Annotated in this window: 55 protein-coding genes, 1 tRNA gene and 1 other RNA gene (2 of these 57 cut by a window edge); 34 read left to right on the top strand and 23 right to left on the bottom strand. The window is 48.3% G+C overall.

The genetic code is table 11. The annotated features are described in order from the left end of the window. Nucleotides 1–318, top strand: the end of a protein-coding gene (locus tag HQN60_RS05270) for an isomerizing glutamine--fructose-6-phosphate transaminase (protein ID WP_173532675.1). The gene continues 1437 nt to the left of window position 1, outside the view; the window shows 318 of its 1755 coding nt (coding positions 1438–1755); its start codon lies beyond the left edge, outside the window; the stop codon is at nucleotides 316–318. A 40-nt stretch (nucleotides 319–358) separates the two neighbouring features. Here HQN60_RS05270 and HQN60_RS05265 read toward each other — a convergent pair whose 3' ends face one another. Further along, nucleotides 359–1258, bottom strand: a complete 900-nt coding sequence (locus HQN60_RS05265; RefSeq protein ID WP_173532674.1) for a DMT family transporter — start codon at nucleotides 1256–1258, stop codon at nucleotides 359–361. Nucleotides 1259–1562: 304 nt separating this feature from the next. Here HQN60_RS05265 and HQN60_RS05260 point away from each other — a divergent pair, with 304 nt between their 5' ends. Then, entirely contained in the window at nucleotides 1563–2723 is a 1161-nt protein-coding gene (locus HQN60_RS05260) for a benzoate/H(+) symporter BenE family transporter (RefSeq protein ID WP_173532673.1), read from the top strand. 87 nt (nucleotides 2724–2810) lie between these two features. Here HQN60_RS05260 and nudC read toward each other — a convergent pair whose 3' ends face one another. Continuing rightward, nucleotides 2811–3620: an NAD(+) diphosphatase gene (gene nudC, locus HQN60_RS05255; protein WP_173532672.1), complete on the bottom strand. Its 810-nt coding sequence runs from the start codon at nucleotides 3618–3620 to the stop codon at nucleotides 2811–2813. Nucleotides 3621–3870: 250 nt separating this feature from the next. On the opposite strand from nudC, the gene HQN60_RS05250 reads away from it, so the two are divergent. Then, entirely contained in the window at nucleotides 3871–4239 is a 369-nt protein-coding gene (locus HQN60_RS05250) for a BON domain-containing protein (protein WP_173532671.1), read from the top strand. 118 nt (nucleotides 4240–4357) lie between these two features. Here HQN60_RS05250 and HQN60_RS05245 read toward each other — a convergent pair whose 3' ends face one another. Then, entirely contained in the window at nucleotides 4358–4852 is a 495-nt protein-coding gene (locus HQN60_RS05245) for an arsenate-mycothiol transferase ArsC (protein WP_173532670.1), read from the bottom strand. A 215-nt stretch (nucleotides 4853–5067) separates the two neighbouring features. Here HQN60_RS05245 and HQN60_RS05240 point away from each other — a divergent pair. The 3 genes from HQN60_RS05240 to HQN60_RS05230 all read left to right on the top strand — a co-directional run bounded on the left by HQN60_RS05240 (nucleotide 5068) and on the right by HQN60_RS05230 (nucleotide 7797). Continuing rightward, nucleotides 5068–5153, top strand: a tRNA-Tyr gene (locus HQN60_RS05240). A 108-nt stretch (nucleotides 5154–5261) separates the two neighbouring features. After that, entirely contained in the window at nucleotides 5262–5975 is a 714-nt protein-coding gene (locus HQN60_RS05235) for a pseudouridine synthase (protein WP_173532669.1), read from the top strand. A 148-nt stretch (nucleotides 5976–6123) separates the two neighbouring features. Beyond that, entirely contained in the window at nucleotides 6124–7797 is a 1674-nt protein-coding gene (locus HQN60_RS05230; RefSeq protein WP_173532668.1) for a GGDEF domain-containing protein, read from the top strand. 110 nt (nucleotides 7798–7907) lie between these two features. On the opposite strand, the gene HQN60_RS05225 is transcribed toward HQN60_RS05230, so the two are convergent. After that, nucleotides 7908–9053: a GGDEF domain-containing protein gene (locus tag HQN60_RS05225; protein ID WP_173532667.1), complete on the bottom strand. Its 1146-nt coding sequence runs from the start codon at nucleotides 9051–9053 to the stop codon at nucleotides 7908–7910. 158 nt (nucleotides 9054–9211) lie between these two features. Between HQN60_RS05225 and HQN60_RS05220 the strand changes: the two genes are divergently transcribed. Continuing rightward, nucleotides 9212–10168 carry a carbohydrate kinase family protein gene (locus HQN60_RS05220; RefSeq protein WP_173532666.1) on the top strand — a complete coding sequence of 319 codons (957 nt, stop codon included), beginning with the start codon at nucleotides 9212–9214 and terminating at the stop codon, nucleotides 10166–10168. A 74-nt stretch (nucleotides 10169–10242) separates the two neighbouring features. On the opposite strand, the gene HQN60_RS05215 is transcribed toward HQN60_RS05220, so the two are convergent. The 6 genes from HQN60_RS05215 to HQN60_RS05190 form a co-directional block, all read right to left on the bottom strand. Continuing rightward, complete coding sequence (locus HQN60_RS05215; RefSeq protein ID WP_173532665.1) at nucleotides 10243–10821, bottom strand: CNP1-like family protein; 579 nt, start codon at nucleotides 10819–10821, stop codon at nucleotides 10243–10245. A gap of 66 nt (nucleotides 10822–10887) precedes the next feature. Next, nucleotides 10888–12204, bottom strand: a complete 1317-nt coding sequence (locus HQN60_RS05210; protein ID WP_173532664.1) for an ATP-binding protein — start codon at nucleotides 12202–12204, stop codon at nucleotides 10888–10890. Next, nucleotides 12201–12863 (bottom strand): response regulator, encoded by a 663-nt coding sequence (locus tag HQN60_RS05205; RefSeq protein ID WP_173532663.1) that lies wholly within the window; start codon nucleotides 12861–12863, stop codon nucleotides 12201–12203. Before HQN60_RS05205 ends, HQN60_RS05210 begins: the two co-directional genes overlap by 4 nt. A gap of 56 nt (nucleotides 12864–12919) precedes the next feature. Next, entirely contained in the window at nucleotides 12920–13465 is a 546-nt protein-coding gene (locus HQN60_RS05200) for a cytochrome b/b6 domain-containing protein (protein WP_173532662.1), read from the bottom strand. Between the two features lie 135 nt (nucleotides 13466–13600). Next, complete coding sequence (locus HQN60_RS05195) at nucleotides 13601–13870, bottom strand: PepSY domain-containing protein (RefSeq protein ID WP_173532661.1); 270 nt, start codon at nucleotides 13868–13870, stop codon at nucleotides 13601–13603. Nucleotides 13871–14043: 173 nt separating this feature from the next. Further along, a complete protein-coding gene (locus HQN60_RS05190; protein WP_217390253.1) occupies nucleotides 14044–14325 on the bottom strand; it encodes a PepSY domain-containing protein in 282 nt (93 codons plus the stop codon). 177 nt (nucleotides 14326–14502) lie between these two features. Between HQN60_RS05190 and HQN60_RS05185 the strand changes: the two genes are divergently transcribed. The 5 genes from HQN60_RS05185 to rnpB all read left to right on the top strand — a co-directional run bounded on the left by HQN60_RS05185 (nucleotide 14503) and on the right by rnpB (nucleotide 18446). Then, on the top strand, nucleotides 14503–14736 hold the full coding sequence (locus HQN60_RS05185; protein ID WP_173534606.1) for a sulfurtransferase TusA family protein: 234 nt from the start codon (nucleotides 14503–14505) through the stop codon (nucleotides 14734–14736). Between the two features lie 496 nt (nucleotides 14737–15232). Beyond that, nucleotides 15233–16270, top strand: a complete 1038-nt coding sequence (gene pyrC / locus HQN60_RS05180) for a dihydroorotase (protein WP_173532660.1) — start codon at nucleotides 15233–15235, stop codon at nucleotides 16268–16270. Further along, nucleotides 16255–16767 (top strand): hypothetical protein, encoded by a 513-nt coding sequence (locus tag HQN60_RS05175; RefSeq protein ID WP_173532659.1) that lies wholly within the window; start codon nucleotides 16255–16257, stop codon nucleotides 16765–16767. Before pyrC ends, HQN60_RS05175 begins: the two co-directional genes overlap by 16 nt. A gap of 124 nt (nucleotides 16768–16891) precedes the next feature. Beyond that, complete coding sequence (locus HQN60_RS05170) at nucleotides 16892–17938, top strand: phospholipase A (RefSeq protein ID WP_173532658.1); 1047 nt, start codon at nucleotides 16892–16894, stop codon at nucleotides 17936–17938. Between the two features lie 77 nt (nucleotides 17939–18015). Continuing rightward, nucleotides 18016–18446, top strand: an RNA gene (gene rnpB / locus HQN60_RS05165) — RNase P RNA component class A. Between the two features lie 20 nt (nucleotides 18447–18466). Here rnpB and HQN60_RS05160 read toward each other — a convergent pair. The 3 genes from HQN60_RS05160 to HQN60_RS05150 all read right to left on the bottom strand — a co-directional run bounded on the left by HQN60_RS05160 (nucleotide 18467) and on the right by HQN60_RS05150 (nucleotide 19645). Next, on the bottom strand, nucleotides 18467–18616 hold the full coding sequence (locus HQN60_RS05160) for a hypothetical protein (RefSeq protein WP_173532657.1): 150 nt from the start codon (nucleotides 18614–18616) through the stop codon (nucleotides 18467–18469). 170 nt (nucleotides 18617–18786) lie between these two features. Further along, nucleotides 18787–19284, bottom strand: a complete 498-nt coding sequence (locus tag HQN60_RS05155; protein WP_173532656.1) for a GNAT family N-acetyltransferase — start codon at nucleotides 19282–19284, stop codon at nucleotides 18787–18789. A gap of 100 nt (nucleotides 19285–19384) precedes the next feature. Then, on the bottom strand, nucleotides 19385–19645 hold the full coding sequence (locus tag HQN60_RS05150) for an accessory factor UbiK family protein (protein WP_173532655.1): 261 nt from the start codon (nucleotides 19643–19645) through the stop codon (nucleotides 19385–19387). Nucleotides 19646–19888: 243 nt separating this feature from the next. On the opposite strand from HQN60_RS05150, the gene glnK reads away from it, so the two are divergent. The 3 genes from glnK to HQN60_RS05135 all read left to right on the top strand — a co-directional run bounded on the left by glnK (nucleotide 19889) and on the right by HQN60_RS05135 (nucleotide 23649). Then, nucleotides 19889–20227, top strand: coding sequence for a P-II family nitrogen regulator (glnK, locus tag HQN60_RS05145; protein WP_173532654.1), 339 nt, complete (start codon nucleotides 19889–19891; stop codon nucleotides 20225–20227). An 85-nt stretch (nucleotides 20228–20312) separates the two neighbouring features. Continuing rightward, complete coding sequence (amt, locus tag HQN60_RS05140; RefSeq protein ID WP_173532653.1) at nucleotides 20313–21794, top strand: ammonium transporter; 1482 nt, start codon at nucleotides 20313–20315, stop codon at nucleotides 21792–21794. Nucleotides 21795–22023: 229 nt separating this feature from the next. Continuing rightward, complete coding sequence (locus HQN60_RS05135; RefSeq protein WP_173532652.1) at nucleotides 22024–23649, top strand: methyl-accepting chemotaxis protein; 1626 nt, start codon at nucleotides 22024–22026, stop codon at nucleotides 23647–23649. A 78-nt stretch (nucleotides 23650–23727) separates the two neighbouring features. Here the strand turns inward: HQN60_RS05135 and ubiT are convergent, their stop codons facing one another. From ubiT to ubiU, 3 genes are all read right to left on the bottom strand, one after another. Beyond that, nucleotides 23728–24159: a ubiquinone anaerobic biosynthesis accessory factor UbiT gene (gene ubiT / locus HQN60_RS05130; protein ID WP_173532651.1), complete on the bottom strand. Its 432-nt coding sequence runs from the start codon at nucleotides 24157–24159 to the stop codon at nucleotides 23728–23730. Then, nucleotides 24156–25043 carry a U32 family peptidase gene (locus HQN60_RS05125; protein WP_173532650.1) on the bottom strand — a complete coding sequence of 296 codons (888 nt, stop codon included), beginning with the start codon at nucleotides 25041–25043 and terminating at the stop codon, nucleotides 24156–24158. The genes ubiT and HQN60_RS05125 overlap by 4 nt, the downstream gene beginning before the upstream one ends. 68 nt (nucleotides 25044–25111) lie before the next feature. Then, a complete protein-coding gene (gene ubiU, locus HQN60_RS05120) occupies nucleotides 25112–26125 on the bottom strand; it encodes a ubiquinone anaerobic biosynthesis protein UbiU (RefSeq protein ID WP_173532649.1) in 1014 nt (337 codons plus the stop codon). Nucleotides 26126–26307: 182 nt separating this feature from the next. Here ubiU and gnd point away from each other — a divergent pair, with 182 nt between their 5' ends. Then, complete coding sequence (gene gnd / locus HQN60_RS05115) at nucleotides 26308–27219, top strand: phosphogluconate dehydrogenase (NAD(+)-dependent, decarboxylating) (RefSeq protein WP_173532648.1); 912 nt, start codon at nucleotides 26308–26310, stop codon at nucleotides 27217–27219. 122 nt (nucleotides 27220–27341) lie between these two features. Here gnd and HQN60_RS05110 read toward each other — a convergent pair whose 3' ends face one another. Next, entirely contained in the window at nucleotides 27342–27671 is a 330-nt protein-coding gene (locus tag HQN60_RS05110) for a zinc ribbon domain-containing protein YjdM (protein ID WP_173532647.1), read from the bottom strand. Nucleotides 27672–28004: 333 nt separating this feature from the next. On the opposite strand from HQN60_RS05110, the gene HQN60_RS05105 reads away from it, so the two are divergent. Together HQN60_RS05105 and HQN60_RS05100 are read left to right on the top strand one after the other, a co-directional pair. Then, complete coding sequence (locus HQN60_RS05105) at nucleotides 28005–28544, top strand: DUF1523 family protein (RefSeq protein ID WP_173532646.1); 540 nt, start codon at nucleotides 28005–28007, stop codon at nucleotides 28542–28544. A gap of 170 nt (nucleotides 28545–28714) precedes the next feature. Then, nucleotides 28715–29212: a GNAT family N-acetyltransferase gene (locus HQN60_RS05100; protein ID WP_173532645.1), complete on the top strand. Its 498-nt coding sequence runs from the start codon at nucleotides 28715–28717 to the stop codon at nucleotides 29210–29212. Here HQN60_RS05100 and HQN60_RS05095 read toward each other — a convergent pair. The 3 genes from HQN60_RS05095 to HQN60_RS05085 form a co-directional block, all read right to left on the bottom strand. After that, the gene (locus tag HQN60_RS05095) at nucleotides 29209–30393 is read right to left on the bottom strand and encodes a PilT/PilU family type 4a pilus ATPase (protein WP_173532644.1); all 1185 of its coding nucleotides are present in this window, start codon (nucleotides 30391–30393) and stop codon (nucleotides 29209–29211) included. The two genes, HQN60_RS05100 and HQN60_RS05095, sit on opposite strands and share 4 nt — an antisense overlap. A 238-nt stretch (nucleotides 30394–30631) precedes the next feature. After that, complete coding sequence (locus tag HQN60_RS05090; protein WP_173532643.1) at nucleotides 30632–32500, bottom strand: DEAD/DEAH box helicase; 1869 nt, start codon at nucleotides 32498–32500, stop codon at nucleotides 30632–30634. A 255-nt stretch (nucleotides 32501–32755) separates the two neighbouring features. Beyond that, entirely contained in the window at nucleotides 32756–34009 is a 1254-nt protein-coding gene (locus tag HQN60_RS05085) for an Hsp70 family protein (RefSeq protein ID WP_173532642.1), read from the bottom strand. A gap of 232 nt (nucleotides 34010–34241) precedes the next feature. Here HQN60_RS05085 and HQN60_RS05080 point away from each other — a divergent pair, with 232 nt between their 5' ends. Continuing rightward, nucleotides 34242–34931 (top strand): metallophosphoesterase family protein, encoded by a 690-nt coding sequence (locus tag HQN60_RS05080; protein ID WP_173532641.1) that lies wholly within the window; start codon nucleotides 34242–34244, stop codon nucleotides 34929–34931. 204 nt (nucleotides 34932–35135) lie between these two features. Here the strand turns inward: HQN60_RS05080 and HQN60_RS05075 are convergent, their stop codons facing one another. From HQN60_RS05075 to HQN60_RS05065, 3 genes are read right to left on the bottom strand one after another with little or no spacing between them, the layout of a single operon-like run. Next, nucleotides 35136–36671: a DHA2 family efflux MFS transporter permease subunit gene (locus HQN60_RS05075; RefSeq protein WP_173532640.1), complete on the bottom strand. Its 1536-nt coding sequence runs from the start codon at nucleotides 36669–36671 to the stop codon at nucleotides 35136–35138. Continuing rightward, nucleotides 36668–37867, bottom strand: coding sequence for an HlyD family secretion protein (locus HQN60_RS05070; protein WP_173532639.1), 1200 nt, complete (start codon nucleotides 37865–37867; stop codon nucleotides 36668–36670). Before HQN60_RS05070 ends, HQN60_RS05075 begins: the two co-directional genes overlap by 4 nt. Continuing rightward, nucleotides 37864–39291, bottom strand: a complete 1428-nt coding sequence (locus HQN60_RS05065) for an efflux transporter outer membrane subunit (RefSeq protein ID WP_173532638.1) — start codon at nucleotides 39289–39291, stop codon at nucleotides 37864–37866. Before HQN60_RS05065 ends, HQN60_RS05070 begins: the two co-directional genes overlap by 4 nt. Nucleotides 39292–40034: 743 nt before the next feature. On the opposite strand from HQN60_RS05065, the gene HQN60_RS05060 reads away from it, so the two are divergent. From HQN60_RS05060 to HQN60_RS04990, 15 genes are all read left to right on the top strand, one after another. Then, nucleotides 40035–40811: an ABC transporter permease gene (locus tag HQN60_RS05060; protein ID WP_173532637.1), complete on the top strand. Its 777-nt coding sequence runs from the start codon at nucleotides 40035–40037 to the stop codon at nucleotides 40809–40811. After that, on the top strand, nucleotides 40808–41473 hold the full coding sequence (locus HQN60_RS05055; protein WP_173532636.1) for an ABC transporter ATP-binding protein: 666 nt from the start codon (nucleotides 40808–40810) through the stop codon (nucleotides 41471–41473). The genes HQN60_RS05060 and HQN60_RS05055 overlap by 4 nt, the downstream gene beginning before the upstream one ends. Continuing rightward, on the top strand, nucleotides 41470–42627 hold the full coding sequence (locus tag HQN60_RS05050; RefSeq protein ID WP_173532635.1) for a KpsE/RkpR family capsule polysaccharide export protein: 1158 nt from the start codon (nucleotides 41470–41472) through the stop codon (nucleotides 42625–42627). The genes HQN60_RS05055 and HQN60_RS05050 overlap by 4 nt, the downstream gene beginning before the upstream one ends. A gap of 5 nt (nucleotides 42628–42632) precedes the next feature. Further along, nucleotides 42633–44327: a polysaccharide biosynthesis/export family protein gene (locus HQN60_RS05045; RefSeq protein WP_173532634.1), complete on the top strand. Its 1695-nt coding sequence runs from the start codon at nucleotides 42633–42635 to the stop codon at nucleotides 44325–44327. 6 nt (nucleotides 44328–44333) lie between these two features. Beyond that, nucleotides 44334–46469 carry a glycosyltransferase gene (locus HQN60_RS05040; protein WP_173532633.1) on the top strand — a complete coding sequence of 712 codons (2136 nt, stop codon included), beginning with the start codon at nucleotides 44334–44336 and terminating at the stop codon, nucleotides 46467–46469. Then, on the top strand, nucleotides 46456–47439 hold the full coding sequence (locus HQN60_RS05035) for a hypothetical protein (protein ID WP_173532632.1): 984 nt from the start codon (nucleotides 46456–46458) through the stop codon (nucleotides 47437–47439). Before HQN60_RS05040 ends, HQN60_RS05035 begins: the two co-directional genes overlap by 14 nt. Continuing rightward, nucleotides 47423–48088, top strand: coding sequence for a 6-hydroxymethylpterin diphosphokinase MptE-like protein (locus tag HQN60_RS05030; RefSeq protein WP_217390250.1), 666 nt, complete (start codon nucleotides 47423–47425; stop codon nucleotides 48086–48088). Before HQN60_RS05035 ends, HQN60_RS05030 begins: the two co-directional genes overlap by 17 nt. A gap of 132 nt (nucleotides 48089–48220) precedes the next feature. Then, nucleotides 48221–49330: a glycosyltransferase family 61 protein gene (locus tag HQN60_RS05025; RefSeq protein ID WP_173532630.1), complete on the top strand. Its 1110-nt coding sequence runs from the start codon at nucleotides 48221–48223 to the stop codon at nucleotides 49328–49330. Further along, nucleotides 49330–50178, top strand: coding sequence for a 3-deoxy-8-phosphooctulonate synthase (gene kdsA / locus HQN60_RS05020; protein ID WP_173532629.1), 849 nt, complete (start codon nucleotides 49330–49332; stop codon nucleotides 50176–50178). The genes HQN60_RS05025 and kdsA overlap by 1 nt, the downstream gene beginning before the upstream one ends. A 12-nt stretch (nucleotides 50179–50190) precedes the next feature. After that, the gene (kdsB, locus tag HQN60_RS05015; protein ID WP_173532628.1) at nucleotides 50191–51465 is read left to right on the top strand and encodes a 3-deoxy-manno-octulosonate cytidylyltransferase; all 1275 of its coding nucleotides are present in this window, start codon (nucleotides 50191–50193) and stop codon (nucleotides 51463–51465) included. A 25-nt stretch (nucleotides 51466–51490) separates the two neighbouring features. Continuing rightward, complete coding sequence (locus HQN60_RS05010; protein WP_173532627.1) at nucleotides 51491–52444, top strand: KpsF/GutQ family sugar-phosphate isomerase; 954 nt, start codon at nucleotides 51491–51493, stop codon at nucleotides 52442–52444. A gap of 23 nt (nucleotides 52445–52467) precedes the next feature. After that, nucleotides 52468–54465: a capsule polysaccharide biogenesis protein gene (locus tag HQN60_RS05005; protein WP_173532626.1), complete on the top strand. Its 1998-nt coding sequence runs from the start codon at nucleotides 52468–52470 to the stop codon at nucleotides 54463–54465. A gap of 71 nt (nucleotides 54466–54536) precedes the next feature. Then, nucleotides 54537–55469 (top strand): hypothetical protein, encoded by a 933-nt coding sequence (locus HQN60_RS05000; RefSeq protein ID WP_173532625.1) that lies wholly within the window; start codon nucleotides 54537–54539, stop codon nucleotides 55467–55469. A gap of 274 nt (nucleotides 55470–55743) precedes the next feature. After that, on the top strand, nucleotides 55744–57054 hold the full coding sequence (locus HQN60_RS04995) for a capsule polysaccharide biogenesis protein (protein ID WP_173532624.1): 1311 nt from the start codon (nucleotides 55744–55746) through the stop codon (nucleotides 57052–57054). A gap of 172 nt (nucleotides 57055–57226) precedes the next feature. Next, nucleotides 57227–57234: the start of an SDR family NAD(P)-dependent oxidoreductase gene (locus tag HQN60_RS04990; protein ID WP_173532623.1), read on the top strand. The gene runs 757 nt beyond the window's last position; only the first 8 of its 765 coding nucleotides appear in the window; the start codon lies at nucleotides 57227–57229; the stop codon falls past the right edge of the window.

Here is a 57234-nt window from a genome sequence, read left to right as displayed (position 1 = left end):
TTAAAGCACGGACCGATTACTTTGGTGAATGATGATTTGCCGGTGATTGTTTGTTTGCCGTGGAATCAGCAAGCGCAAAAAATGCTCGATGATTTAAAAGCCATCCGCGCCAACCATGGCGAGATTTTTATTTTGTCCAACGGCAATATTGCGTCAGTTGAAGGCACCAGCGTGATTCGGATGCCGAGTGGTTTAACGCACTTAAGCCCCATCATTTATATCGTTGCGCTACAAATGCTGGCGTATTACTGCGCTGTGCTGAGTGGTAATGCCATCGATACCCCCCGCAATTTGGCGAAAGTGACGATGGACTTTTAATGACACCATCCCCAAACGGCGTGACCGTCTGGGGATGGATTTATTTTTTGCTGACCATCCAAACGCCGCTGAGCACAATGGCCGCACCGAGCCATTGCACTGCGCTGAGGCGCTCATTCAAAATCCCCATACTCATTACAATCGACAGCACCGGACCAAAGCTACCAATTACGGCAGTGCGCCCGGCGCCGATGCGTTTCATGGCATTGGTCATGGCATACACCGGCAAGACGGTAGAGAAAATTGCAATGGTCAGCGCATAAGCCCAAACCGGCCACGGCTGAACTACGCTGCTCAGTGGATGACTGATTAACCAGTGCACTAAAATCCCCAAGCCCGACACCGTGAGTGCCAATTCAGTAAAGCGCATTGAACCAACCCGCTCGATCACCGCTGGGCTCCACGCCATATACAGCGAAAAAGCCAAAGTACTGGCCACCACAAAACCAATGCCAACCCAATCGGCGTGGGCATTCATGAGTTCCGGTGCTAATACCAACACCATGCCCAGATAAGTTAACGGTAGTGCGCGTTTGATTTTGGGGGGAATCGGCTTGCCGCTAAACCAAGACACCAGCAACACAGTAAAGGTGGGATATAGGCATAAAATCAGGCGCTCCAAACTGGCGCTGACGGTTTCAAGGCCAATGAAATCGAGCACGCTGGATAAATAATACCCCAGCAAACCTAGGCCAAACAGTTTGAGCTTATCTAATGGCGCGATGGGTGTTTCTGGCGCGTCGCTACTGGCATGCAGTCGCCATAATCTCACCATCCACAGTAAAGCAATCGCAAACATCAGGCGCAGCATCACCAGCGTGACGGCATCGACGCCATAAGGATAAACCAGTTTAATAAACACGCCTTTCATGGCAAAGCCAGTGGCGGCAAAAACGGCTAAGAAAACCCCGATGCGAATTGATTGGGCAGAATTGGGCATGGCTTCATCCTTGAAGAGCGGAAATCTCGGCTTAGGATCGCTAACGCCGGTGATATCGCTTGCGTTTGTTACATCGTGCCGACGTTGATGGCCGTGGTGCGAGTGAGCGCGCAGTGACTAGCAAATGCTTGCGTTGGCGCGATACGAGATGGTTTTGCTGCTGTGCATCAAGTCTTATGATGCAATCTTCATGATTGCCGCGTCAACCCAGACCAGTGTAACCAAATGTTTGTATTGACTGGCTTGCGTCTTGCCGCATGAAGACTCAGCCAGCACAATAAGCGCTTCAATTAAGGGGTTGCTCATGTCGGTGTGGCGAGATAGTTCAGTTTCTGCAGTCGTGGCGGGCTTGGTTACGGTCTTGGTCGGCTTTACTAGCTCGGCAGTGATTGTGTTTCAAGCGGCGCAGGCTTTGGGCGCTAGTCCCGCAGAAATCGCCTCATGGATGTGGGCTTTGGGCTTGGCAATGGGGCTGAGCTGCATCGGTTTATCGCTGCGTTATCGTGTGCCGGTGGTGACGGCATGGTCAACGCCGGGGGCGGCGTTACTGGTGACCAGCGCGGCGGGCGTTACCATGCCCGAAGCGATTGGGGCGTTTATGGTTTCCGGCGTGCTCATCTTGCTGATGGGCATCACCGGTTGGTTTGAGCGCGCGATGCAGCGGATTCCATTGGGCATTGCTTCGGCGATGTTGGCGGGGGTGCTATTACGCTTTGGCTTGGGGGCATTTAGTGCTTTGCAAACCGAGTTGGTTTTGGCCAGCAGTATGTTGCTGACGTATTTGCTGTTGCGTCGATTTTGGCCTCGTTATGCCATTGTTGGGGTATTGCTCTGTGGGATATTAGTGGCTGCGTGGCGCGGGCTATTACATCTAGAGGGTATTGAGCTAACCTTGGCGACGCCGATTTGGACCACGCCAGAGTTGAGTTGGAGCAGTATTGCCAGTGTGGCATTGCCCTTATTTATGGTGACGATGGCCTCGCAAAATGTGCCCGGGGTGACGGTATTGCGCGCCAATGGCTATACACCACCGATTTCTCCGCTGATTAGCAGTACGGGTTTGCTGACCGTGTTACTCGCGCCATTTGGTGCGTTTGCGATTAATTTGGCGGCGATTACTGCGGCCATTTGCATGGGGAAAGACGCGCATGAAGACGCGAGCAAACGCTATATTGCGGCGATGGCCGCTGGGGTGTTTTATCTGCTGATTGGCGTATTTGGCGCAACAGTGGTCGCGGTATTTGCTGCTTTTCCCAAAGAGCTGGTGCTGGTGGTGGCTGGCTTGGCATTGATGAATATCATCGGCAGCGGTTTGGCACTGGCGATGCGCGATGAAAAACAGCGCGAAGCGGCGATGATCACTTTTTTGGTCACCGCTTCGGGCCTGAGCTTATTTGGTATTGGCTCGGCCTTTTGGGGCTTGGTCGCCGGCGTACTTGCGGCGCTGGTGCTGCATAAAAAATAAGCCGCAATAGCCATGGTCTGTTGAGAGCCTGACCCAGTTTTGCTGCCGCCCAGTCGTTAAACCATAGCGGCTAAACCGGCACTGGATTTATGGATTGGCAGCGAGCCCCGCTTGCAATAGGCGATAAGCAATACTGCTGGCGCTGGGCAGAAGTGGTAAATCATCAGGGCTAAACCAGCGCGCGTCTTCGATTTCATCGGCTTGGCAAACAATCTCACCAGAAACGTAATCGGCAAAAAAAGCCAGCATCAAAGAGTGCGGAAACGCCCAGCTTTGGCTGGCAAACCAACGCAAATTGGTGATTTCTACGCCGACTTCTTCGCGCACTTCACGATGCGCGCATTGTTCTAGGCTTTCGCCGGGCTCAACAAATCCAGCGACTGCGCTATACATCCCGCTGCGAAAGTGCGGCGAGCGCGCCAACAATACCTCGCGGCCACGTTGAATCAACACCATCACGGCTGGTGATAAGCGCGGCCAAACCCGATGCTGACAAGCGCTGCATTCGCAGGCGATTTCATGTTCAAGTACTAAGGTTGGTGCACCACACAGACCGCAAAAGCGATGCGTGCGATAAAAAGTCGCAATCTGGCTGGCGCGACACGCTAGCGCCCACAGCGTTTCACCGAGTAAATCAAAGCTGGCGCGTAAATCCATTGTGCTTAGCGCTGTCGGTAATGGCGTGGCGGCATCCCATAAGGCCAGTTGTATTTTTTGTTGTTCCAGCTGGCCAATACACAGCAAGGTATGTGGCGGAGTCAGCGCGGCGAGCTCGCTGGCTGAAGCTAAAGTTTGCGAACAAAAAATTAAGGTATTGCCATGCAGCGCAATAACAATAGCGCTTGGATCAAGATACCTATCTTGTTGATGGACTGCTGTGAATGCCGTGGGCAACATAGAGGGTACAACCTTGTTGTGCAAAAACCGCTGAGAAATAAAAAACCGCCCTGCGCTGAATTAAACCATTGGCGCAGCGGCACAGCAAGGCACAAGCGAAGAGATGCTGTTGCTGATTTGCATTTGTCATAAGACTTAAACATTTCTGTAATGTAATGCTTTTAGAATCAGCGATATAAAGCGCTCAGCACGAAGCCATCGCCTCTAAGCAGCGCTGTATTTAATTAATTTAAACGGATGAGTGAAAATCATGAAAAAAGTATGCCTGCTTGTTACGCTGCTAGGTGCTGCATTGTTGTCGACCGCGTGTAGCTCAACTGCTGAAAAAGTAGCAGCGCCTGCCGCACCAGCCGTGAAGCCTGCCGCACCAGCCGTGAAGCCTGCAGCGGATGCCGTTGCGGTTGCCAATCACGTTAAAAAAGCCCTTGATGCCGATCCAACTTTGAAGCCATTTGATTTGCAAGTGAAAGGCGCCAACGATAAAAAAGACCCTACTAAAGTCGATGTGACGATTGTTGGCGTGGTTGAAATCGGTGAGCAAATGGCGCAAGCCGGCATGATTGCTGAGCAAGTGAAAGGCGTGCAATTTGTGATTAACAATATTGAGCCAAAAAACTAAGTTCTAACTCAATGATTGCTGGCCAGTTGGCTATTGTTTAGTCAGTGTGACAACGCCAACGGGTAAAACCATCATCAAAGCCTCGGATTTCCAGCATGGAAAACGAGGCTTTGGCGATTTAGCGCGCTGGCGTGCTTTGGCCGATTTGCTGTACGTGATGTTGCAACGCTAAATGCGCTAACTTTTCCATCGGTAGTGCGGCCAATAAATCAATTCGATGTTTGATAAATAAAAACACATCATGAAACGCTTTGCGGCGATCTATTTCTTGGTAGCGCAAACTAGGGTCTTCCACATTCCAATGCGCGATTAACGGTCCGCCGGGCCAAGTTGGACAGGCTTCGTTGGTGGCGCAGTCATCTAGCGTAAAAATAAAATCCATTTCTGGCGCGCCAGCCAGTAAAAAAGTATTCCAGCTTTTGGGTTGGCTTGGCGGCGTGAGGCCAAAGTGCTGCAATGTCGCGATGGTCAAGGGATGTAGCTCGGCCTGCGCATTGCTGCCTGCGCTATAGGCAATAAATCGATCGGCGAAAAAATGATTCATGATCGCTTCGGCGATGGGACTGCGAATCGCATTGTCGCTGCAGATAAATAAGACGGAATAAGGTTTCAAACGCTAAGCTCCTATGCACGAGGGTCGTGAACCTGGTCGTTGCGCTGTTTTTACAGCGGCAAAAGGCGACGATGGCCGATCATTGATTATTACGCCGCAAGATGACAAACAATGTGGCGGAGTTGCTTCGTTTTATTTTTGCAACATTGAGTTGAAAATAAATCGACGAGGGGCTTGACGCTATCGTGGGCCAAAGGCATAATTGCCGTCCTCGTGGAGGGGTTACCCCAGCGGTCAACGGGTCCGGACTGTAAATCCGGCGGCTCAGCCTTCGAAGGTTCGAATCCTTCTCCCTCCACCAGTTTCCCTTAGTTGTTTTCTTCGTTTTATCTCTCGTTTGACCTCATCCTCTGTTTCAAAGTAGCCACTTACCCTTACAATGGTATATCCATTCGTACGAGTTCTGATCATGAAAAAACTATCTCTCGATAAAATTTTGCAAAGCCAAGGTTTCGGTTCGCGTAAAGGCTGCCGTGATTTAATCGAAGAAGGTGAAGTTTCGATTGATGGCGTCGTCATCCAAAAGTGGAAAACCGAATACCAGCCCGAAGGTTTGGTGTTTCAGGTGTTTGACGAAACGTGGGAATATCGCGAAAAAGTCTATTTAGTGCTGAATAAACCCAGTGGTTATGAATGTTCACGTAAACCCACGCATCATCCGGCGGTATTAACGCTGTTTCCGCAAAACATGGAATGGCGTGATGTGCAGCCAGTTGGGCGTTTAGATCACGATACCACGGGTTTATTGCTGCTATCGGATGATGGGGCATTTATTCACGCGCAAAGCTCGCCCAAACGCCATCAGCCGAAAACTTATATTGCCACTACCGCTGAGCCTGTGACGGATGCTTTGGTGGCGCAGTTATTGTCTGGCGTGCAATTGATTGATGAGCCGGCGCCGATTGCCGCCTTAGTGGCGAATAAAGTCAGCGAGAATGAAATCGAAATCGTGCTCGAGCAAGGTAAATACCATCAAGTGAAACGCATGTTGGCGGCTGCAGGCAACCATTGCAGCGCTTTACGCCGCGTTAAAATTGGTGGTTTGCTGTTGGCTGATTTAGATTTGGCCGAAGGTGAATGGCGCTTTTTAAATGCTGATGAATTGGCTTTATTGCAAAGCTAATGTGGATGCCGAGTTTTTAACTCGGCATTTTAGCAAAATCTGATTTATCCGCATTACGCGTATTGCTAACTATACTAGACATATTTAAGTCAGCTATGGTTTAGATGTGATACAGCGAATGTGGGTTTCTTGGCTATTGGCTCTGGTTATGTTACTGCTGGCGGTGACTGGCTTGAGCTATGGCGTCTTGCATTATTTAGAAACGCAGCAAGTCGAGCTCGCTTTGCAAAAGCTACAAGCGCAGTCGCGAATGCAATTTGCTCGTCTCAATCAAATCCTTGAACACGATCAGCAACAGTTGAGTTTTTCACCGGCATCGATTGATGCGGTATGGCCACGTATTAACGGCGCTTTGGCCACCCATCCGTTGGCTTTGCAGCAACTGGCCAAAGCCTTACAGCTCGACAGTGCCTCAATTTATTATCCGCAAAGCGCCATGATGATTGGTGCTACGGCAGGCGAAAACGCCGATGAGAGCTGGAAAAAATCTACGCTGCTCAATGAGCAACTACGGAAAAAAATCGGTAGCGCTAGCGTGATAAAAAATCATTTGGCGATTTCGGCCAAGACCGGAAAGCTAACGGTTTATCATTTTTATGCCCCAGCGAAGCAGGCCTTTTGGTTAATTACGGCGGTGGAGTTGAAATCATTGCTGCAGCGTCAGCATGATCACGTGGCGGTATTTGATGCCTTATTTCATCAGCCAAGCGCGAATTTATTGTCCAGCGAGCTGGATATTTTGTTGCAAGGGCCGCAGGGTTATTATTCCATTTTTACTGAGCAGCGACTTGCTACGCAACCGCCGCTATTAAGTACTCAAGCAGTGCAAGATCGGCAGGGTCGATATTATCTGGCTTTGCCTATTGATCCCCAGCTGGCGTACAGCAATTTGATTTTGGCGGTTAATTTTGACGTTGCAGCGTACCAAACGGCGCGCCAAATATTAGGCTTTGGTTTGGCGCTGATTTTTATCTTGGCGCTGCTGGGGGTGTTTTACTTGGCCAGACGCAATGTTCAAAATTGGCAGGATAAAACCTTACAATTACTACGGCGTTACGAGAGCGCGGCGCATGTAGAGGCTTGCCGTGATTCGGCATTGCAGCCGATAGAAGATTTTTGTTTGGCGCGGCGGCAGGCCAAGCAAAGTCAAAGCTTGCAACAACAGTCGGAATTAAATACGGTCAGGGACGAAAAGCAGCAAACGGCGCAGCTATTAGCGGCGCAAACTAGCTTGCGCCAACAAAGTGAAGCCACATTATCTGAATTGCGTGTCGCGTTTGAGATGGTTAATTCGCGCTTGCTTGATGCCAATCGCAGCTTGATTCATGACGCAGAAACCGATGCTTTAACAGGCTGCGGAAATCGACGGCAGTTTGAGCAAATGGTATATGCCGAGATGTCGCGTGCGATTCGCTATGGGCAACAAGTTTGCTTATTGATGCTCGATATTGATTTTTTTAAGCGGGTGAATGATCAATTTGGCCATCCTATGGGTGATTTGGTCTTAGTGCGTTTGGCTGAGCTGGTGAAAAGTCAGGTTCGCCCCAGTGATACTTTATTTCGTTGGGGCGGTGAAGAGTTTGTGTTGTTAGTTCCTGGCGTGACGTTGGAACAGGCAGGTTTCTTGGCGGAAAAATTACGCCAATACATTGCCAGCGCGAATTTTCCGCATCGACAAACATTAACCATCAGTATTGGTTTATCGGCTTTTCAAGTGACTGATTCGTTTGATGAATGGATGCAGCGGGTAGATACAGCGCTGTATCAAGCCAAAAGTAATGGCCGCAATCGCGTTGAGTCTGCGGCAGAAAATAAAAAATAAGTGGCCACGCTGCGGTATAGCATCAACACCAAATTTGAACATTACCAAATATATATGGGTATTGCTTTGTAGTTGATGCAATATAAGAGCTACAGATCAATACCATTGTATTAAGCAACTTCAGCTGGGGAGAGTGGCGCTTTGTTGCTGAGCTGCTTGGTGTTTTTGCGTTGTTCGATAGCGGCTTGCAGCGCCATTAGCAATTGATTGGCATTGTCGCCGTGAACACCGGCACGCACGACGTCAATGACACAGCCTAGATGAAAGCTGCTATCGCTGTGGTCAATTTGTAAGCTATTTATTGCAAGCTCGATTTCTAGCATGGTGTTACGAACCTGCTGAATCGGCATATTACTCAAGATCAAAATAAAATCATTACCGGTAAAGCGCCCAATACCGCTAGGGTAGGTCGTGGCGGCGATAGATTTTAAGCTACGGGCGACTTTTTTGAGTGCCATGTCGCCAGCGGCAAAACCATAGCGCTGATTGATTTCATGAAATTGCTTGATATTCACGCCAATAATCGCCAATGGCTGGCGGTATTTTTGGGTGCGGCGCAGCTCACGTAGCGTGTATTCCTCAATCCCGCGCCGATTGAATAATCCGGTTAGCGCATCGTAACGATTGAGCTTAATTAAGCGGGTGTGTAGTCGATGTGACAGCGTGTTGTGATAACTATATGGCAAGGCCAAATTGCTCATTAATAAGGTGATTAATAGCGCATTTTGCAACGAGTAGGCGGGTAGGCAGATTAAAAATACCACCATGCCGGCATAGCCCAACCAAATAAGAATTAATACTTGCCGAGGTAGCGACCAATGCTCATCGTTATCGGCGTGGCGTGCTTCGTAAGCGATTCGCAGTAAGAGTGGTAATAGGGTGAGGCATTGCAATACCCAAGCCTGATATTGATTAAGGCTGGTTAGCCATTGGGCGCTAAGGATGATGCCACTGATGACTAAACTCCATGCCCAGTGCCCAAGTAAGGCCGGGCGGGCAAAAAACCGCCGAGTTCCTGCGAGTAAAACCAGTAAACCGGCAATTAATATTGGCGCAATCAGCGTGTTATAGCGGCTACCCAAGCTTAATGCGTAAGCCAGTGTGGCCAATGCATGCAGCGTGCCGCCATAGGCCAGCGTGCTTAATCCTCGCTCGGAATGATGCGCGCGAACTAGTAGCGCGTACTGCGCAATGGCAAATACGCTGCTCAAGGTCGCTAAGATTAAAATGACAGTTGATGAAAGAATTATTCCCATGATGTAAAAATACATTAAAACCCTAGGAATATGCACGAGTAATAGAAACTTGGTGTATGAATACAGACAGAATTAACCGGCGAATGACGAACGATAATGTGTTTCGGCCTGCCGTAAAGTGATGATGAAATCCGTTTAATCGAAATCAGGAGAGCAAGATGGCAGCGTTAATTTGTGGCTCAATGGCTTATGACACGATTATGATTTTTCCCGGATATTTTAAGCAGCATATTTTGCCCGAGCAGATTCATATCTTATCGGTGTCATTTTTAGTGCCAGAAATGCGGCGCGAATTGGGCGGCTGCGCTGGCAATATTGCGTACACGCTGAAAATGCTCGGTTCTGAGCCGTTAATTATGGCGACCGTGGGGCAAGACTTTGGTCCTTATGCCGAATTTTTAGATCGTCAGCAGATTCGCCGCGATTATATTCAGGAGCAAGAGGGCTTCACTGCCCAGTGCTTTATTACGACCGATTTAGACGACAACCAAATTACCGCATTTCATCCGGGCGCGATGAATGGCTCGCATTTGAATATGGTGAATGTGGTGCGAGAGCCGATCGACATCGCCATTGTTTCGCCCGATGGCAAGGCGGGGATGCAGCAACATTGCCAGCAATTGGCCGCAGCGAAAATCCCGTTTATTTTTGATCCCGGCCAAGGCTTACCGATGTTTAACGGTGAAGAGCTCAAAGCCATGTTGGCTTTAGCCAGTTATGTCACCGTGAATGACTATGAAGCTGAAATGCTGTGCACGAGTACCGGGCTTAGCCTGCTGGAAATTGCCGCGCAAGTTCAAGCGCTGATCGTCACCTTGGGGGCTCAGGGGGCGAAAATCTATACGGACGGTGTTTGTCATCAAATCCCCGCAGTGGCTGCGTCTGAGATTCTAGATCCAACCGGTTGTGGCGACGCGTTTCGCGCCGGGCTGCTGCATGGATTGAGTCGCGGTTGGGATTGGCCGCAAATTGGGCGTTTGGCTAGTTTGTTAGGTAGCTTGAAAGTCGCGCAGCGCGGTGGGCAAAATCATCATTTTACTGAGCGTGAATTGGCCGAAAAATATCAGGCGGCTTTTGCTGAGCTGCTACCTGATCTGGTATGTGAAGCGCAATAAATGCTAGCGTCGCGAATTGAGCGTGGGGCTGTTGCCGTTTAGATTTTTGCGAACAACAGACCGGAGGGATTAAATTATTTAGCGCGGCAACCTAAGCAATCACCGGCTTGCTTGTCGACGGTGAAGTCTTTGCGAATGGTTTCAACCGGCCAAGGATCACCCATCTGGCAGAAATTATCCGATAAGCTACCTTGCCAAGCATTGTATTGATTTTTACTTAATGGCTTCCATTTCACTTGCGTGCTTTTTTGCCATTCATTCTTATTGGGATTGCCCCAAGCATAAGTGCGGTATTGGTTAGTTTTGCAATCAATGCCTTCAAATAAGATATTTTTTGGACCACCGGCTTTGGGCGTCACGGCGATGACATAGCGCACAATCCGATCAGGCCCGAGGCTTAAGCTATCAAGGGATAGATAGTAATTATTGTTTTTAATTTCTTGTGCAAATTTAACTGGAGCCCATTGTTTGAGCGTGGCTAAATCTGGGTATTGAATCTCTTGCTCCGCCGGAATCACTGGGGCTTTATTTTTAAAAAAGCCCATTAAGCCATCGCCTTCACCAGCTTCAATATTGTCCGGAGTGTGGGTCTCGTATTCTGCCGCCTGCACCAATCCAGCAAGCAAACAAGTCAACAGCAGGATTTTATGCATCGTCGTGAGTCCAATCGAGAGTAAAGGCAGCATCGTAACAAGTTCAGCGAGCTGCCTCAATGTTGTTTATTGCGCTTCACGCTGAAAGCGGATCTCGGCGCAAAATCCACCGGAGTCGCGGTTGCTGATTTTGAACTCGGCCTGATGCAAATCAGCAATTCGGCGCACAATCGATAAACCTAAACCTGCCCCGGGCTGGCTTTGCCCGGCAGGGCGATAAAAACGTTCGCCAATGCGGGCTAAATCATCACTGCTCACGCCCGGGCCATTATCGCAAACGCTGAGTGTTGCGCCGCGAATCTGGATCACAATCTCGGCGTCTGGGCCGGCATAATGCTTGGCATTTTCCAGTAAATTTCTCAGTAATAAGCCCAGCAATAATGGTTGGCCGATTAAAGCGCAGGGCTGCTCAATGCTTAAATGGGCTTCATCGGCTGGCAAATTGGCTTCCAGTAAAGCGCTACGTGCGAGATCGCTGAGTGATATGGCTTCAAATTGCGGCGTTTCACCATGATCTAAGCGCGAGAGCGCCAACAGCTGGGTGACCAAACGCGTGGTTCGATCAACACCGTGTATGGCTTTGCCGAGCGCTTTTTCGCGCGTTTCTGGGCGTGGGCTACTTTGTGCTAATTCAATTTGCACGCGTAAACCGGCCAATGGCGTGCGTAGCTCATGGGCCGCGTCAGCGGTAAAGCGTCGCTCGCGGGCGAGTGTTTGGTTGACTTGGGCAAACAAGGTATTGAGTCGGTCACGCAGCGGAGCGATTTCACTGGGAACGACAATATTGAGTGCGTCTAAATTATTTGGCGCGCGGCGAGCTAATTCGGCATCAACGATTTTGAGTGGTTTGAGGCCTTGCCGAATCGCAAAATACAATAGCGGCAATAACAACAGCAGCGCCCACAGCGCAATTTCGAGCAGATGCTCGCTGAGTTCTTTGGCAATTTTGAGTTGATTTTTCAGTGGCTCACCGACAATCAGCTGGTGGTTTTCGCCCGAGCGCACGGTAATTTGCCATTCTTTGCCGTTTAAGTTGATGGAATACGGTTTTTTCGACGCACTGGGCTGCAGCGGGAAAGGGCGCTGTTGGCTAGCCGTGACCAGCCGACCGTCTAAATGGTAAACCGCGAAAGCCAGCTCATCATGGTAATCATTGTCTTGATTATTATTTGAGCGCAAATCATCTTCGCCGCCTAAGTTTTGCCATAACAAATCGGCGTAGGCGGTGAGTTGATCGTCGAGTACTTCGGCGGTTTCTTTGCGTGCTTCGTAGAGTAAGACGGCGCTAAAACCACTCCAAGCGATGATGGTCGCCAGCAGAATGAGTAGCGTTAAGCGCGTTGCGAGTGAATGCTTTAACCAGTGTTGAATGCGATGTATCAATTGGACTCCAAGCGCCAGCCAAGATTACGGACATTACGGATGACTTCGCTGCCGAGTTTTTTTCTCAGATGAGACAGATGTACATCCAGCGTATTGCTCTCAATTTCGCCTTGCCAGCCGTAGAGCTTTTCGTCGAATTGACTGCGGGATAAATAATGCGGGTAGTTGGCCATTAGTAAATGCAGCAGTTTAAATTCCATCGCCGTTAAATCGAGCGGTATACCATCTTTGCTGGCGGTTTTATGTGCGGGATCAAGCACAATGCTTTGCCATGTGAGGCTGTTTTCGCTGCGACCATGGGCGCGGCGTAATAAGGCGTGCAAACGTGCGATCAGTTCGCCAAGCGCAAACGGTTTGACTAAATAATCATCGGCACCGGCATCAAGCCCAGTGATGCGATCTTCTATCGAGTCGCGCGCGGTGAGTAGTAGCACCGGTAAATTACCCAAATTGCGGCGTATCCATGCCAATAAGCTCAGACCATCGAGTCGCGGCATCGCAATATCGAGCACCACTAAGTCAAAGCTATGCTCGGTTTGCAGTGCAGTACGACCGGCTTCGCCATCTTTAAACCAATCGACGACAAAGCCCGCGTCAACCAGGCCGTCTTGTATGCCTTCACCGAGTAATAAATCGTCTTCGACTAATAAAATACGCATGTTTGAGTCCCGAGTCGCCATCAGTACATCGCGGCAGACCAAGCTGCCGCGATTGCTTAATGCCTTATGTCGTGAGGTTTTGGCGATGTATTCGCTCGTTTGTAACCATGTAGCATGGCTGCGGGTAGGTTTTCTCGATGGCGCCAGCTTTCAAAAATCGCGGCAGCAACATGCAGACCAACCCCAGTCAGTAAGGTATAGGCGAGCGTTTCATGCAGGGTTTCTAGCCATTCTTCGCCAAAAAAAGCATCGCTACCCATCATATAGCCTGTGGCGCCTAAGGATAAGACCATCAGCAATAAAAACAGCATCATGACCGCGCCTGCGGGGTTATGCCCTAGAAATCGCGGATGCTCACCGCGCAATTGCGCTGCCAGATAGCTTTTCAGCGTAGTCGGCGTGGGGAACCAGCTGCTAAAGCGTGCATGTTCGCTGCCAATAAAACCCCAAATAATGCGGCTGATGACGATGCCGACCGCGGCATAGCCTTCCCAGCGATGGATAAGATCGCCTTCTTCATTCAAAAAATTACCCAGTACTGCAATTGCTAAGCTCCAATGCAATACCCGAACCACGGGATCCCACACTTTGATTTTTTGCATTTTGCAGTTCCTTATCGAATCAGCACTTGAGTGGCTTTGGTATATTGCAAATGAGGCTGGCCGTGCTGGTGATATTGAATGGGTATTGGCTTGTAATTTTTAAATAACAAAGGCTGCAAGCCAATACCTTTGGGATTAATCGCCGATTTCAGATTTCACAATGGCTAAGGTTTTGGTGTCGAAATACACTTCAGCTTTTTTGCCTTCTTTATTGTGGCCGTAGATTTCGTAGCATTCGCCCGAGGTTTTAAATTTTTTGATTTTGTAACCCATCGCTTCGATTTTGGCCGTTGCTTCGCTCGGCTTTAACCATTCAGCTTTTGGATGTGGGGTGCAGTTGGCACCGGCAAAACTAAGAGAAGAGGCGGCCAGTGCAGTGAAGGCTAATGCAGTAAGTACTTTCATGGTGATTCTCCGGTGGTGGTAGGAACAACAAATGTATTTCAACATGCTTCAGTTAAGCGAAAATTAAGAGTTATTCATCTTGCATATTTAATTACGTTTTAATTGTAGTTACTGTGATTAGTACTGACCGAGCGATGGGATTGCGCCAGCCACTGCTTGCGCAGTCGGCAGTCTTAATCAAAAAAACTTTCGTGCTCAAACTCAACCATTTCTAAAGTTTTTGGATCGAACGAAACTTCAACGCGTTGATTGTCTTTATTGCGGCCTTTGATTTCATAGCAGCCGTCAGAGACTTTGAAGCTAGAAATACTGTAACCCTGCGCTTCAATTTTGGTTTTGGCTTCGGCAGCGCTCACCCATTGCTCACGAGGATGCGGGGCGCAATCATTGCTACTGGCAAAGCTCAGTGTTGAAGCGGCAAGAGTGGCAGCGGCGAAGAAAGTCATGAGTTTCATAATGCGTTTTCCATAGTGGTTTTGATTTGATGACGCTATTTAAACCGCTTTGTATGAAGTGAAACTTAAGCGCCGCAAATTTGCCTCAAGCTTGAGGTGGGATTGATTGCAACAGGTAGGATTGACTTCGGTACAATGGCGTTTTGTTCGCTTGGATCTGCGCTCATGACTGCTCGCATTCACCCGCAATTAACGATTGATTTATCGGGACTCAATTGCCCACTACCGATATTGCGCACCAAAAAAGCGCTGGCCACCTTGGCGGGCGGAGAGATCGTTCAAGTGACCTGCACCGATCCAGCTACGCCAACCGATTTCGCGGCATTTTGTCGGCAAACCGGTAATGAGTTGCTCGAGCAATGGCAAGAAGAAACCCGATTTTTGTTTTTGATTAAAAAACGTGCGGAATAAAAAGCCGCCATTGCTGACTGGATCAGGCTAGGCATCAGCGCAAACTGAGCTCGAGCGATGTTGAATGATCCTAATTTAGATGAATAACGGCGATGTTCAGATTATGTGTTGATGATTTTAAGTGCCTACGGCACATTGTTTTACAGTCGCAGTCCGCGACGGGGACCCCATTTTCTTTGACTCGCCAAAGAAAATGGGGGAAAAGAAAGGCGACCCGAGCGCGCCCAGCTCCGCTGTGCCCTCGATTGTCGTGAGCCAAACGATAAAACCGTTTGTCTCTGACGCACTCGGTGCGCTTAGACGGGTTTTTAAACCCCAGCTCGACGAGCGCGGCACAGCATCAACACTAAATCTGAATATGACCTGAATAACTCAGGTATTGGCAGGTAGCCCTTATCAATCAAGGGTTGCCTGCCAATACATTGATATATAGCTACGCTGCCGCAAATGGATGAATCCTAAGGTGGCGGAAATTGACTGTTAAAAAGGAAAAAACATGACGCAAACCATCACCATCGCTCGTCCTGATGATTGGCATTTACACCTGCGCGATGGCGCCGGTTTGGCGAGCGTTTTGCCGCATACCGTGCGTGAATTTGGCCGCGCTATTGTGATGCCCAACTTAAAACCGCCGGTGACCAATGTCGCTTTAGCTGGCGAGTATCGCCAGCGCATTTTGGCTGCGGTGCCAGCAGGGCAATCGTTTCAGCCTTTGATGACTTTATATTTAACCGATAACACCACTGCGGCCGATATTGTCGCCGCCAAAGCCAGTGGCTTTGTGCATGGCGTTAAGCTCTACCCAGCTGGCGCGACGACCAATTCGGATGCCGGTTGTACCGACGTGAATAAGGTTTTACCAGCAATTGAAAAAATGGCCGAACTCGGGTTACCGTTTTTGGTGCATGGTGAAGTGGTCGATAGTGAAATCGATATTTTTGATCGTGAAGCGGTGTTTATCGATCGCATTATGCAGCCGCTATTGGCCAAATTCCCCAACCTCAAAGTCGTTTTTGAGCACATCACCACTAAAGATGCCGCTGACTTTGTTACTGGTGCGCCAGACAATGTGGCCGCAACCGTGACGGCGCATCATTTATTGATGAATCGAAATGCCATGCTCGTTGGTGGCATTCGCCCGCATCTGTATTGTCTGCCGATTTTAAAACGTGAAATTCATCGCCAAGCCTTGGTGAAAGCAGTAACGGCCGATGACAACCATAAATTCTTTTTGGGTACCGACAGCGCTCCGCATGCTAAAGGCGCGAAAGAAACCGCCTGTGGTTGTGCCGGCATGTATACCGCCCACGCCGCGTTGCCACTGTATGCCGAAGTGTTCGATTTAGCCGGTAAGCTCGATCGTTTGGAGGCGTTTGCCAGCCAGAATGGCTCAGCGTTTTATGGCTTGCCAGTGAGTAGCGAAACCGTGACCTTGCGTAAAGAAAGCTGGGTAGTGCCGACGGAATACGCTTTTGCCGATAGCGTGGTGGTGCCATTGCGCGCCGGTGAGTTGGTGCAATGGAAGCTGGTGTAATGGGCGATGCAATTGTTGTTCAACGTGGCGTGAGCGCGCCTGCGTGGTGGATCACCGGCGTGGCCTTATTTGCAGCGGGCATTTGGGGGCTGCCATTGATTGAATCAACGCAGTTTGAAAATCACTTTTTTGGCCTGTTTTATTACTCGATTTTGGCTGGGATTGTGCTGTTTTGGGCGCTGCCTAGCGAGCAGCGCTTTGAAAACGGGCAGTTTGAACGCCGTTTTTGCTTATTGGGTCTGCTGGTGCTGTGGAAAAAAACCACGCCCTTGAGTGCTTTTAGCGAAATTCATTTTGAGCAAGATCCGAATCTGTTTCGTAAAGATACCGTGTGGGTGATTCTCTCGGGCACCGGTGACGAAGGTGAGCGGTTCGCCTTTGCTAATTTTTCCGCCACGGCGAGTAATATGGCCAAAGCGCAGGCACTCGCTGAGGCTTTGTCTCAAGCGACGGGTTTGCCAATTAAAACGCATGAGTCCGCAGGGCTAGCCGAATAGTGGTGTGGAATTTGTAGCGAAATCTGAACGCTTTGCAGCGTAGCAGCACGTTGCAAAGCGCGCGATGTTATGATTTTTGCACAATGAACACGCCCTTGTTTGCTAAGGGCTTTAAGGTGAAAAAATGAAAGCAATCTTGAGTTTAGCGGCCTTACTGGCGGCGGCCTCGGCGCAAGCGACTGATTTGGCGGCTTGCCAACAGATTGCAGACAATCAAAACCGTCTGGCTTGTTATGACCAATTGGCAAAACAACCGTCGCAACAACCCAGCGTGGTTGAGCCAATTGCGGCAATACCAGTCGCTCCGGCAGCGACAACGCTAGCTACGCCCGCTCAGCCTGTGAGCACGGCAGAAACGTTTTCTCAGCGCTGGGAATTATCAGCGCAAGACCAAGACGGCGTCTTTAATATTAAGCCGTATCAGCCGGTGTATATTTTGCCCGTTTCATGGCGTAAAAGAGTCAATAACGATCCTTGCTCACCCAATCCGCTTAATTGCTCGCACCGTGGCGATCAAGATTATGGCAAGGTAGAAACCAAGTTTCAGCTCTCGTTTAAAACCAAATTGGTGCAAGACGCGTTTGGCTCCGATGTTGATGTGTGGGGCGCTTATACCCAGCAAAGTTACTGGCAGGCCTACGATAGCCAGAATTCTTCGCCGTTTAGAGAAACCGATTATCAACCTGAATTATGGGCGACTTTCCCAGTGCAAGCTGGGCCAGAATGGCTCAAATTACGCATGATTAATTTGGGCGCGATGCATCAATCCAATGGCCAAACCAATCCACTGTCGCGCTCGTGGAACCGCTTATATGCCAGTTTTGGTCTGACTTCGGGCGATGTATCGGTGCTGATCAAGCCGTGGTGGCGCGTTCCTGAGCCAGCCAGTACTGACAATAATCCAGATATTAGTGATTACGTTGGGCGGGTAGAAACGGTGGTGGTTTATCCGTGGCAGAACCATGTGTTCTCACTCACTTGGCGCAATAATTTAAAATTTGGTAGCGGCACGCCAAATCGATCGAATATTCAGCTGGAATGGGCCTTCCCGATTACCGGTAAATTGCATGGTTATGTGCAGGCTTTTAATGGCTGGGGCGATTCATTGCAAAACTATAATTTCCACAATAGCGGCGCGGCCATTGGTGTTTCATTGGTGGAATGGCGTTAAGGCGATCAACGTGGCTTGGGCCGCTTGGGTGATCTTTACTTGCCCTGAGTCGGTATAGCGGTGATAATCGCCACCGCGAAGCGGGACAGACCATCGCTGCTGCCAGTGTAATGCTGGCGGGGGAGGAAAGTCCGGGCTCCATAGAGCAGAATGCTGGTTAACGACCAGGCGGCGTGAGCCGACGGAAAGTGCAACAGAGAGCTGAACCGCCAGTGGCCCAAGTTGAACAATCGATTGAAGCGATTGGGATTGAGTCATCGGTAAGGGTGAAAAGGTGTCCTCGTCAGAGGAGCCCCGTAAAGGGGTCGGTAAGAGCGCACCGCGGCGCTGGTAACAGTCGCTGGCAGGGTAAACCCCATTCGGAGCAAGACCAAGCAGTAGGCGTTGAAGCTGCTCGCTGAGTCTACGGGTAGGTTGCTTGAGCGCATCAGTAATGGTGTGCCTAGAGGAATGATGGTCACGGATGGCAACATCTGGACAGGACCCGGCTTATCGGCCCGCTTCGCCCCCATACACTACCCATGTATCTTAATACATGCGGCGATCGAAATAAGGCAGCAGGTTATACACCTGTTTTGAGCTCAGATTGAATTCTCGCTCAGCCGCTTGCATGGCTTGTAGCAATCCGCATCCAGCGGCAATTTCTTTATCTATAAAATTCAGTACTTCTTGCGCCACGAGCAAAACCTAAGATTGAAAACGAGCAATCTGAGTATTTTGCCTGCTGAAGATTAAAATTGAATGTCTATCTGATTGATCAATGACTTTGCTCAGAATTTTTGGCGTGTAGCGTTCGCGCGTTGCGTCGATAACGGCCAAATGTTTGCTCGAATAACCCGCATTTGTCGTTATTCGTTAAGGCGACGAACAAAATGCAAATAACCCATTTCGCGGGCATAACCCATTTTTTGATAAATACGGTGGGCGCGAACGTTTTCGGGGCCAGTTTCCATCATCAGCATGCCGATACCGGCTGCTTGCGCTTCTTTTTCAACTTGAGCCAATAAGGCTTCGCCAACGTGCTGACCACGATAAGCCGGTTGCACATACAAATCATTGAGTACCCAACTCCGACACAAAGCAATCGATGAAAAGCAGGCAAAGACTTGCGCAAAGGCGAGGGTTTCGCCGGCACTATTGCGCGCCAAATAAATTTTGGAGTCCCCAGTCGCTAGTCGTTCCGCTAAAAAAGCGCGTGCTTCGGCCTCATTATCTGGGCAGCCATGAAACTGACGATAGGCATTAAATAACGGGGCTAAACGGTCGAGATCGAGAATGCTGGCGTAGCTTAAGTAGAAAGTGGAGGCGCAGGGTTCTGGATTGAGTCGGGCGTCGGCGGCAGACATGGCGATCTCTTTTGTCGTTGTTTTTTTCATGGTACAAAAAAACCGAGCACATGGCTCGGTTTCTTATTGATTTGTTGCATATATTACAGGCGTGTCAGTTTTATATGCCATCTTGCGGGTTGTTGGTCTGCAGCCGCATTTCAAGATCTGCAACGCGCGCTTCCATTTGGGTCAGCGTTTCGCGAGTGCGGGCGAGTACTTCTTGTTGGATTTCAAATTCTTCACGGGTGACTAAATCCATTTTGTTAAATGCCGAACCCATCATGGCGCGCACGTTTTTTTCGATATCTTTTGCAGGGCTAGCGGCGATGGCTTCCGAGATTTTATTGCTGATTTCATCGAAAAATTTGTCTTTTAACATGACTTTCTCCAGTTATTGGCAATGGTTGAATCCAGTTTAGCAGATTCAAATTCACAACAGTTTGATTTACATGCACCAAGACGGAGCATCACGCGGTGCGTTTGATTTAAATATTGCGCTGCAACAGTGCTAACTTGGGGGCTGATGAATTTAAATCAATGATAAACAGCGCTGAACTAGGCTGGCACGCTTCATGCTAACAATCTCCTCATCAATCTGACCGTTTGTATAAGGAGTTACACCATGAAATTTGTAAGCGCAATTATCAAGCCATTTAAGCTTGATGAAGTTCGTGAAGGCCTTTCAGCAATCGGTGTTCAGGGTTTGACTGTGACCGAGGTAAAAGGTTTCGGTCGCCAAAAAGGACATACCGAGTTGTATCGGGGTGCTGAATATGTGGTCGATTTTTTACCCAAGGTCAAAGTAGAAATCGCGATTGCTGATGAATTGCTCGAGCAAGCGATAGAGGCGATTGAAAAAGCCGCCCACACCGGCAAAATCGGTGATGGAAAAATCTTTGTCTTTGACTTGATGCACGTGGTGCGCATTCGTACCAGTGAAACGGGTGACGCCGCAATTTAAATTGAGCTGATCGCCATCGACATCAACAAAAAATCATAATTCGCTAGCGATACATCACGATAGATTTGATCTGGAGCGCATGAAAATGAAAAAAATACTCGCATCTTTAGCTTTGTTTTCCGCCATGTGGGTGGCGGCCCCCAGTTTTGCCGCTGACGCGATAACCGCCAGTGCTGCCTCTGCAACGATGGAGGCGGTGGTCGAAGTGGCTGTGAGCGTTCAGAACACCGCTGCCGCAATTGCCGCGCCCGTGATGACGGTGAATAAAGGCGATAACAGTTGGTTGTTTGTAGCAACGGCCTTAGTGATTTTGATGTCGATTCCTGGCTTGGCGCTGTTTTATGGTGGCTTGGTGCGCAGCAAAAATATGCTGTCGGTGCTGATGCAAGTATTTAGTATCTTTAGCTTGATCAGCGTGCTGTGGGTGATTTATGGCTATAGCTTGGCGTTTACTGAGGGCAATGCATTTTTTGGCTCTACGTCAAAAATACTGCTCAAGGGCGTTACGCCAGATTCAATTGCCGCCACGTTTAATAAAGGCATTGGTATTTCTGAGCTGATTTATATTGCGTTTCAAGGTGCATTTGCTGCGATTACTTGCGGTTTGATTGTGGGATCGTTTGCCGAACGCATTAAGTTTTCAGCATTATTAGTATTTTGCGTGCTGTGGTTTACGTTTTCTTATTTGCCAATCGCCCATATGGTTTGGTACTGGGCCGGCCCTGATGCATACACTAGTGCGGCGGCGGCAACTGCTGCAGCGGCGACGGCTGGGTTTTTATTCCAAGATGGCGCTTTAGATTTTGCCGGTGGTACGGTGGTGCATATTAATGCCGCAGTGGCTGGTTTGATTGGTTCGTACTTTGTTGGCAAACGGATTGGTTATGGTCGCGACCCAATGACGCCACATAGCTTAACGATGACCATGATTGGTGCTTCATTATTGTGGTTTGGTTGGTTTGGTTTTAACGCCGGCTCGGCACTCGAAGCCAACGGTACTGCGGCTTTGGCTTTTGTAAACACTTGGGTGGCACCGGCGGCGGCAGCAATGACGTGGTTGTTGATTGAGTGGTTATGGAAAGGTAAACCGTCATTATTGGGCGCGGCATCGGGTGCGGTGTCTGGCTTAGTGGTGATTACCCCTGCAGCGGGTTTTGTCGGGGTCGGTGGTGGTTTGGTGATGGGCGTGATTGCGGGTGCCGCTGGTTTATGGGGCGTGCACGGCTTGAAACGCTTATTGGGGGCGGATGACTCTTTAGATGTGTTTGGTGTGCATGGCGTTTGCGGCATTGTCGGTGCGATTTTGACTGGCGTATTTGCCAGCCCTGATCTGGGTGGCACTGGCGTGTGGGATTACGTGAGCAATGGTGTGGCTGCGTCGTACAGCATTATCGATCAAGTCAAAATCCAAGCATTGGGTGTGTTAGTGACGATTGCTTGGTCAGGCACGGTGGCGGTTGTGGCGTATAAATTGGTCGATATAACCATTGGTCTGCGGGTGAAAGAAGACGAAGAACGCGAAGGATTGGATGTGTCTAGCCACGGCGAGAAAGCGTATAACAATTAACATTTAGCAATTGAATTCATCCGATGGCCTTCTTGCGAAAGAAGGCCATTTGTTTTGTTTAACGCACGGAAATAAATAAGTTTTAAGTAAATTTATACTGTGTTTAACGTCAGAAAATCGTTGCAATAACTGGATAGGCAGTCTAAAAAGGGTTGCTAACACATCGATTTAAACCAATTCAAACCAATCATTGGGTGAGTGTTTATATTGATTAGATTCAAGGGGTTGCATGATGAATCAACTGAAAATTCGTACGCAAATCACGATTTTGGGGCTATTTGCCCTAGCTGGCATGTTGTTTGTGGGGGCGATTGCCTATCTGAATAATATCCATCTGGTGCAAAGTATTGAGGCGGTGAGTAAGGGAACGACTTTGCTCAGAAATCAAACCGAAGCCGATATGATGCATGACGGGATTCGGGCCGATGTATTGGATATGAATCGAATATTTGCGGAAGCTAATCCAGCCCCTGATGAAATCAAAGAAGTAAAAGCGGGTTTAAAACAACATCTAGAAAACTTTAACCGTTTGATTGCTGAAAATGATCAGATGCAATTGCCAGCAACGGAGCGTGAAGCCTTAAATGCGCTAAAGCCCGATCTCGCTGAATATGTGCGCATGGCGCAAGTCACTGCGGATAAATTTGAAAAGCACGATGGCGATGCTCACACCGCGTATCAAAATTTCTTTCAAGTATTTGGCCGGTTAGAAGGCAGCATGGAGAAATTTAGCTCACTGATTGAAAACAATATTCATCAGGCCAATGATGAGCAAGCCGCGATTATTAAGCAGGCCCAGCTTTGGGTGTGGAGTTCATTGATTATTGCGACTGGCTTATTGCTGATTGGTATTTGGCTGGTGAACCGAGCGATTACTCAACCGATTTTTATGGTGCAAACCTTTTTGACTAATCTGAATGGTGATTTGCGCCGACGTTTACCTGATTTAGGCAGCAATGAACTGGGTGAAATGGCCAAGGCAGTGAACCAATTAATTCAAAATCAAGCGCAAACAGTGAATTTAATTCAGCGCGCTGCAGCGGAAGTAGCTCGCGTGTCGAATCAGCTCAAAGGTCACTGTGCCAATACCAGTCAATTGGCCAGTCAAGCCAGCCAAGAAGCGCATCAAATTAAAATGATTACCGATCAATTGGCCGAATCGGTTGAAAGTGTCTTGCATAGTGTCGATCTGACAACGGAGCGTGCGACAACGACGACCGCAACCGCCAATGAGGCGCACGCCAGTATGTCGCGATCACACCATGCGACCGCCAATTTGATGGTCGTCACACAGCAATCGTCGAGCATGATTCAAGAGTTGGGCTCAGCCGCTGCCGCCATCGATAGCATGGCCACCGTGATTAAAGACATTGCCGATCAAACCAATTTATTGGCCTTAAATGCCGCCATTGAAGCCGCTCGCGCTGGGGATACTGGACGTGGGTTTGCGGTGGTGGCCGATGAAGTCCGCAAATTGGCTGAGCGCACTACTGCATCGACTGCCGATATTGCCAAAATGACGCAGCATATCGGGCAAGCAACGAGTGAAGCGGCCAAAGCCATGCATGAGGTGAGCGAGGGGGTGAATCAAGGGGCGATTGATGTGGCCAGTGCGATGGAAGGGCAAAATGCGATTGTGCAAAACACCGCAGAAATGAAAGTCTTATCAATGGGCATTGCCAGCGCAGCACAAAAAGAAACGCTTTCAATTCAAGACACTGCCAATGCCATGCAAGAAATTAATCATAAAATCGATACTGCGAGCAATGCGGTCAATCAAATCAGTCTTGAAACCGATCAGTTACTCGACTTAGTCGCGGATTTACAAAAAAATATCGCGCAATTTCAAGCCTAAGCGACTGCCAGTGGCAGTGAGGGTCTGTTGACATTGGGTTTGCTTGCTGCAAAATGCAATGACAACAGACCCTAGGGTTTAAACGTTCAACTTCATCCGCACGCTGCGCGGCAAGCGTGCAAATAGCGGCGAGAAGTCGGTCGCATCCATCAAGTTTTTTAGCGTTAGGCCCAACTCGGTATCGCCAGTGATGCTAAGGCGGCGCTGAAAAAACAAGGTATCAGGATCTTCTTGTCGCCGAGCAATTAACCAATAATCGGCCAAGCTAGCGGTTAACGTTACATCAGCAGGGGTATCGCCACAGACAAAGCGACCATTCTGGTAGCTTAGCGTAATACCCCAGTTTAAATCGCTGACCGCCATCCGTACTTGCCGACCTTCCCACCACGCAAAGTCTTCTTCGGGCCACAATTGCTTGCGAACCAAGTTCAGCAGCGTCACCGTCACGGCGGTAGGTGGGGTTTCGGGGAGTACGGCCAGTAATTTAATCAACGGCGCGGGGATGTTCATACGGTTTCCTTCATGCAAATACCCGCTTGACCATGCCAATAACCATTGACCAGACCTTCGGGATTAATACGTTGCCAATCGAGCTCAGGCGCTGTTGCCGGATTCGCAAGCGCTGCGGCATAAGCGGCAACAATTTCAGCGGTAAACTGCGCTTGTGGGCTAATGCGTAAATGGCTGGCGCCCACGTTGGTGACGCTAGCCAAATCATGAATTAAGGCATGGCAAGCCGCCGACTGCGTTTGAATTCCGTTTAGGCGCAAGAAATCTTGTCCTTCGCGGGTTTTGAGCAACTGGCCATCGGCGTGCTCAATGCACTTAAATTCACAGGCATCTTTGCTTAAATCGTAATGTCTGGCGGTAAAGCAGCGCGCAGAAAACGCCAGTGGTAAACGGCCATGGGCAAAGATTTCGGTTTCAATGGGTAGCTTGGCCTCCGCCAAAGTGGCCACAATCGCCGCGCGACTTGCCTCGAGCGAGGGTAGCCAGCGAATGGCACCGGCGGCTTGATGCCAGTCGAGCGTGGCACCGTTGTAAATATTCAGATGCGGGCCAGCAATATACGGAATCGCTAAATCGCGCGCGATTTTAACTGCGCCTAAATCATTGGCTTCGAGTAAGCCGCCTTCTTTGGCAAACCGGCGCAGCGACGATAAATCGGAGCCCGATTCGAGCAAGGCTTGCGAGCTGTAAACGACGGTTTTGCCGGCTTGGCATAATTGCTGGCCCAAGGCCAGCCAATCACTAGTGCGTAATTCATGGCGGCGAGCGCAAACCACTTCACCCAGATAAATCGTGCTCACATTCCAATCGGCAGCAGCGGCATAAAAATCGAGTGTGGCTTGGCGTGACCAATAGTAAAGCAGCGGGCCAAGAGTGAGTTGCATGGATCTTCCTCGATGAATTTAAAACTGAAAAGCCGCGCTGGCGGCGTGGCTTTTATAAAAAGTACGACTTAGCGCCAAGGTCGGCTATAAGCCCCAAGCGTTTGTTGATGCCCTTCCGACACTTTGCTGAGTGCCTGTTGCCAAGCGGGCTTCACCGAATACCGTGGATCGCTCGCGGCATCAATCGCTGCGCGCAGGGTTTTGGTCACTTCGCTGACATAAGCCGGGCTGCGTTGGCGGCCTTCGACTTTAATGGCTTTTACGCCCATGCGGATCAGCTCGGGCAGTACCGAAAGCGCATTGAGGCTGGTTGGCTCTTCCATCGCGTAATAGCTGGCGTCACCGACTTCAAAGCGGCCTTTACACAGGGTTGGGTAACCGGCGGGTTCGTCTTTTTCAAAATGGTCGATCAAAATGCCATTTAAACGAGTATCAAGGGTATCGCCTTTAGGTAGCCATTGCACATGGCTTGCTGGTGAACACACCCCATGGGTATTTGGCGATTCGCCGGTGGCGTAACTGGATAAAATACAGCGCCCTTCGGCCATCACGCACAAGCTACCAAAACCAAATACTTCGATTTCGACTGGGGTGTTTTTAATGACGTATTCGATCTGTGGCAAAGTCAAAACCCGTGGCAGCACGGCGCGGCTAATACCAAAATGTTCATATGCGAGGTTTACCGCTTCAAAATTAGTGGCGGAACCTTGCACTGATAAATGGCGGCGTAACTGGGGGTGGCGGCGGGTGGCATACTCAAGCAAACCCAAGTCGGCCAAGATCACCGCATTAGCGCCTAAGTCGGCTGCGGCGTCGATTGAAGCATGCCATTCAGCGGTTCGACCCGCTTGCGGGTACGTGTTAATGGCAATGAGTACTTCCCGACCTTGGGATTGTGCATATTCAACACCCGATTTAAGCTGTGAGTCGGTAAAATTAAGCCCAGCAAAATTGCGGGCATTGGTCGCATTCTTAAAACCAAGATAAACCGCATCAGCACCAGACTGAACTGCTGCTTTTAGGGCTGGTAAACTACCAGCAGGGCAAATTAATTGCGGCAAATGTGGTGCTAAAGAAGGCATAATAGCGTAACCCAACGTGAGAATTTGCGCCTAGCTTAGGCGTTACGCTCTCATGAAACTTTAATACAAATCAAAAAAAAGCATGCCTAGTGCTTCGGTGGTAGTGAATATCCCGATAAAACTGCATGATTTACGCTTCGAATTTAAGTATTCGGCGGGGCAATCAATACAAAGGAAATAGCATGAATATCGCAATGATCGGTTTAGGTAAAATGGGCGGCAATATGGCACGTCGACTCTCTCGAGGCGGGGCGACGGTCTTTGGTTTTGACGTCAGTGCTGACACCCGTAGCCAGTTGGCGCAAGAAGAAGCTAACTTCAAAGCATTTGCCAGCGTACCTGAATTGATTGCCGCCTTGCCAACACCGCGCGTGGTTTGGCTGATGTTGCCATCTGGCGCGATCTCAGAAGCGGCATTCGATGAAATGAAAACCTTGCTCGCACCAGGCGACTTGATCATCGACGGCGCCAATGCCATGTATAAAGACAGCCAACGCCACGGTGCTGAATTGGCCGCAATGAATATTAAATTTGTTGATGCCGGTGTTTCAGGTGGTGTTTGGGGTTTGCAAAACGGCTATTGCTTGATGTTTGGTGGTGAAAAAGACGCCGCTGCGATTGCCGAACCATTCATGAAAATCTTGGCGCCGGGCGCAGATCGCGGTTGGACGCACACTGGCCCAGCAGGCTCTGGCCACTACACCAAGATGCTACACAACGGTATCGAATACGGCATGATGCAAGCGTTTGCTGAAGGCTTTGCGATGCTTAAAGCCAAAGAAGAATTCGATTTGGATGTGGCGGCGATTTCTGAAACTTGGCGCCATAGTTCAGTGGTTCGCTCATGGTTGCTAGATTTAATCGCCGACACATTGCAGCAAGACACTGAATTGGCCGATTTAAACGCCTTTGTTCCTGATTCTGGTGAAGGCCGTTGGTCAGTGCTGGAGTCAGTTGAGTTGGGTATTCCAGCGCCGGTCATGTCGAGCGCCTTGTACGCTCGTTTTGCGTCACGTGGTAATGACGATTACGCCATGAAATTATTGTCGATGATGCGCAATGCCTTTGGTGGCCATGCGGTATCAAAAAAATAATTAGCTTGAACTGCCACAAAAATGCCCGCAATGAATGCGGGCATTTTTTATGCTGCAGTAGGTGCAGTAATGGCTGCGAAGGTCTGCTGACGTTGGATTTTCCGCCGAGCAGGTACTCAGCCTTAGGCTTTTTTCAAGAAACAGGCTTTGAGCATCATGCTGCCCAAATCGGTTTTGCAATCGACTTCATGGTCACCGTCAACAATACGGATGCCTTTGATTTTGGTGCCAACTTTCAGCGTGCTAGAAGTGCCTTTTACTTTTAAGTCTTTCACCACCACGACAGAATCGCCGTCTTGTAGCACATTGCCATTGGCATCTTTCACGATGCGCACATCGCTTTCTTCTACTTCTGCGACCATCGGCCATTCAAAGCCACAGTCAGCGCAAACATAGTTATCGCCATCTGGATAAGTGTTTTCCAAAGTGCATTGTGGGCAAGCGTTTGACATTGGACTATCCATTTTAAAGAATTTAATCGTTAGATTATAGCAGCCGTTGCTAAGCACACTGCGCTGTGATTATCACCAGAACGGGGATGGAGGGGTTGGTGAGGGCTTGAATTGCGGCGGAAAAGTGCAGGGATTGATTGACACTCAGCTTACTTGGGAATACGTTACACTGGATTTGGCGAGCGTTTCTAGTGCCATGTCAGAGATCATTTAGCGCGCTAAACCCAGCGATCTTCCGAGTTGAATCAAGGGATGATCGATAGAATGAGCATGATTTACATATTTTATAACGGTATAAAATGTATACCGTCTTCAATTTAAGGGAAGTGATGAATGCTTAAACTTAGAAAAGTACTACTAATTCTGTTGGCATTGATTGCGCTGGTGGGGACTGTGGCTTTGGATTGTTTTTTACCAGAAAAAACCATCACCACCATTACCGGGGTTGAAGTGAAGCTCACCGATAAAGACGGCCCGATTAGTAAGGCTAATCCGAGCGATGGGCCAACGGTCGATGTGTATTACATCTACACCAATCATGCGACCGATATTATTCGGGTGTTTAAAAATATTGATACCGGCTGGGGCTGGCCGTATTACTTTAAGTTTAATTCGGCGGATTTACAGGCCAAAGCCAAAACGCTGGAATTTGAAAAGAAACCCGCCTTACTGACTTCCTACGGCTGGCGTTTTGACATGATGTCGTGGTTTCCCAATGTGGTGGATATTCAAGTGGCCGAGCCCGATAGCAGCACGTGGAGTTTTTGGCGTTGGCTGGGTTTTAGCGTGTGGGCGCTATTGCTGCTGATTGCCACCTTTGCGGTGTATCGTGTTACACGCCCCAAAAATAAAGCGCAAGAGGGCAATACATAGAAGGTGTATAGTGGCTTATCGTGAGTTAAATTGCTTGAGGTGAAGGCGTTGCCAGCCTTCGCCAAGCCACACCCACTTATTGCTTGCGGCCGTGCGCCGTGTTTATTGATCCTGTCGTGCTCCTTGCCTCGAAAGAGGGAGAAAGCTTGGCGATGTTGAGCGTCTAAACGATGAACTACGCCATTTTGCCGCTCAGTGCCGCGCATTTCTCGGGCTTGCATCAAGTGTTTGATGCGGCGTGTAAAGAAGAAAGTTTTTTGTTCTTTTTGCAAGCGCCCCCCATTGAGCAAACTTTCCGTTATTACCAAAACATGGTCGATCGTGACTATGTGTATTTTGTTGCGCTGTGCGATGAAACCGTTGTGGGTTGGTGCGATATATTGCCGCAAGGTGACGCAGCCCATGTGGGAGTATTAAGCGTTGCGCTATTGCCGCAGGTGCAAGGCTTAGGTTTGGGGCGAGCTTTAATGCTGGCGGCGCTGGCTAAAGCATGGCAGCAAGGTTTTATTCGCATCGAGTTGACTGTGCGCGTGGATAACAACAAAGCCCAAGCGCTGTATCAGCAGTTGGGCTTTGTGAATGAAGGCGGGCCACAACAAGATTTATGTATTCGCGGGCAATATTTTACGACGCAAACCATGGTCTTGTTGGCGCACAGCGCGCTTTAGTTGCTGCTTTCGCTGGTCTCGGCCTCTTCTTCGGGCACTTGCTGCGCTTCAAGGGTGAGATGCTCAAGTCCGCTATGATGCTCTTCTTTACGATGATGCAAGCTGTTGAGTTTAATATTTAAGCGCAGCTCATTGAGTGAATCGGCATTCTTTAATGCCTCTTCCATACTGATTTTGCCGGCTTCATACAGCGCAAACAGCGCCATATCAAAGGTTTGCATGCCCAATTCTTTAGACTTGGCCATCGCGGTTTTAACGCCGCCCACATCGCCTTTAAAAATCATATCGGCAACCAGCGGCGTATTGAGCAAGATTTCAATTGCGGCGCTACGTCCTTTGCCATCGGGTGTTGCCACCAAACGCTGCGAAATAATCCCGCGCATATTGAGCGATAAATCCATATACAGCTGCGGGTGGCGCTCTTCGGGGAAGAAATTCACGATGCGCTCCAACGCTTGATTAGAGCTATTGGCGTGCAAAGTGCCCATACAAAGATGGCCGGTTTCGGCGAACGCCATGGCGTATTCCATGGTTTCTCGGTCGCGAATTTCGCCAATTAAAATCACGTCAGGCGCTTGGCGCAGCGTATTTTTGAGCGCAGCAAACCAATTTTTGGTATCACGGCCCACTTCGCGGTGCGTGACCAAGCAATTTTTATTTTTATGCACATACTCAATCGGGTCTTCGATGGTAATGATGTGGCCGTGGCTATTTTCATTGCGGTAATCAATCATCGCCGCCATCGTCGTCGACTTACCCGAGCCGGTACCGCCAACCAATAGCACCAAACCACGCTGACTCATCATCACTTCTTTTAATACTTTGGGCAGCCCTAATTCATCAAAATTAGGAATCTTGCTGGTGATGGTTCGCAGCACCATGCCGACCTTTTCTTGCTGCATAAAGACATTCACCCGAAAGCGACCGATGCCTTCGGGGTTAATCGCAAAATTGCATTCTAATTCTTGTGCAAATTCGGTTTGTTGATCAGGACGCATAATGGCCAAAGCCAGCGCTCGCGTGGCCGCCGCATTGAGCTTTTGCGCGCCAATCGGCGTCATTCTGCCGTTAATCTTCATGGCTGGCGGAAAATCATCGGCAATAAACAAATCGGATGCTTTGTGTTGAATCATCATCCGCAGTAAGTCATGCATGGTTTTTTTAGCTTGTTCGGGGCTCATTCTTGGCACTCGTTACGGTCAGTACAGACCTTGTATATAGATTGAATCAGGCTGAATTGCAGTTGCGAAGTTGATCGATTTCGTCAGTTTGATTGCCAGTCTATCTTACAGCCGTCATTTTATTGATTGATTTTAGCTGTTGCAGCTGGTTATTTTTTGGCGTTGCTGCATGGGCGTTTAATTTTTGAGCATAAAAAAGCCCATGGCGAACCATGGGCTGATTGACTGTCAGTCGGACTTAATCGCCGCGACGTTTATTACCGCTGCCGCCAAGTAGTGCGGCAGTAGGGCTGCTAGAGCGTGGACCACGGCTTTGTGGACGATCGCCGCGTGGTGCACCAAAGCCATCGCTGGCATTACGCGTGACACCTGGACCACCATTACGACCACCACCTTGATAGCCACGCGTTTGACCTTGGCCGCTACGGCCACTACGCATCAATTCACCCGGTAAGGTATTGGCATTGCTCAGCGGTTGCTGCTCATCATAATTGATGCGCTCGCGACGCGGTGCTGGCGCAGCGCCCAATACTGAATCATGACGCGGTGCATTGCGTGGATTGTTATTGCGTGGTGCGCCATCACGTGGACGACGGGTATCGGTAGCACCTAAGGCATCCGAACGCGGGCGACGGGTATCAGTCGCGCCATCAGGACGTGGACGGCGGGTATCCGTTGCGCCTTCTGCGCGTGGCCGGCGCTGCTCGCCATCGGTACGCGGACGACGTTGCTCAGTTTCGCCTTCTGCACGGTCAGCGCGCGGGCGACGCTCAGCGCGTGCTTCGTTTTTGGCAGCGGTTTGTGCTGCCGCAGTTTCAGCTAACGCTTTGCTGCGGGCGCCATTCAAACGTGCGCCACCAGCTGCAGCTGGGCCACGTGGGGCGCGTGGGTTACGGTTTGGATCGCGTGGTGGGCGATCACGGCCTAAGCCACCACGAACAATCGGTTCTGGCTTCACGCGTAAATCGGCTTCAAAGCCTTCTAAGCAGAATTTTGGAATATCTTGCTTGGTAATGCGCTCGATTTCAGCGAGGAGTTTTAACTCGTCAACACATACCAAGGAAACCGCTTCACCAGTACAACCGGCGCGGCCAGTACGGCCAATCCGATGTACATAATCTTCGGCCACGTTGGGCAATTCAAAGTTCACCACGTGCGGCAATTCTTCGATATCCAAACCACGGGCCGCAATATCGGTGGCAACCAATACTTGCAATTCGCCTGATTTAAATTGGGCTAATGCAGCAGTACGGGCGTTTTGGCTTTTATTGCCATGAATCGCCATCGCCGAAATGCCGGCCGCATTGAGTTTTTCGGCCACTTTATTACACGCATGTTTGGTGCGCATAAATACTAAAACTTGATGCCAATTGCCGTCTTTGATCAATTGCGTCAACAAAGGCAATTTTTTATCGCGGTCAACTAAATGCACGCGCTGGCTAATTAATTCATTGGTGGTATTACGGCGCGCAACTTCAACCAAACCTGGGTTTTTAAGTAGCTTGTCGGCGAGCTCTTTGATTTCATCGGAGAACGTTGCTGAGAACAGCAAGGTTTGGCGCTCTTTGGGGAAAATCGACATTAATTTTTTAATGTCGTGAATGAAACCCATATCGAGCATACGATCGGCTTCATCGAGCACCAAGATTTCAATGCCAGACAAATCAACCGAGCGTTGATTCACCAAATCGAGCAAGCGGCCCGGTGTCGCGACCAAAATATCAATCGGCGAGCGTAAGCGCGCTTGTTGTGGACGAATATTTACGCCACCAAACACCACCATTGAAGTGATTTTGACGTATTTCGAATACGTTTGAACTGATTCTTCCACCTGAGCGGCAAGCTCACGCGTCGGGGTTAGAATCAAAACACGAGGACGACCTTTGGCTTCGAGTGGTTCTTTGGCCTGCAATAATTGCAAAATCGGCAAAGTAAAACCGGCGGTTTTACCGGTGCCCGTTTGCGCTGCAGCGAGTAAATCGCCGCCTTGTACCACCAATGGAATGGCTTGGGCTTGAATCGGTGTAGGTGTGGTGTAGCCCGTATCGGCAACGGCACGCAAAAGTGGTTCGGCTAGCCCAAGGCTAGCAAAATTAAGTTCAGACATTCATTATTCCTGCTGCGGCCTGTCGCAAGGAGCGACACCAATCTAGGGCAGGTGGGGTATGTTGGATGGGTGGCTTGCGTGTCGAAGGTTTTCGATGAGGCAAGCAACGCGCCGATTGGTAGGGCGCGATCAGGGGCGGAGTTTAACTGCGCTGGCAAAAAAATACCAACGTTATCTGCTCGATGGGATGCTGATGTGGGATTAGGGAAGGGGGAATGGGTTTACTCCCCAATCCCAGCTTCCTACTCCCCGCCATTAGCCGTAGCGCTGTTGCGCCACGACGGCAAGGCCGCAACCAACGCTGCCAAAGTGATCACCTTCTACTGCTTGGGCCGCTGGGAATTGCTCGGCTAAGGCGGCGCGCAAGGCGGGTACCGCAGATGAGCCGCCAGTAAAAAATAAGGTATCAACTTGGCTGGCATTGATGCCGGCGACATCCAATGTAGCTTGTGCTGCCGCGCAAATTCGGGCGGTTTCTTGCGCAATCGCTTGCTCGAATTGGCTGCGCTCGATTTGCGCCATCAGGCCTTTTTCGGCTTCGACTAAATCCAAGGCAAAATGAGGCTGCTCAGATAGCGCGATTTTGGCCTCTTCAACGCGCATGGCTAAGTGATGGCCCGCTTGGCTACGAATCACATTCAGCAAGCGCTCAAAGCGCACATTGTCGACCACTTCCGGTGAAACATCTTGAAAGCCACGCCACATTTTGCGGGTATAGGCAAAGTTAATCGTATGCCAAGTGGCCAAGTGGAAAAACACACTATTGGGTAATTCGGCGTTATTACTCAGTCGTGAGCCCATGCCCAATTCAGGCATGACGCAAGCGAGCGAGAGGCGTTTATCAAAATCAGTACCCCCGATATGTACCCCGCCGCTAGCTAATAAATCTGCTGACCGGTCGGCCATACCTCGTCGTTCTGGCGATAAACGTACCAAAGAAAAATCGGAAGTACCCCCGCCAATATCAATCACCAGCACCAGCTCTTCGCGCTCGATACGTTGCTCGTAATCATGCGCGGCGGCAATCGGCTCAAATTGAAAGCTGACTTCTTTAAAGCCCAAACCACGGGCGATTTCGCCCAATGTGGCTTCGGCCTCGGCATCTGCCGCATCATTGTCGTCAACAAAGCGCACAGGGCGGCCCAGTACCACGGCGTCAAATGCTTGGCCAGCCGATTGCTCGGCACGGGTTTTCACTTCGCCGATTAATTGGCCGATGAGATTTTTAAACGATAAATGCTGGCCGCCAATTTCAGTGCCCGCATCCATGAGGCTGCTACCTAATAAGCTTTTCATCGAGCGCATCAAGCGGCCTTCGTAGCCCTCTAAATACTCGCCCAACGCCGCGCGGCCATAAGTCCAGCGGTCTTCTTCCAAATTAAAGAATACCGCCGATGGTAGCGTGAGCTTGTCGGCCTCAAGTGGCAATAAGATTGCGCCATTGGGGCGCACAATGCCCGCCGTTGAATTAGAAGTACCAAAATCGATGCCGCAGGCTGAATAAGTCATAATGGAGCGTGGTTGGCCTGTAAGGGGGTCGTTAGACTACGCTGCTGCCGCATGCACGTCAAACACGCTTGCTGAATGGCTAGCGCGAAGTACCCAGTATGCTTTAATCTAGGGTCTGTTGACGTTGGATTTGCCAACCGCGTTGGTGCGGATTTTGGCGCGAGGCAAGCCTAAAGCCACCTTTGCGGCAGGCTTCATCCATCAGTAGCGTATTGAAATAGGCGAGAAGTGAATGATTTTTTTCTGTGGTGACGTCCACGGCCAATTTGGGCATGTTATTTCGGCGGTGCAGCAGCATCGTCCGGATGCCATTGTGCTGCTCGGCGATCTACAAGCACCACAGCCACTCGAAACGGTCTTGGCCGACATCATCGACTTAACCGAAGTGTGGTTTATCCACGGCAATCACGATACCGATGGCACGCGTGACTATTGTAATTTGTGGGATTCGGGCATGAGCGACCGCAATTTACATGGCCGCGTAGTTGAAATCGCCGGCGTGCGCATCGCCGGCTTAGGTGGGATTTTTCGCGGCCACATCTGGATGCCACCCAATAATCCGGTATACGCCAGCCCAGCGCATTATCTACAGCATTGCGGCAAAGCCAATCAATGGCGTGGTGGCCTGCCACGCAAACAACGCAGCAGTATTTTTTATGCCGATTACCAAGCGTTAGCGCATGAAAAAGCCGACATTATGGTCACGCACGAAGCACCGAGCTGCCACCCTTGGGGGTTTTCGGTGCTGGATCGACTTGGGCAATCTATGGGAATTCAAAAGAGTTTTCACGGCCACCAACACGACAGCCTCAATTACCGCGAACACGATGCCCGCTTGGGCTTTAAAGCCTACGGCGTAGCGCTACGCGCCATCATGGACGAAAACGGCAACACCATCAGCACCTGGGAAGATCCGGCGTAACTCGTATCGGGTTGTAGTTTCCGCGGTGGTGATGATTGGAAATGCCCTTGGCATCGTAGGGTGGAATAAGCAAAGCGCATTCCACCTATTCGCAACATATCTACGCGTAGCGCATCCCACAATATGGTGGAATGCGCTACGCTTATTCCACCCTACGATGGGCGAATACGTTGGGCGAATACTTTGGCCGATTCGTTGGCCACATTACCCCGCACCGGCGCCGTCTTTGCTTTCGCTAAATGGGCCACGCGCTTGCCATACCAAGGCAATCAGCACAATAAATAGCACGGCAAATAAGCCAAAAATATCGTTGGCCGACATAAAAAAGCTCAGCTGGGTGATTTTTTGGTTAATCAGCCCCAGCGCTTGCTGCATACTAAAACCATGCGCCATTAGTCCCGACAAACTGTCTTGTACTACTGGATTGTAGGGGTTGATTTGCTGCACCAGATTGGCGTGATGGATCTTCTCTTGGTTATCCCACATCGCGGTGACTAGCGACACGCCAATGGTGCCGGACATGGTGCGCATAAAGTTGGACATACTCGCTGCCGAGGCAATCCGCTCTGGTGGTAAACCGGATAAAGTAATCGCGGTCAGCGGCATAAAAAAGCAAGCTACGCCAATCCCTTGCACAAACTGCGGCCAAGCCAGCCAGCCAAAACTAATCGCTGGTGTATAAAACGTGCGCCAGTAATAGCAAGCGGCAAATACCAAAAACGCCAAGCTGACTAATAATCGCAAATCAATTTTGCTGGAGTAGCGGCCAATCAACGGCGACAACACCACCGGCAATAAACCCACCGGCGCTAAAGCCAGCCCGGCCATTGTGGCGGTATAGCCTAAATGCTCTTGCATTAATAAGGGCAGCAATAAGATCGAGCTAAAGTACATTAAAAAACCCAAGCTCAAGCTCAGCGAGCCAATGGTGAAATTGCGATGCTTAAATAGCGCCAAATCCAGCACCGGATAAGGCTCGTCGCGTTCCCAAATTAATAAAAACACCAAGCCCACTGCCGCAATAATCGCCAAGGCAATAATGCGGTTAGAGCTAAACCATTCATATTGATTGCCCAAATCGAGCATGATTTGAAAAGCGCAAATGGTGATAATCAATAAAGCCAGCCCAACGCGGTCAACCGGCAATGATAAACGCGTGGTTTCGCGCCCCTTGAGCTGCCAAAAGGCTACGCCAGCAACAAACAAACCCACTGGCACATTGATAAAGAAAATCCCGCCCCACACCCAATTATCAGTAATCCAGCCGCCCAAAATCGGCCCTACAATCGGCGCCAAAATAATCGTCATCGCCCATAAAGCCAGCGCCAGCGTTTTTTTCTCGGGCGGGTAACACGCCAGCAGCAAGCTTTGCGACAAAGGAATCAGCGGCCCAGCCAATAAGCCTTGCAACACGCGGAAAAAAATCAGCAAATCGAGCGACGGGGCAATGCCAGACAAAAACGACGTGAGCACAAAACCAATCACGCCGACCATAAACACCCGCACTTCGCCAAAACGCTGCGCCACCCAGCCCGATAGCAGCACCGAAATGGCATTAGCCACGCCAAACGAGGTAATCACCCACGTGCCTTCGGTAACCGATGCGCCCAAATCGCCCGATATGGTCGGAATCGCCACATTGGTAATGGTGGTATCGAGCACCTGCATAAAGGTCGCGAGCGCCAGCGCCGCCGTCGCCCAGATGCGCGCTGAACCATAAAGTGGCGACACGGTACTCATTTTTTACGCCCAGCGGCTGGCGCCAAATTGGCTTGAATAATGGCATCAATATGCTGATTGGCTTGCTGCAACGATACCGCATACAGATTGGTTGATTCGACGGGCTGGCCATTGCTAGGTTTCGCCAAACGCGGGCCAGATTGATCATGGGTATTGACCGTAACACTCATCGACAAGCCGATTTGCAGCGGATACTTCGCTAATTGCTGCGGATCAAGGGTAATTCGCACTGGCAAACGCTGCACAATCTTAATCCAGTCGCCATTGGCGTTTTCTGGCGGCAGTAGTGAAAAAACGCTGCCGGTGCCGGGCGATAAACCGGCAACTTTGCCATCAAACTGGACTGAGCTGCCGTATAAATCGGCGGTTAAGGTGACGGGCTGGCCGATGCGAATTGGCTCGATTTGCGTTTCTTTTAAATTGGCATCGACCCACACATTGGACAACGGCGATAACGCCATCAGCGGCGAGCCGGGAGCCACTTGTGCGCCAACGGCAACGGCGCGTTTGGCTACTTGCGCGTCAACCGGGGAGCGAATATCGGTGCGCTGACGATTCAGCCACGCCTCGCGCAGCGCATCGGCGGCGGCGCTGACTTCGGGATAATCTCGCACTACGCCGCTGAGCACCTGCATTTTCGCCGCTTGCAGCGCGGCTTGGCTGGCTTCGAGTGCCGCTTGGGCCGAGGCTTTGGCCTGCTCGGCGTGTTGCAATACTTCGGCACTAATCGCTTGCCCCTCGGCGGCGATGCGGCGGCGTTGCAAATCGTCGCTGGCTTGCTTAAACGCGACTTCGCGCAGCGTGACTTCGGCATTGAGTTGCGCCACTTGCTGCTGCGCCACTTGCGCGCCACGCACCGCGCGCGCCAACGCCGACTCTGCCCGCGCTAAGGCCAGCTTGGCATCACTGGCGTCTAAGCTCACCAGTAAATCACCGGCTTTAACCATATCGGTATTGTGTACATACACTGCGCTGACTGTACCGCCAATCCGCGAGTCAATTTGGGTGACATAGCCCGCCACATACGCATCATCGGTGCTTTCTTCATAACGCAGCACCAATAGCCAATACAACAACACCGCACCAGCAATCAGTAGCAGCAGCAAACTGGCGACGATGAGCGAGCGGCGGCGGCGATGCGGGTCAACGTTGGGGGTGTCGGCAGATGTATTTGGGGTGGTCAACGTTTCACTCATGGGGTTTCCTTCGAGTCAGTTGCGCCCATGGCGCGGATCAGGCTGGTTTGGGCAATCAGGCGGTCGCGTTGCGCCTGTAATAAAGATAAACGCGAATTCACGTGCGACAAATGCGATTGCAAGGTGTCACTCGCTGGCGACAAACCGGCGCGTTGGCGCAAGCGGGCGCTATTGGCCAATTGTTCGGCCGCCGTTTCGCTGAGTTTGGCCTCGGTTTCGATTTTGAGCGCCGCCTGTTGGCGCGCCAAACTGCTGGCGCTGTCATTGGCGATATCGAGCAAGGTTTGGTTATAAATCGCAATCGCCGATGCGTAATGGGCATGCTGCAAATCCAGCGCCCCCTGTAAAGCGCCGGCCTCAAAGATTGGCAAGCTAATGGCTGGCGTTACGCCTAAGCGGCGCGATGCTGAATCAAACAAGGTGGCGGTGGATAAAGACGACAAACCAATGAGTGCCGATAAAGAAATATCCGGATAAAAATCCGCCTGTGCCGCGCGAACTAAAGCCGCAGCGCTCTCCACTTGATATTTGGCTGCGAGTAACTCAGGGCGCTGCGCCAATTGATTGAGCCGCAAATCGTTCGTATTAATCGGCCACGCCGGCAAAGCGCGCGGGGCTTGCGCCGCCAAATCAGCTTGGCGAGTGAGCGTGAGCGCCGCCAATGCCGCTTGTGCGTTACTGCTGGCCAGTTGCGCCGCAATCAGCGCGGTGCGCGCCTCGGCCAGGAGTAGGGTTTGTTCATTTTGCGCGTCGCGGCTGACTAAACCGGCGCGTTTTAGGGTTTTACTTTTTTGCGCTAACTGCTCGCTGGCGAGCAGTGCTGCTTGCTGCAACATGATTTCTTGCTGCGCGGCGCGCCAAACTAAATATTGCGTTACCACCTCGGCGGCCAACCATTGCTGCGCGCTAGCTTGCTCTAGCTCGGCAGCGCGGCTGGCACCAGCGGCAGCGGCGACGCGCTCACGAATCTTGCCCCACAAATCAAAGCTGTAATTGAGGCTAGCGCCGATTTGCGAATAATTTTGCCAAGTCCCGGCAATCGGCGGCGGAATCAAACCATCAGCGCTATAGCGTTGGCGATTAAAAGACGCCTGCGCATTCACCGTTGGCCCGCTACCGCTGGCCGCAATCGCCTCGTTCGCTTGTGCTGCCGCTACTTTGGCCGCCGCTAGAGTGAGTTTGGGATTGGCCACCAAGGCGTGTTCAAGCAATTGATCCAGTACCGGATCACGCAAAGCCCGCCACCACGCACCACGGGCAAAATCAGGCGATTGGGGCAAAGTGCTTAAAGAAAGCTGACTCGCTGTCAGCATTGGCGGCATCGGTGGAGAAGGGGCTGCGCAAGCAGTTAATAAAGCCAGTAATAAAGTACACAAACCAGCCTGCGGTAAACGTTGGATCAGGGGTTGGATCAAGGTCACCATATTGCTTTTTCGCCTGAGATAGGTGGCTTTATGCTAGTAGATAAGCTCAATACTGTCACTTGCTGTAGTTATGTATCTGTGCATATTTACGCTTTGCTTTCTAGGTGCGTTTTTATTTGTTTAGGAGCTTGGTTAAGTGCGGAGGGTTTGAGATTCGCAGTGACATATAGGTCAGATAACGACAAAAGCAAGATTGGTATTAGATTAGATACGTAATAAGACAGGAGTGTTGCAAAAATGACAATGTATTTTCATGCTGGAAAAGGTTTTCGTCATGGTTTTGCCGGAATTTTTGTAAGCATTTTGTTGATTAGATTGTGCTAATACTTACGGTTTTACTGACGTAGAGGTGGTATCAAGGAGGGTGATATTAGCATTTGATTTAAGATTTTGTTTTTGCTAGGAAAATTTTTTTTATTTGGCCTTGTGTTTTTTAAGTGGTAGTAAAAATTAAAGGTAAAACAAGAAAATGAAAATCAAGAAAATAATGCAAAAACTCAAGAGAAAGAATTTAATTAATTAATTATATAGTCTAAATATCGATCATTTAATTGAAATTTTAGTTTGTAGAGTAGTGTGTTGTAAGAATTGTGTGCTAGGGACTTTCATCCATATCGGATCGAATCGAGATAATATATCTGAAACAATCTAAAAAACGGTATTGATTCATTTGAATTAATAGCGCGGAATTCGCTTTGCCTGGCGAATTGCAATTGATATTGAATCAAGGTTTTAATTTAATAATGCGTAGCAGTTTAGAAATTCAATATTCAGTAATTAGGGCTTTGTTTTTGCGTGAGGCGGTGACTCGTATCTCGGGCGGTCGTATCGCTTGGTTGTGGTTAATGGTTGAGCCTATCTCCCATTTATTGTTGTTTATTTTGATTATGGGCGTTTTTTTAAAACGTGCTATTCCGGGGGCAGAGCCGGTTTTATTTATCGCAACGGGTTTGGTCGGCTATTTTATGTTTAGCCGGGTGTATTCGATGTGTAAAGGCGCAATCTCGAGCAATTTAGCCTTGTTTTCTTATCGGCAAGTCAAGGCAGTCGATACGATTTTTGCGCGCGCCTTGGTTGAGTGCTTTATTTTTATGCTGTCGGTGGTGCTGCTGTTTGCTGGGCTGGCGCTATTTGGTTTTAATGTATTACCGGCTTACCCATTGCAGTTTATGTTAGCAATCTTTGTGATGTGGTTAACAGGATTGGGGCTTGGCTTATTGCTTTCTGTTGCGAATGAATTGACCCCTAATATTTCAAATGTCATTGATTTATTAATGAGGCCGTTATACTTCTTATCGGCTGTTATGTATCCAGTCTCCGTAATCCCAGAGCCTTATCGAGGCTATCTGTTATACAACCCTTTGGTGCATGGTATTGAGTCAATCCGGCAAGGATTTTTCCCATTTTATCGGCCTTTGCCTGAGATTAATCTAGGGTATTTATTTGTTTTTGCCTTGGTGTTTATCTTTTTTGGTTTGATTTTGCATTCACGATATTCGCAAAGGCTAATGACCGCATGATTAGCGTAGAGAACGTACACAAGCGCTATCAAACCGACCATGGCTTTGGTAAATGGGTATTAAAAGGCGTTAATTTTGTTATCCCGCCCAAAACCAATGTGGGATTAATTGGTGCCAATGGCGCGGGTAAATCAACGCTATTGCGAATTATTGGCGGCGTGGATCAGGCGACTAAAGGGCAGGTGCGACGCGATTGTAGTGTGTCTTGGCCGCTGGGGTTTGGTGGTGGTTTGCAGGGGTCTTTAACGGGGCGGCAAAACGCTAAGTTTATTTGCCGTATCCACGGCCAAGAGAGCGAAATCGCCAATCGAATTGCCTTTATTCAAGACTTTGCCGAGATTGGCGAAGCCTTTGATCAGCCGGTTAAAAGCTATTCAACAGGGATGAAATCTAGGCTGTTATTTGGTATGTCTTTAGCTTTTGATTTTGATGTGTATTTATCTGATGAGATTACCGCCGTAGGTGATGCGGCATTTAAAGACAAGGCCGCAGCAGCGTTTAAAAAATTATCCGACCATGCCGGCATCATTATGGTATCGCACGGTGAAGGCACGCTGAGGCAATTTTGCCAAGCAGGGATTTGGCTGCATCAAGGCGAAGCATTTTGGTTTGATGATGTAGAAGACGCCATTAAAAATTATAGGGATAGCATTAAGAAATGAATGCAATAACCGGCCCCGCTAAGCCATTTAAATTATTAGCGAATCAGCAAGTGCGCAATATAGGGTTGTTTTTAGCGAAATATAAGGTTTTTACGATTGCATTTATTTGCTGCCTTGGCGCGGCAATGTATTGGGGTCTATTGGCATCACATCGCTATGTATCAACTGCACATGTGATAGTGCAGCGAACTGATTTTGCCAGCTCGCAAGCGATGGATTTTGGCTCGATTTTGTCGGGGGTAAATAGCGGTGGTCGTACCGACCAATTGCAATTGCGCGAATATTTATTGTCGCTAGATATGCTTAGATTGCTAGATAAGCAATTGCAATTGCGCAAGCATTATAGCGATGCGAATAACGACATTATCAGCCGGATGTGGGATAGCCAAGCCGAGCAAGAATCGTTTCATAAATATTTTTTAAGCCGCGTTAGCGTTGAATACGACGATTATGCTGGCGTATTAATGATTAAAGCAGTAGCGTTTGAGCCAAAAATGGCGCAAGCCATTGTCGCGGCCATGATTGCTAATGGCGAAGTATTTATGAACCAAATCGGCCAAAACCTCGCGCGCGACCAAGTGGGATTTTTAGAAAAACAAGTATTGCTACTCAATAGCCGCATGCTGGCCGAAGAAAGTAAATTAATTGCTTTTCAAAATAAAAACAAACTGGTTTCGCCGCAATACTCTGCCGAAACTGCCGCAGGAATTGTGACCACGCTAGAAGGGCGCTTGGCGGAATTAAAAACTAAAAAAACCGCCATGCTGGCCTACCTCAATGCCGATGCACCGACGGTGGTAGAAACCGACGCGCAAATTAGCGCGGTAGAGCAACAAATTAATTCTGAAAAAGCCAAGCTCACCTCAACGGCCGGCACGGCGCTAAATAAAACGGTATTAGATTACAAATTATTAGAGGGCCAAGCCAAATTGGCCGAGCAAGTGTATCGCACTGCTTTGGTGGCACTAGAAAAAGGCCGAATAGAGGCCGCGCGCAATATTAAAAAAATCACCGTGTTTCAGTCGGCATCATTGCCAGAATACCCGCTAGAACCACGGCGCATTTATAACACCATCGTATTTATTTTAATTGCACTTATGGTGGCCGGTATTGTGCAATTAATCGTTGCGATTATTCGCGACCACAAGGATTAAGCGTTATGTTGTTTCGTAAATTAATATTGATTGGCTTACTACCGTTGGCGCTTACGCCGTTAGCTCAAGCGCTAGGCAGCGTAGACCCGATTACCCTTGCTAGTACCACTGAGAAAAGCTTAAGCAGCAAGCCCAAAGCTGCACCAGTTATTCCTGCGGCAGAAAAAAGCTACGCCGACTCGGCGCGATTGATTGAAGAAAGCCAACTGCCAACCACCAACAATGTATTTGGCGGTAATTTATTCCAAGGTAATTTTGCAAAAAATGGCGCAGGCCAATTTAGCCCCGACTATGTGATTAATTCGGGCGACCATATCCAGCTGGTGATGTGGGGCGGCGTAGAAATCGCCACCGAATTAGTGGTCGACCCGCAAGGCAATTTGTTTTTGCCCAATGTAGGGCCAATACCAGTGCGCGGCGTGCGCAACCAAGACTTACAAAAAATCATCGATCAAGCGATCAAAAAAGTGTATCGCGCCAATGTATTTAATTACGCCAGCCTAGCCGCAGCGCAGCCAGTGCGGGTGTTTGTAGGCGGTAATGTTAAAAAGCCCGGCATGTATAGCGGCACATCGATGGACAGCCTGCTGTATTACCTCGACCAAGCTGGTGGCATTGATACCGAGCGCGGCAGCTTTTTGGCTGTGCAAGTTAAGCGCGGTAATGAAATCCGCGCCACGGTGAATCTGTATGACTTTTTGCTGAAAGGTAAATTACAGCTCACCCAACTGAGCGAAGGCGATGTGATTTTTATTCCGCAGCGGCAAAACACCATCACGGTAAGCGGGCTAGCGAGTAATAACAAAACCTTTGAATTTAGTCAGCCGCAAATCAGCGTAGCCGCGCTAGCGGCCTTGGCCGCGCCGCAAGTAGCGGCAACGCATGTGCGGATTACCCGGCATTCGGGCGAGAAAAAAAATATTGATTACTACTCGCTAGCGCAAGCGGCCGAGGTGCAGCTCAATAACGGCGACGCCATTGAATACACCGCCGACAAAAAACCTGGATCGATCACGGTGCGTGTTGAAGGCGAGCACTTGAGCGCCCAAGAATACGTGCTGCCGTATGGCGCTAAAGTCGGCGATTTACTTGAGCAAATTCAATATACCCCTAATGCCGCCGCCAATAGCCCGCAGCTATTTCGCAATAGTATTAAAGAGCAGCAAAAAGAAATGCTCGCCGTAGCGCTTAAAAGCCTAGAAGCCAGCGTGCTCACCGCCCGATCTGGCACCAGCGATGAAGCGCGGCTACGTAGCGAAGAAGCGCAATTGATTTTGCAATGGATTGATCGCGCCAAAAGCATACAGCCGAGCGGGCAAGTCATTATCGCCAATTCAGCGCAGCGCAATAATCTATTACTCGAAAACGGCGATTTAATTCGCATCCCAATTAAAGATGGATTGGTATTAATTAGCGGCGAAGTGTTATTCCCCAATGCCATCGCTTTTGATCAAAGCATGAAGCTAGATGATTATATTCAAAGCGCCGGTGGCTATACACAAAACGCCGATAATTCACGCGTGATTATCGCCCACCAAGATGGTCGCTTTACCGATAGCCGAGTCAAAGATCATGTAGCGCAAGGCGATAAAGTATTGGTATTACCCAAAATCGACGTAAAAACCCGCCAAATCGTAAAAGATATGACGCAAATTGTGTATCAAATTGCGGTGGCTGCTGCAGTTGTATTGGGGCTTTGACCTTCAATGGATAGGATAGAAGTAAATAAAAAAATATATCTAATAGTTGATCCATTTGATTCTGCAAATAATGGAGTTAGTGCATATACACGTATTGCTATTGAAAAACTAAAAGAGTTTGGAATTAATGCAATTGCATTTTGCAAGCGCGAGAGTGAAACATTAGCTGTATTTAGAGTTCGCTTGGCTGAATATGTAAAAGAAAACTATCAGTTGATAAGTTTAGTTGAAGTGCCAGAGACATTGTGTGCATCAATGTATTTGCCAAGTGAAATCATTCATATTCGATTGCATGGTAGTAAATCAGTAGGTAGGTATTATCAACAATTAAAGCATGATGAAGTAGAGTTTGATTTAGAAATTAATGAAATAAATAGAGCTAAATACGTTAGTGCACCATCTGCAGCAACATTTAAATCTATGGAGCTATTTGGATGCAAGATTAACGGAGCTGTATTTCCAAACCCAACACCTAATTTTTTGGTGAAAAAAGGATCTGGAAAAGTTGTATTTCTAGGTCGTGGTGAAGCTTTAAAAGGATTAAATTTTTTACCTGAGATAACAAAACAATCTGGCGTAAGGTTGTTGGGTGATTTTAGTTTGTTTGTTTTTTATTTGAAAAATAAAAAAAATAATTGGTCATTTAGATTTGGTACTAAAAAACAGATTGCTAAAAATATTGGTGTTGGTGACATATTAATTTTACCTAGTTTGTTTGAAACTTATTCAATGGTAGCGATTGAAGCAATAGCAAATGGAGCAAGTGTAATTGGCTGGAGTCATTTGGGAATTGCAGAGTGGTTACCAAAGAGTATGTATTGCAATGTCAAAGCTTGGGAAGTTGATCAATTCAACAAAGAGATAAATAGATTATTGCAAACTGAGAAAGTTGACTGTGAGGATAGAAAAAATATTATTTCTATTCTTAATGATCTTTATGTTGTTGGAGTAGCAGGGCTATTAAGTGATAAGCCTGTATTAAATTTCATTCCAGATAAAAATATTTTACCTATACCTCCTGAAGGAAAATATCTTATGCCTGTTCATAGTAAAACCAGTAGACTAATTAGGAAGCTAATGAGAGATCCATATCGATACTTCGCAGATTCAAAATATTTGAATTTTTTATCTTTTTTGTTTAAACCAAAATCTGATGTTTTATCACCAGTTGTAGATGAAAAAATAAAAAAAGATGCAGTAGATGAAGTAGAGCAAAAAAAAGATACAGTGGTTGAAAGTAAAGTTGAAATTAAAGAAAAAATTATAACGAATAATTCAACACCTACTCTAGTAAAAACTACGACAGTAGCTAATGTTTTTAACATAAAATCTGTTGTAGATTTTAAGAAGTCGATTGATTTCGGTGAAATACCCAGCTCGAATGAAAAATGGAGAGCAATGTTTTTGTTTTCTGATGCATATTTAAAAAATGCAGAAGATATATTGACACAGTGTTGGCAGCATAAAGACTTTTTACCCTTAAGACAAAAAGAGCTTCTTTATTATCGATTAACTGGCGGTGAAAATGAAGATCAACTTCAGCTGTTAAATAAAATTAATTTGGCACAAAAAAATAAATTAAATAAAGTTAGTTTTGTTTTTATTTTTGGTCCAATGTTAGAGCATCTTGCTGCAATCAGATCTGCATCTGATTCATTGAAAGTTATTTTGATTGTTACTCAAGATGAACTAGTCAAAATTGAAGATAGATTAGCTGATATTCTCATTGATGGGCTAATTGTATTAGCTGGTGAGTGTGAGAATAGAATAAAGTATATAACTAAAATGATTGAGTCTGATGGATCTAGTGTTTCTATTGCAATTCGTAAATTTATTCAAGACTTAGGCCCTAGAGATATTGATGTTTTTGTTCCGGTATTTGGAAAGGAAATGTACAAGCCAGAATTGATTGATGCCAAATCTGGAGTCGGCATTATTGCATATGTAAATAATGAAGTTTGGAATGGTCGTAATTTTAAAGAATATTGTGAGTTCTTAGTAAAAAACATGAGTAATCTTTATGTTGCTGAATCCATATTTTGTACTTACGTTGATTTTTTAAAAGCACCAGATCAAGCATCGATGATCTTGTTTATTGAAAAAGCATTAATGAATGGAGTGCGAATCGATGTTAGATTTTAATGTAGTTCATTTGGCACGAACACCATTGGTTGGTGCGCCGGGTAAAGTATCTAAAGCAATTAATTTAGCAGGTGGTAAGTCAACATCTTTTTGTCTTTCAGATTACCCTGATAAGGGTGGGTTGTTTGGTAAATTTATTGATAACACGATTGTTATTAATAATGCATCTTCATCGGTAATTGATTATTTTAATGGAAAATTAAAGTCAGCAGATATTATTCATGTTCATAATGAAATTGATAATTCATTGTGCGAACTAATACAGAAATTTGCACCAACAGCAAAATGTATATACCAAGTGCATTCACCAAAAAGGGAAGGACCTTTATATCTTGATCGTAGTGAATTTCAAGGTGTAGATTTTGTTGAAAAATTGACTGTCGCTCAATATCAACCACGGCAATATCCTGATTACACATTGGTGCCAAACTTAGTGATGGATATGCCATCTATTAATTTAAGAAAAGACACCGAGCCTTTAAGAATTATGTTTACGCCATCGCATAATCGAGGTGGACGGTGGAATTCAAAATGCAGTGAAAAATTAGATGTCGCATTAAATGCATTAAAAGCATGCAATTTGATTGATTTAGTTCAGTTGGAACAGCCTTTACATCCATCAAGCTTATTAGATTTGCGTCGAACTTGTCATGCCTCAATTGATGAAATTGTTACAGGTGCATATCATCAAGTGAGTTTAGAGGGCTTGTGTGCGGGTAATGTAGTTATTAATGCTGCTGATCATGTATCTAAATCAATGTTAAGCGCAGTTTCAAATGCAAGTGTATTGCCACCATTTTATTATGTTGATGAAAATAACGCATTAGATGCATTGCTCGAATTGGCAAAAAGCCCAAGCTTAACAAGAGAATATCAAACTGCTTCAAATCAGTTCTTTGTTGAATATTTAACTGCAACAAAGTTGGTTAAAAGATTTTTTGAGGTTTATGAAAATGCGCTTAAAAATTAAAAAACTAAAAAATGCTGAAAAAGGGAAGCGAGTTTTTATTCTCGGAAATGGACCTTCGATTTTAAAGCATGACTTATCAAAATTAAAAAATGAAATTTGTATTGGAATGAATGCTTCAACTCTGTTAGAAGAGAAGTATGGATTTACACAAAAATATTACACAGTGTCCGATGCTCGTTTTTTAAATCATCCTGAAAAAAGAGCAATGGCAACAACGATGTTGTCGCCAGATACAATTAGAGTGTTACGTTCAGATTTGGATCTGAATGATGATAGTGCTATTGTGGCAAATAAAAATACATATTATGTAAATCCATTGTCTAGAGATGGATTTTCATATAATTTAAATAATGGTTATCATTATGGTTGTACAACAACCATGCTTGCATTGCAATTGGCTCATTATTTAGGCGCATCTGAAATTGTAATTTTGGGTGTGGATTTAAATTATTATGGCGAAACTGCACGATTTTATTCTGAAAGTAATGCTCAGTTAGAGGACTCGAAAATTGGAGTGCAAATTTTTAATATCGCAGATGCCGCAAATAAATTAGCTGCATGTAGTATTCGAACTTTTATTTGTAATCAGAGTTCTTTTCTTGCTCCTTACTTAAGATGCGAAGACTTTGATGGTTTGTTTTGTTCTTAATGTGGATTTTTGTAGGTATTTATGTTGCGTATAGCCCCTAGGGAGTTTTTGAATTTAATTCTATAGGGTTTTATTTTTTAAGTCGTTGATAATCCTTTTTTAAAAGGTTCTTTGTTGTTTTTTGATAAATATATGTTTAATTTAAAAATGTCTGATTTTAGTGAGTCTGTTGCAGAGTTGTCTTGTCGATATAATTTCGATTCCGATAATTTTGATTTCACAGCTAAACCTACAAAAATTGGATCTTCAGATGAAAAATTTTTTGTTGAATGGAATAGGTCAGAATATTCAACAGTTGGATTGTATGAATTTCCAAATTCATACCTTCTACCTAGAAAAGGTGGAATGGACAAAAGACACTCTATATTAGATAGTAATCGTAGGCCCGTTGATGATTTTTCCTATGGAATAGATGATTTAAATAAAGCTGGTATCATTGACCATACGGAGCTGGCCGTAAATATTCAATGCCCTATTTTAGATTTTGGCGATGTTAGTTTGTTTGTTATGTCATCGCCACAGTCACATCAAAATCATTATCATTGGCATTTTTTTTACATGCCAATTTTGATTTATCTCGATCAAATTAAGAAAAGGAAAAATTCATTTATATTAGCGCCTCGACTATCTACAATGCAGCGTGAAATATTAGAGCGAGCTGGTTTAAATTTGAAAAAAGTTATTGAGTATGAAGGTGCGGTGGCAATAAAAGCTAAATCTATACTTGTGCCAAGTACATCTACTTTTATACCTAGAATAATTCCGCAAATGTTGCCAATTTACAATAAATTGGCATTGTCTACTGTAAAAAATAGTAGCGATGTTATTGCAAAAAAACGGGTTTACATCTCTAGATTGGATGCGCCACAAAGAAGGATAATTAATGAATCAAATTTGATTTCTTTGTTGAAAGAATATGATTTCGAAGTAGTAACATTCTCTGGGTTGAATTTTTCATCGCAAGTTGAATTAATCAAGGATGCTGAAATTGTAATTGCACCGCATGGCGCGGGTTTAACTAATCTTGTTTATGCTAAAAACTTGAAAGTTCTTTATGAGTTATTCTCGTCAGAATGGTTACATGGATGTTATCGTGATTTGGCATTGTGTAAAGGTATCAAATATTACTATTCAATTTTTTCTTGTGATGACAATGTAAGTACTATTACGCGTGAATCGGATTATTCTATAGATCTTGAAGTTGTTGAAAGTTTTCTTAAAACCTTACAGTTGAATAATTGATGATTGAATTCACAAAAAATGCTAATAACTCTGTTAGCAATAAAAATAAATTTACGCTTTTTGGTGGCATCAACGTCCTTGAATCAAAAGACTTCGCATTAAAAACTTGCGCTGAATATGTGCGGGTTACTCAAAAATTGGGTATTCCTTATGTTTTTAAAGCGTCTTTTGATAAAGCCAATCGCTCTTCGATTCATTCTTATCGCGGGCCGGGTTTAGAAGAAGGGATGCGGATTTTTGAAGCAGTGAAGGCCGAATTTGGTGTGCCGGTCATTACCGATGTGCACGAGCCTTGGCAGGCCGCGCCTGTGGCCGAGGTTTGCGATATTTTGCAATTACCGGCTTTTTTGGCGCGGCAAACTGACTTGGTGGTGGCTTTGGCCAAAACCGGCAAGCCAATCAATATTAAAAAACCGCAGTTTTTAAGCCCCGGCCAAGTGCTCAATATTGTTGAAAAATTTAAAGAAGCTGGTAATTCGCAATTGATTTTGTGTGATCGCGGTACTTGCCATGGTTACGACAATTTAGTGGTGGATATGCTGGGCTTTGGCGTGATGAAAAAAGTCACCGGCGATTTGCCAATTATTTTTGACGTGACGCATGCCTTGCAGCAGCGCGAATCTTTGGGCGCGGCTTCGGGTGGTCGTCGCTCACAGGTGCTGGATTTGGCGCGCGCGGGTATGGCGGTGGGTTTGGCTGGACTGTTTTTAGAGGCGCATCCTAATCCGGCTGAGGCCAAATGCGATGGCCCAAGTGCCTTGCCTTTGCATCAGTTAGAGCCATTTTTGGCGCAGATTAAGGCGATTGATGATTTGGTTAAATCTTTCCCGCCGTTGGTGATTGATTAAGGATTACGGCAAATGCAGACGGCTTTAATTGTGATTCCTGCCCGCTATGGCTCTACGCGTTTACCGGGTAAACCGCTGGCTGATTTAGTGGGCAAGCCCATGATTCAGCATGTTTACGAGCGGGCAATGCAAGTGCCCGGTGTGGCTGGCGTGGTGGTGGCGACGGATGATGCGCGAGTGATGGCGGCAGTGCAGCAATTTGGCGGCCAAGCCATGCTCACGTCGAGCGAGCATGTTTCGGGTACAGATCGTTTGGTTGAAGTGATGGCGGCTTTTCCTGCGGATATTTATCTGAATGTGCAAGGCGACGAGCCTTTGGTGCGGCCCGATGATTTGGCGGCTTTGTTGGCGCTGATGCAATCGGATGCGACTGCGGCGGTGGGCTCACTTTGCCATGCGATTGATGCCGATGAAGCGCTGAATCCAAACGCAGTTAAGGTGGTGATGGGTAATCAAGGCGAGGCTTTGTATTTTAGCCGTTCGCCGATTCCTTATCCGCGTGATGCCCAGAGCGCACGCTATTTTAAGCACGTTGGCGTGTATGCGTATCGGGCGGCAGTGTTGGCGGCGTATCAGCAAATGCCGGTACCGATGCTGGAGCAAACCGAGTCTTTGGAGCAATTACGCTTACTGACTGCGGGCTTCTCGATTCGTATGTTGCAAGTCGAACCAACCGGGCCGGGGGTTGATACCCCGGCGTGTTTGGAGCGGGTGCGCGCGATGATGTTGGGCCTACCCGAGGTGGCCGTTAATCCATTGGCGGCAGTGCGCTTGGTGATTAGCGATGTGGATGGCGTGCTAACGGATGGCGGCATTTATTACGATGCAACGGGTGAATGCCTTAAGCGGTTTCATGTGCGTGATGGTTTGGGTATTCGCATGCTGGAAGAAAACGGCGTGCGGGTGGCGCTATTGTCTGGGCGTGATTCGCCAACTTTGCGTAAGCGAGCCGCCGATTTGGGCGTGAGTTTGGCGGCGTATGGCGTTAAAGACAAAGCCAAGGCTTGCTTCGAACTCATGGCGCAAGCTGGCGTTACTGCGGCGCAAACGGCGTGCTTGGGTGATGACAGCATTGATTTACCGGCGTTTGCTAGCTGCGGTTTGTCGTTTGCGGTGGCCGATGCGCCAAGCTATGTGCAGCAGCGGGCTAGCGAAGTGTTGCAAACGGCGGGTGGTCATGGTGCTTTTCGCGAGTTGGCAGATCGGATTTTATTAGCGCAAGGCAAGGCGGCTGTTTTTAATAGTGCCGATGGTTTTATGCAGCACATTGTGAATGTGGCGCAGTGATCTTAAGCAATAGGAATACAAAATAATGAACGATTCAGTCAATGTACTTACGCTGGCTCGGCAAGTGGTGGCAGCAGAAGTCTCCGAGTTAGAAAAAATGGCCGAACGATTGGACCATCATTTTAGCGTGGCAACCGAGATGATTTGCGCAGCCACTGGCCGTGTAGTGGTCGTTGGCATGGGTAAATCGGGGATTATTGGTAAAAAAATCGCCGCTACCTTGGCATCAACGGGTACGACGGCGTTTTTTGTTCATCCGGGTGAGGCATTTCATGGCGATTTAGGCATGATTCGCCCGACGGATGTGGTGATTATGATTTCCAATAGCGGCGAAACCGAAGAGCTGCTGCGGATTTTGCCGTTTTTGCAGTATCAACAAAATCAAATTATTGCGATGACTGGCGGCGTGAATTCAACGTTGGCCAAGCATGCACATGCCGTGCTCGATGTGGGTGTTGAGAGCGAGGCTTGCAATAACAATCTTGCGCCTACGTCGTCGACGACGGCGGCGTTGGTGATGGGCGATGCGCTGGCGGTGGCTTTATCGACGATGAAGCGGTTTAAAGTTGAAGACTTTGCCCGCTTTCACCCCGGTGGTAGCTTGGGCCGCCGTTTGCTAACGCGGGTGGCCGATGTGATGCATAAAACCAATTTGCCGATTTGCTCACCGAATACGGCAATGCGCGATGCGGTGCATACCTTGTCGGCTGGGCGTTTGGGTATGGCTTTGGTGATGGATGCAGGCAAATTAATTGGGGTGATTACCGATGGTGATGTTCGCCGTGCTTTTGGTGCTTATCCCGACCTAAATGCTTTGGTGGTGAGCCAAATCATGAGCAAAAATCCACGGGTGATTGGCCAGAATGAAACTTTTGCATTTGCCGAAGAATACATGCAGTCGAAAAAACTCAGCACTTTGGTGGTGATGGATTCTGATGAGCAGGTGGTGGGTATTTTGCAAATTTATGATTTTGTTTAATTGCTTTAGCTGGATTGGCTTTCTTGAATAATCATTCTGGATTTTTGGTTTTTTCCAAAAAAATTCGTCAGCTCTTGGCTAAATCGGCGTTTTTTTCGCAGCCGATTTATTCGCCAGAGCAAATTGCTGCGGATGCTTCGTTGGTGGTGACGGCGGTGTTGGGTTGGGGCTTGCGGCCGACGACTCGGCAGGCGCGCGAGTATGCCGCGCAGCATGGCTTGCCGTATTGGGCGCTTGAGGATGGTTTTTTGCGCTCGGTGGGCATGGGGCAGGGCGTGCCACCGTTGTCGATTGTGGTGGATGATGTTGGGATTTATTACGATGCGCGGCGGCCTTCGCGTTTAGAGCAGTTGATTGCGATGCCTTTGGCGGATGATCAAGCGGCGCGGGCCAAAGCTTTGGTGCAGGCTTGGCGCTCGGCCAAAACGTCTAAATACAATCATCAACGCATGACTGCGGCTGATTTTGCTCAGCCATTTGTGTTGGTGGTGGATCAAACCTATGGCGATGCGGCGATTCAGTATGGCAGCGGCTCGGCGGCGCATTTTGATGCGATGTTGGCGGCGGCTCTGGCCGAAAATCCAGCGCAGCAGGTGGTGGTTAAAATCCATCCCGAGGTGATGTCTGGCCGCAAGCGCGGGCATTTTGATTTGGCGGTGTTGCAGGCTAATCCACGGATTTTGGTGTTGGCCGATGATATTCATCCGGCGGATTTATTGCCTTTGGCGGCGCGGGTGTATGTGGTGACCTCGCAAATGGGTTTTGATGCCTTGCTGTGGGGTATTCCGGTTCGTTGCTTTGGTATGCCTTTCTACGCAGGGTGGGGGTTGACTCAGGATGAGATACCCCAGATTAGCCGGCGTAGTCATGTGAGTTTATTGCAGTTGGTTCATGCCGCTTTGGTGGCGTATCCCCGATATATCGATCCAGAGACTGGCCAGTTGTGCGAGGTGGAGCGCGTTTTGGCGCATTTGGCTTTGCAGCGGCGCTGCCGTGCGCGCTTGCCCGAATCTTTGGTGGCGTATGGTTTTTCGCGCTGGAAGCAGCCGATTGTGCAGCGCTTTTGCCAAGGTAGTTCGGTGTCGATGTGGCGCTGGTTTTCGCGGCAACCGGCGGCAGATACGGCGATTGTGGCGTGGGGCAAAAAGCACGATGCCCAGTTGGCCGATTTGCCTAATCCGATTATCCGTATTGAGGATGGCTTTTTGCGCTCGGTGGGCTTGGGCGCGCATTTGATTGCGCCAATGTCTTGGGTGTTTGATCGCAGCGGGATTTATTTTGATGCCACTCAGCCGTCTGATTTAGAGCATTTATTGCAAACGGCAACGCTAGACCGCGCTTTACAGTTGCGCGCCAAGGCATTGCGCCAGCGCATCGTTGCGGCGGGGCTGACTAAATACAATGTGGGGCAAAGCCAAGGTTGGCAGCGGCCTCAAGCTGAGCGGGTGCTATTGGTGGCTGGGCAGGTTGAGGGGGATGCGTCGATTCGGTTTGGCGCGGGCGAGGTGTGCAGCAATATGGGTTTGTTGCAGGCGGTGCGCGCGGCCAATCCTGATGCGTATGTGGTGTATAAGCCGCATCCCGATGTGTTGGCGGGTTTGCGCGCGCAAGGTTTGGATGAGCATGCGGCCGAGCAATGGTGCGATGAGGTGGTTGAGCATATTGCGGTAACAGATTTATTTGCACAGGTGGATGCGGTGCATGTGATTACGTCGCTGACGGGTTTTGAGGCTTTGCTGCGGCAGGTGCCGGTGGTGGTGTGGGGTATGCCGTTTTATGCCGGTTGGGGGCTAACGGATGACAAGATGCAGTGCTCACGGCGCACTACTCGGCGCAATTTGGATGAGCTGGTGGCGGCGGCGTTGATTTTATATCCGAGCTATATCAGCCGGATTACCGGGCAATATACGTCGCCCGAGCAAGTGCTCAATGAATTGATGGCGTGGCGTGATACGCCAGCGGCTAGGCCGCGCTGGTGGCATAAGATTCGGCGGCAATTAATGGGGTTGGCGCAATTTTGAATCTAAAAGCTAGGGGTATTGCCTACGGGCGGCGCTGGTTTGAGCAGTGCAAGTCAATACTGCGTAACAGTATGCCGATTTATCATAAATCCAAGCAATTGTGGGCTTTGATACGGCAGCCAGAAACGACGGCGCTGAGGAATCAAAAACAAAAACTGCGCCGTGAGTTGTTGTTTTTATTAGAGCCAGAGCAGTTTCATTTCGCCAATTTTGCCCAATTTAGCCAAGCGATTATTCCGCATGGTCGATTTAGCGTGGCAATGGATGGTTTGCGCTTTGATTGCATGTTTGCACCGCAAAAAGGCGAGCATTTGTTTGTGGTGTTGTCGGGTTTGCGTACGCCCAATCGGCACCCGATTCCCAAGTTTGATCGGCTGACGTTTACGCATTTATTCCCCGGTAGCGTTTTGTATATTTCTGATCCTTGCCATTATTTGCCCGCCGGGCCGCAAACGGCGTGGTATTTGGGCACGGAGTCGATTGATGGCCTGAATGGTTTAACGCAAATTACCCAGCATGTGGCGCAATCATTGGGTTTGAGCTCAAAGCAGGTGATTAGTTATGGCTCGTCGGCGGGGGGCTTTGCGGCGATGCAATTGGCGGCGCGCTTAAAAAACGCTACCGCCGTGGCGATTAATACCCAAACGCATTTGTGGCAAATTCAGCCGGCGCGTTTGTTTACCAATTTTGTTGAAAAATGTTTTCCGAATAAAAATAATCCCAGCGTTTTGGCGCAGGGCGATCCGCAATTTAATGCGATTGTGGCGATTGAATCCAGCCCCGATATGCGCTGTTTGTATGTGCAAAACACGCAGGATTTTTTTCATTTTAAGCAGTATTTTGTGCCGCTTTGCGCGCATTTTAAGTTGGACGCCAGTTTGGCGCGCGACCGCGCCGGGCCGATTGAATCGTTGGTGTATGAGCACGAATCCGGCCACGGCGGCGAGCCCCGAGAAATCGCCCCCGACATCATCCGCCGCGCCATGGCCTTGGCCGATGAGTAGGGAGTGGGTGGGGAGTGGGGCTAGGTTGGGGAGTGGGGAGTTGGTGAGTGTAGGGTGGAATAAGCGAAGCGCATTCCACCACCAACCGCACCACTAACCGCATCACTACCCGCACCGTTCCCCCCGCATTCTTTGTTCGCTCGCATTCCCCCCGCCGTTCACCGATTGGGCGGCGTTGCTCGGTGAGGGCATGGGGGTGCGCTGGTTTTGGTGGAATGCGCTTTGCTTATTCCACCCTACGTAAACTGTATGTGTTGGCTTGTTTTAGGATCGAATGAATAAAAAAGTATTTCTTTTATTGCAGGGTATTTGTTCGCCATTTTTTAGAGAATTGGCGCAGCAATTGCGTGCGGCTGGGCATAAGGTTTATAAGCTTAATTTTAATGCCGGTGATGATTTGTATTGGCGCATGCCTGCTTGGCATTACCGTGGTGATGTGAATGGTTTAAGCGATTATTTGGCGCAAAAATATCAGCAGTTTTCCATTAGCGATATTGTGGTGTTTGGTGATTGTCGGCCGGTGCATATACCGGCGATTGCTTTGGCCAAGCAGCTGGGTATTGAGGTGCATGCTTTTGAAGAAGGTTATTTCCGCCCGCATTGGATTACCTTAGAGCGCGGTGGGGTGAATGCTAATTCAATGTTGCCGCGTGATGCCGATTGGTATTGGCAAGTGGGGCAAGATTTATTGGCACAGCATTCATTTGAATATCAAATGTTTAAAACCAAATTCAAAGTCAGATCGGCGCATGATGTGGCTTATCATTTGGCGGGCTGCTGGAATCCAATTTTGTATCCGGGTTATCAAACGCATGCGCCGGTGATTGCGCCGATTGAATATGCCGGATTTTTGCGGCGTAATGTATTGGCCAAAATAAATAAAAAAACCGAATCGGCCAAAATAGCGCAATTATTGCATTCGACTACGCCGTTTTATTTAATGCCATTGCAGCTTAATAGTGATGCACAAATTCGCCAGCATTCGCAATTTGAGCATATGCAGCAGTTTATTTTGCATGTGATGCAATCGTTTGCCCGCCATGCGCCTAGCGATAGTTTGTTGGTGATTAAAAACCATCCTTTAGATTATGGTTTAGAAAATTACGCTGAATTTATTGCCCAAGCCGCAGCGCAATTCGATATCGCCCAGCGCATGGTGTATTTAGAGGGCGGGGTGATTAATTATTTAATTGAGCGCGCTAGCGGCATGGTGACGGTCAATAGTACGGCGGGTAGTTTGGCGATTGAATTGGGCTGCCCAACCATTACGTTGAGCAATCCAATTTACAATGTGGCCGGGCTGACTTTTCAGGGGGCGCTGGATGATTTTTGGTGCAATGGCATTGCGCCATCGGCCGAATTATTTGCGCGTTTTCGCGCTACCGTGATGCAGGCCTCGCAAGTGAATGGTGGCTTTTATTGCAATGAAAGCATACAGCTGGCTATGGCCAACAGCAGCGCGCAACTCAGCGCCGAGCGCTCTGCCTTGGCGCAATTAATTGAAAAATATCCTCTTCATACTGTGAAGGAAAACCTTTTGACGCAGAGACGCAGAGAAAGGCCAAATTCGTATTTAAACCGATAGCAATACGACGTTTTAAACCTGTGCTGGTTTTTTGCTCTGCGCCTTTGCGCCTCTGCGTTGGCTTTTTGTTGTTTAGCACTGCAGTGAACCGTATATTCCGCGCTGGTTGCGAACTGCGAAGCTAAACCGCCGTGCCGTAGGCACTTAACACCATCATCTAAACAAAGCTTTTATGTCTGC

The organism is Deefgea piscis (assembly GCF_013284055.1).
GTDB classification, from domain to species: Bacteria; Pseudomonadota; Gammaproteobacteria; order Burkholderiales; family Chitinibacteraceae; genus Deefgea; species Deefgea piscis.
This window is presented reverse-complemented; position numbering and strand designations above follow the sequence as displayed.

Bases quoted from the DNA above. Each gene is read 5' to 3' on its own strand.
- HQN60_RS05265 (WP_173532674.1), bottom strand. From the start codon at position 1,258: ATGCCCAATTCTGCCCAATCAATTCGCATCGGGGTTTTCTTAGCCGTT.
- HQN60_RS05260 (WP_173532673.1), top strand. From the start codon at position 1,563: ATGTCGGTGTGGCGAGATAGTTCAGTTTCTGCAGTCGTGGCGGGCTTG.
- nudC (WP_173532672.1), bottom strand. From the start codon at position 3,620: ATGTTGCCCACGGCATTCACAGCAGTCCATCAACAAGATAGGTATCTT.
- HQN60_RS05250 (WP_173532671.1), top strand. From the start codon at position 3,871: ATGAAAAAAGTATGCCTGCTTGTTACGCTGCTAGGTGCTGCATTGTTG.
- HQN60_RS05235 (WP_173532669.1), top strand. From the start codon at position 5,262: ATGAAAAAACTATCTCTCGATAAAATTTTGCAAAGCCAAGGTTTCGGT.
- HQN60_RS05230 (WP_173532668.1), top strand. From the start codon at position 6,124: ATGTTACTGCTGGCGGTGACTGGCTTGAGCTATGGCGTCTTGCATTAT.
- HQN60_RS05225 (WP_173532667.1), bottom strand. From the start codon at position 9,053: ATGGGAATAATTCTTTCATCAACTGTCATTTTAATCTTAGCGACCTTG.
- HQN60_RS05220 (WP_173532666.1), top strand. From the start codon at position 9,212: ATGGCAGCGTTAATTTGTGGCTCAATGGCTTATGACACGATTATGATT.
- HQN60_RS05215 (WP_173532665.1), bottom strand. From the start codon at position 10,821: ATGCATAAAATCCTGCTGTTGACTTGTTTGCTTGCTGGATTGGTGCAG.
- HQN60_RS05205 (WP_173532663.1), bottom strand. From the start codon at position 12,863: ATGCGTATTTTATTAGTCGAAGACGATTTATTACTCGGTGAAGGCATA.
- HQN60_RS05200 (WP_173532662.1), bottom strand. From the start codon at position 13,465: ATGCAAAAAATCAAAGTGTGGGATCCCGTGGTTCGGGTATTGCATTGG.
- HQN60_RS05195 (WP_173532661.1), bottom strand. From the start codon at position 13,870: ATGAAAGTACTTACTGCATTAGCCTTCACTGCACTGGCCGCCTCTTCT.
- HQN60_RS05190 (WP_217390253.1), bottom strand. From the start codon at position 14,325: ATGAAACTCATGACTTTCTTCGCCGCTGCCACTCTTGCCGCTTCAACA.
- pyrC (WP_173532660.1), top strand. From the start codon at position 15,233: ATGACGCAAACCATCACCATCGCTCGTCCTGATGATTGGCATTTACAC.
- HQN60_RS05175 (WP_173532659.1), top strand. From the start codon at position 16,255: ATGGAAGCTGGTGTAATGGGCGATGCAATTGTTGTTCAACGTGGCGTG.
- HQN60_RS05170 (WP_173532658.1), top strand. From the start codon at position 16,892: ATGAAAGCAATCTTGAGTTTAGCGGCCTTACTGGCGGCGGCCTCGGCG.
- HQN60_RS05155 (WP_173532656.1), bottom strand. From the start codon at position 19,284: ATGTCTGCCGCCGACGCCCGACTCAATCCAGAACCCTGCGCCTCCACT.
- HQN60_RS05150 (WP_173532655.1), bottom strand. From the start codon at position 19,645: ATGTTAAAAGACAAATTTTTCGATGAAATCAGCAATAAAATCTCGGAA.
- glnK (WP_173532654.1), top strand. From the start codon at position 19,889: ATGAAATTTGTAAGCGCAATTATCAAGCCATTTAAGCTTGATGAAGTT.
- amt (WP_173532653.1), top strand. From the start codon at position 20,313: ATGAAAAAAATACTCGCATCTTTAGCTTTGTTTTCCGCCATGTGGGTG.
- HQN60_RS05135 (WP_173532652.1), top strand. From the start codon at position 22,024: ATGATGAATCAACTGAAAATTCGTACGCAAATCACGATTTTGGGGCTA.
- ubiT (WP_173532651.1), bottom strand. From the start codon at position 24,159: ATGAACATCCCCGCGCCGTTGATTAAATTACTGGCCGTACTCCCCGAA.
- HQN60_RS05125 (WP_173532650.1), bottom strand. From the start codon at position 25,043: ATGCAACTCACTCTTGGCCCGCTGCTTTACTATTGGTCACGCCAAGCC.
- ubiU (WP_173532649.1), bottom strand. From the start codon at position 26,125: ATGCCTTCTTTAGCACCACATTTGCCGCAATTAATTTGCCCTGCTGGT.
- gnd (WP_173532648.1), top strand. From the start codon at position 26,308: ATGAATATCGCAATGATCGGTTTAGGTAAAATGGGCGGCAATATGGCA.
- HQN60_RS05110 (WP_173532647.1), bottom strand. From the start codon at position 27,671: ATGTCAAACGCTTGCCCACAATGCACTTTGGAAAACACTTATCCAGAT.
- HQN60_RS05105 (WP_173532646.1), top strand. From the start codon at position 28,005: ATGCTTAAACTTAGAAAAGTACTACTAATTCTGTTGGCATTGATTGCG.
- HQN60_RS05100 (WP_173532645.1), top strand. From the start codon at position 28,715: ATGAACTACGCCATTTTGCCGCTCAGTGCCGCGCATTTCTCGGGCTTG.
- HQN60_RS05095 (WP_173532644.1), bottom strand. From the start codon at position 30,393: ATGAGCCCCGAACAAGCTAAAAAAACCATGCATGACTTACTGCGGATG.
- HQN60_RS05090 (WP_173532643.1), bottom strand. From the start codon at position 32,500: ATGTCTGAACTTAATTTTGCTAGCCTTGGGCTAGCCGAACCACTTTTG.
- HQN60_RS05085 (WP_173532642.1), bottom strand. From the start codon at position 34,009: ATGACTTATTCAGCCTGCGGCATCGATTTTGGTACTTCTAATTCAACG.
- HQN60_RS05080 (WP_173532641.1), top strand. From the start codon at position 34,242: ATGATTTTTTTCTGTGGTGACGTCCACGGCCAATTTGGGCATGTTATT.
- HQN60_RS05075 (WP_173532640.1), bottom strand. From the start codon at position 36,671: ATGAGTACCGTGTCGCCACTTTATGGTTCAGCGCGCATCTGGGCGACG.
- HQN60_RS05070 (WP_173532639.1), bottom strand. From the start codon at position 37,867: ATGAGTGAAACGTTGACCACCCCAAATACATCTGCCGACACCCCCAAC.
- HQN60_RS05065 (WP_173532638.1), bottom strand. From the start codon at position 39,291: ATGGTGACCTTGATCCAACCCCTGATCCAACGTTTACCGCAGGCTGGT.
- HQN60_RS05060 (WP_173532637.1), top strand. From the start codon at position 40,035: ATGCGTAGCAGTTTAGAAATTCAATATTCAGTAATTAGGGCTTTGTTT.
- HQN60_RS05055 (WP_173532636.1), top strand. From the start codon at position 40,808: ATGATTAGCGTAGAGAACGTACACAAGCGCTATCAAACCGACCATGGC.
- HQN60_RS05050 (WP_173532635.1), top strand. From the start codon at position 41,470: ATGAATGCAATAACCGGCCCCGCTAAGCCATTTAAATTATTAGCGAAT.
- HQN60_RS05045 (WP_173532634.1), top strand. From the start codon at position 42,633: ATGTTGTTTCGTAAATTAATATTGATTGGCTTACTACCGTTGGCGCTT.
- HQN60_RS05040 (WP_173532633.1), top strand. From the start codon at position 44,334: ATGGATAGGATAGAAGTAAATAAAAAAATATATCTAATAGTTGATCCA.
- HQN60_RS05035 (WP_173532632.1), top strand. From the start codon at position 46,456: ATGTTAGATTTTAATGTAGTTCATTTGGCACGAACACCATTGGTTGGT.
- HQN60_RS05030 (WP_217390250.1), top strand. From the start codon at position 47,423: ATGCGCTTAAAAATTAAAAAACTAAAAAATGCTGAAAAAGGGAAGCGA.
- HQN60_RS05025 (WP_173532630.1), top strand. From the start codon at position 48,221: ATGTTTAATTTAAAAATGTCTGATTTTAGTGAGTCTGTTGCAGAGTTG.
- kdsA (WP_173532629.1), top strand. From the start codon at position 49,330: ATGATTGAATTCACAAAAAATGCTAATAACTCTGTTAGCAATAAAAAT.
- kdsB (WP_173532628.1), top strand. From the start codon at position 50,191: ATGCAGACGGCTTTAATTGTGATTCCTGCCCGCTATGGCTCTACGCGT.
- HQN60_RS05010 (WP_173532627.1), top strand. From the start codon at position 51,491: ATGAACGATTCAGTCAATGTACTTACGCTGGCTCGGCAAGTGGTGGCA.
- HQN60_RS05000 (WP_173532625.1), top strand. From the start codon at position 54,537: ATGCCGATTTATCATAAATCCAAGCAATTGTGGGCTTTGATACGGCAG.
- HQN60_RS04995 (WP_173532624.1), top strand. From the start codon at position 55,744: ATGAATAAAAAAGTATTTCTTTTATTGCAGGGTATTTGTTCGCCATTT.